28 protein-coding genes (1 of these 28 running past the window's edge) are annotated in these 47,247 nt (G+C 47.0%); 4 read left to right on the top strand and 24 right to left on the bottom strand.

Annotated elements, in window-relative coordinates; translation table 11 throughout:
• The 9 genes from BLQ82_RS10750 to BLQ82_RS10710 form a co-directional block, all read right to left on the bottom strand.
• Positions 1-6,545 (bottom strand): hybrid non-ribosomal peptide synthetase/type I polyketide synthase (locus BLQ82_RS10750; protein WP_143013399.1); only part of this gene is annotated, 6,545 nt, incomplete at its 3' end.
• Positions 6,542-7,708 carry an acyl-CoA dehydrogenase family protein gene (locus BLQ82_RS10745; RefSeq protein ID WP_062525475.1) on the bottom strand — a complete coding sequence of 389 codons (1,167 nt, stop codon included), beginning with the start codon at positions 7,706-7,708 and terminating at the stop codon, positions 6,542-6,544. The genes BLQ82_RS10750 and BLQ82_RS10745, both read right to left, overlap by 4 nt.
• A gap of 50 nt (positions 7,709-7,758) precedes the next feature.
• Positions 7,759-8,454, bottom strand: coding sequence for an SAM-dependent methyltransferase (locus tag BLQ82_RS10740; RefSeq protein ID WP_062525477.1), 696 nt, complete (start codon positions 8,452-8,454; stop codon positions 7,759-7,761).
• A gap of 9 nt (positions 8,455-8,463) precedes the next feature.
• Positions 8,464-8,715 carry an acyl carrier protein gene (locus tag BLQ82_RS10735; protein ID WP_062525479.1) on the bottom strand — a complete coding sequence of 84 codons (252 nt, stop codon included), beginning with the start codon at positions 8,713-8,715 and terminating at the stop codon, positions 8,464-8,466.
• Between the two features lie 39 nt (positions 8,716-8,754).
• Positions 8,755-9,783, bottom strand: coding sequence for an HAD-IIIC family phosphatase (locus BLQ82_RS10730; RefSeq protein WP_244280760.1), 1,029 nt, complete (start codon positions 9,781-9,783; stop codon positions 8,755-8,757).
• A gap of 43 nt (positions 9,784-9,826) precedes the next feature.
• Positions 9,827-10,708 carry a 3-hydroxyacyl-CoA dehydrogenase family protein gene (locus BLQ82_RS10725; protein WP_062525483.1) on the bottom strand — a complete coding sequence of 294 codons (882 nt, stop codon included), beginning with the start codon at positions 10,706-10,708 and terminating at the stop codon, positions 9,827-9,829.
• A 115-nt stretch (positions 10,709-10,823) separates the two neighbouring features.
• Positions 10,824-13,934, bottom strand: coding sequence for a cyclic peptide export ABC transporter (locus BLQ82_RS10720; RefSeq protein WP_062525486.1), 3,111 nt, complete (start codon positions 13,932-13,934; stop codon positions 10,824-10,826).
• 30 nt (positions 13,935-13,964) lie between these two features.
• Positions 13,965-18,455 carry an amino acid adenylation domain-containing protein gene (locus BLQ82_RS10715; RefSeq protein WP_244280755.1) on the bottom strand — a complete coding sequence of 1,497 codons (4,491 nt, stop codon included), beginning with the start codon at positions 18,453-18,455 and terminating at the stop codon, positions 13,965-13,967.
• 596 nt (positions 18,456-19,051) lie between these two features.
• The gene (locus BLQ82_RS10710) at positions 19,052-20,122 is read right to left on the bottom strand and encodes an SGNH/GDSL hydrolase family protein (protein ID WP_062525490.1); all 1,071 of its coding nucleotides are present in this window, start codon (positions 20,120-20,122) and stop codon (positions 19,052-19,054) included.
• A gap of 200 nt (positions 20,123-20,322) precedes the next feature.
• On the opposite strand from BLQ82_RS10710, the gene BLQ82_RS10705 reads away from it, so the two are divergent.
• On the top strand, positions 20,323-21,603 hold the full coding sequence (locus BLQ82_RS10705) for a glycoside hydrolase family 27 protein (protein WP_062525491.1): 1,281 nt from the start codon (positions 20,323-20,325) through the stop codon (positions 21,601-21,603).
• 90 nt (positions 21,604-21,693) lie between these two features.
• Here BLQ82_RS10705 and BLQ82_RS10700 read toward each other — a convergent pair whose 3' ends face one another.
• A complete protein-coding gene (locus tag BLQ82_RS10700) occupies positions 21,694-23,196 on the bottom strand; it encodes an alpha/beta hydrolase family protein (RefSeq protein WP_062525492.1) in 1,503 nt (500 codons plus the stop codon).
• Positions 23,197-23,589: 393 nt separating this feature from the next.
• A complete protein-coding gene (yidC, locus tag BLQ82_RS10695; RefSeq protein ID WP_062525628.1) occupies positions 23,590-24,432 on the bottom strand; it encodes a membrane protein insertase YidC in 843 nt (280 codons plus the stop codon).
• 548 nt (positions 24,433-24,980) lie between these two features.
• Between yidC and BLQ82_RS10690 the strand changes: the two genes are divergently transcribed.
• From BLQ82_RS10690 to BLQ82_RS10680, 3 genes are all read left to right on the top strand, one after another.
• On the top strand, positions 24,981-25,499 hold the full coding sequence (locus tag BLQ82_RS10690) for a DedA family protein (protein ID WP_062525493.1): 519 nt from the start codon (positions 24,981-24,983) through the stop codon (positions 25,497-25,499).
• A gap of 134 nt (positions 25,500-25,633) precedes the next feature.
• On the top strand, positions 25,634-26,314 hold the full coding sequence (locus tag BLQ82_RS10685) for a response regulator transcription factor (protein ID WP_062525494.1): 681 nt from the start codon (positions 25,634-25,636) through the stop codon (positions 26,312-26,314).
• Positions 26,307-27,404 carry a sensor histidine kinase gene (locus BLQ82_RS10680; RefSeq protein ID WP_062525495.1) on the top strand — a complete coding sequence of 366 codons (1,098 nt, stop codon included), beginning with the start codon at positions 26,307-26,309 and terminating at the stop codon, positions 27,402-27,404. The genes BLQ82_RS10685 and BLQ82_RS10680 overlap by 8 nt, the downstream gene beginning before the upstream one ends.
• A 42-nt stretch (positions 27,405-27,446) precedes the next feature.
• On the opposite strand, the gene BLQ82_RS10675 is transcribed toward BLQ82_RS10680, so the two are convergent.
• From BLQ82_RS10675 to BLQ82_RS10615, 13 genes are all read right to left on the bottom strand, one after another.
• Entirely contained in the window at positions 27,447-28,091 is a 645-nt protein-coding gene (locus BLQ82_RS10675) for a YczE/YyaS/YitT family protein (protein WP_062525496.1), read from the bottom strand.
• Positions 28,092-28,280: 189 nt separating this feature from the next.
• Positions 28,281-29,912, bottom strand: a complete 1,632-nt coding sequence (locus BLQ82_RS10670) for a glycoside hydrolase family 13 protein (RefSeq protein WP_062525498.1) — start codon at positions 29,910-29,912, stop codon at positions 28,281-28,283.
• A gap of 18 nt (positions 29,913-29,930) precedes the next feature.
• Entirely contained in the window at positions 29,931-31,649 is a 1,719-nt protein-coding gene (locus tag BLQ82_RS10665; RefSeq protein ID WP_062525500.1) for a glycoside hydrolase family 66 protein, read from the bottom strand.
• A gap of 86 nt (positions 31,650-31,735) precedes the next feature.
• Positions 31,736-33,310: an ABC transporter substrate-binding protein gene (locus BLQ82_RS10660; protein ID WP_062525501.1), complete on the bottom strand. Its 1,575-nt coding sequence runs from the start codon at positions 33,308-33,310 to the stop codon at positions 31,736-31,738.
• 82 nt (positions 33,311-33,392) lie between these two features.
• Positions 33,393-34,271 (bottom strand): carbohydrate ABC transporter permease, encoded by an 879-nt coding sequence (locus BLQ82_RS10655; protein WP_062525503.1) that lies wholly within the window; start codon positions 34,269-34,271, stop codon positions 33,393-33,395.
• Between the two features lie 12 nt (positions 34,272-34,283).
• Positions 34,284-35,246: an ABC transporter permease gene (locus tag BLQ82_RS10650; protein WP_082722754.1), complete on the bottom strand. Its 963-nt coding sequence runs from the start codon at positions 35,244-35,246 to the stop codon at positions 34,284-34,286.
• Positions 35,247-35,321: 75 nt separating this feature from the next.
• On the bottom strand, positions 35,322-36,947 hold the full coding sequence (locus BLQ82_RS10645) for a response regulator transcription factor (RefSeq protein ID WP_062525505.1): 1,626 nt from the start codon (positions 36,945-36,947) through the stop codon (positions 35,322-35,324).
• Positions 36,948-36,950: 3 nt separating this feature from the next.
• Positions 36,951-38,702, bottom strand: a complete 1,752-nt coding sequence (locus BLQ82_RS10640) for a sensor histidine kinase (protein WP_062525632.1) — start codon at positions 38,700-38,702, stop codon at positions 36,951-36,953.
• A 649-nt stretch (positions 38,703-39,351) separates the two neighbouring features.
• Entirely contained in the window at positions 39,352-39,963 is a 612-nt protein-coding gene (locus BLQ82_RS10635; RefSeq protein ID WP_025703017.1) for a hypothetical protein, read from the bottom strand.
• Positions 39,964-40,070: 107 nt separating this feature from the next.
• Positions 40,071-41,120: a hypothetical protein gene (locus BLQ82_RS10630; protein WP_062525507.1), complete on the bottom strand. Its 1,050-nt coding sequence runs from the start codon at positions 41,118-41,120 to the stop codon at positions 40,071-40,073.
• Between the two features lie 23 nt (positions 41,121-41,143).
• Positions 41,144-42,067 (bottom strand): hypothetical protein, encoded by a 924-nt coding sequence (locus BLQ82_RS10625; protein WP_062525509.1) that lies wholly within the window; start codon positions 42,065-42,067, stop codon positions 41,144-41,146.
• 253 nt (positions 42,068-42,320) lie between these two features.
• Positions 42,321-45,401: a family 43 glycosylhydrolase gene (locus BLQ82_RS10620; protein ID WP_082722755.1), complete on the bottom strand. Its 3,081-nt coding sequence runs from the start codon at positions 45,399-45,401 to the stop codon at positions 42,321-42,323.
• Positions 45,402-45,671: 270 nt separating this feature from the next.
• Positions 45,672-47,247, bottom strand: the 3' portion of a protein-coding gene (locus BLQ82_RS10615) for a glycoside hydrolase family 2 protein (RefSeq protein WP_143013398.1). 188 nt of this gene lie beyond the right edge of the window; the window shows 1,576 of its 1,764 coding nt (coding positions 189-1,764); its start codon lies off the right edge, out of view — the gene reads right to left on this strand; its stop codon occupies positions 45,672-45,674.

The following is a 47,247-nucleotide window of genomic DNA, read 5'->3' as shown; positions in this document are numbered from 1 at the left end:
ATCAGCGGAGCCTGCTCCAGCCGGAACGGCTGCACAAAGCCCTGCAGCGTCTCTTCTACTCCGGCCCCCGGCAAATCAGAGTATTCGATGGTCAATGCTGCGTCGGGGTCTACCTTTTGAACCAGCGCTTGTCCGATCAGTTCAAAGCTCGTCCGCAGCGCTTCATGCCGCCGGATCAGACCGTCGCACGCGGCTTGTACCCGCTCCCGGTCCAGCTTGCCGTGTAAGACAAATGCCCCCGGGATATTGTAGGCGGTGCTGTCCTCATCGAATTGCTGCAATGCATACAGCCTTTTCTGCTGAGAGGAAACCGGATAGCTCTCTGCTTCCGGGGCTTTCGGGATGGTGACGGCATGACCCGGTGCCTGTCTCTGGATCACTGGCAGCAGTTCCCTGACCGTCGGACTTTGGAACACCTCGTGCATGGTTAAATGAACGCGGAACGCGTCTGCAACCTTCGAGATAAATGAAATTACCTTCAGCGAGTCAAATCCCCGCTCGAACAGATCATCATCCTCGCCAATATTTGTGCCGCCGATGATGTCCGTTACAATCTGTACAAGAATAGCGGCTTCGCTGCTCATCGGCTTTGGCTCAGCTTGAACCGGACTTGCTTCGGATTCCGCTGGTACTTCCGGCAGGCTATAAGGGACCTGACCTGCTCCAGCCTCAATGGCCGGACTGCCCGTACCATAGCGGAAATCCCGAAGCCAATAGCGTTTTTTCTCAAACGGGTAGCCCGGCAGGGGCACTCTTCTTCGTTGTTCATTGCTGTAAAAGCGGCCCCAATCCACACTAACCCCGTTTACCCATAATTGGGCGACCGTCCTCAACAAATACTCGTCGTCCGCTGTTTTTTTACGTTCGACCCGTATGGTATCCAGCAGCTTCTGATTGCGGTCAGGCTGCATGAACCGCTGAACCAGCGTGCATAGATTCCGCCCTGGGCCGATCTCGACAAACAGGGTATTCTCTTGCGGCGCAAGCCTTTTGAAGCCTTCGGCAAAACGCACAGGCTCCCGCAAATGACGCACCCAATGCTCCGGGCTCGCCGCCTCCTGCGGAGTGATTACATCCCCGGTCAGACTGGATACAAAAGGAACATCCGGCGGATTAAAAGTCACCCTCTGAACGCATTCCCTGAATTCGCTGATCATCGAATCAAGCATTTTGGAATGACCCGCGTGAGAAATCTGCAATCTCATGCTGATCAATTTCTTGCTCTTGAGCAAGGCTTCAAAGGCGGCAATGCTGTCCTTGCTTCCAGAAACAATACAAGACTCGTCGTTAACAGCAGCAACCGACAGAGCGGGCGGCAGAATTTGCAGCAAATCCTTCTCCTGCAGCGGAACCGTGATCATGAGCCCTTCAGGCAGCTTCTCCATAAGGACTCCCCGGTGGTACGTCAGAAACAAGGCATCCCGCAATGAAAACACACCCGCCAGACACGCGGCGACATACTCTCCGATGCTGTACCCGATCATGCTCAGCGGCTCTACTTGCCAATTCATAAGCAGCCATGCCAGGGAGTATTCCAGAGCAAAATGAAGGGGCTGGGAGACGCTCTGTCTGTGAATCTGGCGCTCCGCGTGCTGCTCCCGGCCATCCGGATATAAAAAATCCTGATAGCGCAAACCCGAAATCTCCTGCAAAATCGTCAGGCATTCATTCAGCTTGTCCCGGAAAACCGGTTCATGACGATAGAGATCCAGAGCCATATTCACATATTCTGCACCTTGGCCCGAAAACATGAAGACAACGGATGGGGCCTGCTCCGGAACAACGGCCTCCCATCTTTTGGCTGTATCTTTAGCCGTGAGAATATCTATGGCTTCTTTGGCTTCCGTGCAGAGAAAAGCGGAACGGTGGGCAAAACTTTTCCGTCCCACCTTCAAGGTATAGGCAGCATCAGCCAAATGCACGCCGGGGCTGCGTCTGAACGACTCTCTTACTTTTCCCTTCAAATTGTTCAACGCAAGCTCCGTTTTTGCAGACAGGGTCATGATTTGATAACGTCTTTGGGCAGGATCCGAATCCACCTGCGGCGCTTCCTCCAGAATTACATGCGCATTGCTTCCCCCTTGCCCAAACGAGCTTACCCCCGCCCGCAGCGGATAATTGTCCTCATTCCGCAAATCAAGAAGCCGGGAATTCACATAAAAGGGGGAATCCTCCAACACGATATGTGCATTGATCTCATCACAGTGGAGTGAAGCAGGAATCATTCTTTTTTGCAGGGACATGGACGTTTTCATCAGCCCTGCGATTCCAGCGGCAGCTTCCAAATGCCCGATATTTGTTTTGACAGAGCCCAGCCCGCAATAATTTTTTTTAGTTGTGTTGAAGGCCCGTTTTAGCCCTTCGATTTCTACCGGATCACCCAGTACAGTTCCTGTCCCATGTGCCTCAATATAATGAATTTGCTCGGAGCCAATGCCGGAACGCTGGATGGCCTTTTGGATGACCGCTGCTTGTCCTTCAGCGCTTGGAGCGGAGTAACCCGCTTTACGGTTTCCATCATTATTTACGGCAGTGGATTTAATAATAGAATAAATGTGATCCCCGTCAGCAAGCGCATTCTTTAAGCGTTTCAGGACGACCAGTCCTACTCCGTTGCCGGTCACGGTGCCTGTTGCCTTTTTCTCAAAAGCTCTGCAATGCCCGTCCTTGGACAGGACCATTCCCTCCTGATGGATATAGCCCATTTCGTCAAGCAGCGTAACCGCAGCCCCTCCGGCAAGCGCAATGTCACAATCGCCAAAGAGCAAGTCCTTGTAAGCACGGTCGATCGCCACAAGCGAGGTGGAGCAGGCGGTTTGGACGGTAATCGCCGGTCCCCGCAGATTCATGCGATAGGCAATCAGCGTAGCGAACGAATTGCTGTTCATGTTATAGATTTGATATTGGTCAGAGGCATACAATGATGGGCTGAACTTCTCGGGTACCCAATAAATATTATAAGAAGATCCGATGTACAGTCCGATGGCACCGGGGTAGGACTCCGGTTCATATCCGGCATCCTCCAGCGCATGCCAGGCACACTCGTGGAGCAGGCGGATCTGCGGGTCCATCCACTTGGCTTCGGCAACGGTATACCCAAAGAAATCAGCATCAAAGCAATCGCTGTCATCGAGCTTTCCTTTTGCCCTTACATACTTGGGATTGTTCAAAAGCTCACTGTCCATCCCAAGGGCCTTCAATTCTTCATCGGTATAAAATTTGATCGCTTCTTTCCCGCTCACCAGGTTGCTCCAGAACTGTTCCTTGTCGGCAGCCCCCGGAAAACGGCCGGCCATCCCGATAATAGCCACATCCGTATCCTGGAAGTCTATGGTTGGAGGCTCGAAAGCTTTAGGTTCTTCAGGTTGCTGCCGGGCTTCGCCCGTTGTTTTTTTCATTGTTTCATTGCAGTAACTGACAAATTCATGGATCGTCGGATAGTCAAAAATAGTTTGGACCGGGATCTCCATGTTCAAGCGGGCCTTTAATTCATTACATAGATGAATGACCTTCACCGAGTCGCCGCCGATATCAAAAAAGCGGTTGAATATGCCCACTCTCTCCGTCTTCAGTACCTTTCTCCAAATCTCTGCAACCTCATTTTCCAGCTTGCTGCGCGGCTCTACCAGCTTTCCGGGCTGAACCATGCGGCCGGTTTTCATATGGGCAAGTGCCTTCCGGTCCACCTTTAGATTGCTTGTATAGGGAATCTCGTCGATTTCATACAAATAAGCCGGCACTGCATAATATGGGAGCTTGCTCTTGAGAAACGTTTGGAAATCCTCGCGGACAAATCCGCCGCCCGTCACCAGATACGCAGCCAGTGCTGCGTCGCCAGCCTCTTTCACTTCAATGACCACCACATCTTTTACAGCAGGATAGCTTTTTATTGTGCTTTCAATTCCAGCAATTTCGATGCGGTGTCCCCTGATTTTGACCTGACCGTCGTTTCTTCCTACGAACTGAAGTCTCCCATCCGGCAGCCAATACGCATAATCACCGGTACAATACAGCCTCTCCTCCGGATGATATGGATTATTAATAAACTTTTCGCTGGTTAACCCGGGCTGGTTAAGGTAGCCTTGTGCTACACCTTTCCCGGAGATGCATAGTTCCCCCGGATAACCCAAGGGCCGCAGATGTTTGTCTTTGGATAAAATATAGATTCCTGTATTGGCAATGGGTTTCCCGATAGACAGCGTATCCTCAAGCTCCTGTACGGTAGACCATACCGTCGTTTCCGTCGGTCCGTACACATTGTAGATCTGCTGCTCCGTGATCTTACGCAAGGATTGGTAGAGGTCTTCGGGAAACCCCTCTCCGCCGATGAGAATTTTTCCCGGCTGCTGAAGGCAACCGGCTAATGAAGACTCTACCAGCATTCTCATACGCGATGGCGTCGCTTGGAGAATATCGATGGACTCTTGTTCGATCAACCGCAATATGGCATCAGGGTCCTTCTGTACCCAATCGGCGGCGAGCACAAGGTTCATGCCCAAACAAAGCGGCAGCAAGGATTCAAGGACGAATATATCAAAGGAATAGGTCGTGAGCGCCAATACCTTGTCGTCAGGCCGGAATCCGATCCGCTTGTCCATGCCAAAGATAAAATTCACTACATTTCCATGGCTGACCATAACGCCCTTGGGCACTCCCGTCGATCCCGACGTATAGATCACATAAGCAAGATCCTCCGGGGTTGATGGATGTATACCGGCTTCATGAGGGAATCGGAGGATATCCTGTAAACCGTAATGTCCCTGCAGCACGTCTTGATCCATACATAAGAGCGTGTGGCGGACCGGCTGCTTCCCATTCATGCCCATTAAGACATCCGTGTACTTCTGGACGGTGATGATTACTTCAATCTTCCCGTCCTGTACCATGGCGGCAATACGTTCCTCCGGCAGGATCGGGTCAACCGGTACGTAAGCTCCTCCAGATTTTAGAATTCCAAGCATTGCGATCAGCAGCTCTGGCCGCCGATCCATGCAGATGCCAACCAGCTGGTTGGGTTTAATCCCTTTATCGATTAAAAAATTCGCCAGCTGATTAGCTTGTTCATTAAGCTGCCGGTAGGTGTAGGTCTGACCTGCATAATGAAGCCCGACCCGGTCAGGCTCCTTATCCGCCTGCTCTTCAAACAGCTGATGAATGGTTTTATCAGCCGGAACCACTGCTGCCGTATCTGTAAATTCTTGCAGCAGCTTCCTTTGTTCTTCCGGAAACAAAAAATCGGCAGAAGCAACCGGTGCTGCCGGATGTTGAACGAGAGAAGACAGGATCAACTGATAGCGGGATGCTGCCTCATGAATAAAGGCCTCGCTATACATGCGGCTGTTATAATCCGCAACGAATTCGATGGAATTCCATAAGGTAATAGAGATGGACAGAGGATAATTGGTTTCCTCTCTATATGAGAAGGAATCGATAAGCATATTCCGACTATTCAAGTTATTTTGCAAAGGGTAATTCTCGATCACCAGAATCGTATCGAATAATTCTTTTTCAAAAGGCATTCCGCTGTATCGTTTGATATCCCTGAGCGGTGTGGAGCCATACTGTTGTCTTGCATTCAAAGATGCAAATACTTTCTCCAGAAGGCCCTTGAAGGTTTCTTCCGGGTCAATCCTAAGCCTTAGCGGCAGCGTGTTAATAAACAAGCCGACCGTCTCTTCCCATCCGTGCAGCCCCTCTTCCCGGCCTGAGATGGTTGTGCCAAACACAATGTCCCTGCTGTCAGTATAAAAAGCCTGAAGGAGCGCCCAGGCTGCGTAAAGATAACAGCTTACGGAGTATTTGCCCTCCTGTTTTATCTCTTCATAGAGAAACAGGGGCAGCTCCATACGAAGCTGCTTGTTCCCCTCCGCCTGATTCCTGGATGGACTGGCCGGAAGAATATCCTGCAGCCACACGGGCTGGACATCCTGCAAGTATCCGGTCCAGAACTTTTCCTGTTCCGCCTTGTCCTTGTTTCGGGTCAGCCCGATAAATTCCTTATATCTCTTCTTGGGTGCGGCGGATGGCTGCTGCTGATTCAAGAAGAGCTGATAGGCTTCCATGAATTCATTCAGGATAATCCCCGTACTCCACCCGTCAAACAAAATATGATGATGGCTCAGGATCATTTGATAGTCGGCTTCAGCGAATGGGTACAGGCAGACGCGAAAAGCCCCCTCTGTTAAATCAAACGGGGTGTTCCTGTCATCATCCATAGCTTTCGCAATAAATGCACTGCGTTCATCGATGCGCTGAGACGAAGCATCGATGATCTGCAGAAATGGGGACCGCTCTTTGAGAATAATCTGCACGGGCTCTTTAACGCCTTCCCAGCGAAAAACCGCCCGGAGCATCTCGTTGCTGGAGACAACGTGCTGCCATGCCGCCTCAAAAGCGGAGAGATCAACCCGGGATGCAATGTGCAAACTCACCTGTTCGAAATAAAGGGTACTGCCGGGCTCTTTCAAATAATGAAAAAGCATCCCTTCCTGCATCGAACTAAGAGCGATGATATCACTTACTTGATTGGCATCCAGTTTCTTCATATTTCCTTGATCCTTTTTGGCTGATAATATTTATTCGCGCCATACAAGGCGATCATTTGCTGCTGAAGCTGTGAGGTTCCTTCAATAATTTCAAGGACTTTGGCCTCTCTGAACAGACGTTCCACCGGAAACCGGCTGCTGCATCCGTTGGCTCCGAGAACCTGAATCGCATCGGCGGCAGCCTTATTGGCAACGGTGGACGAGAAATATTTGGCTGCTGTCGTTTGGATGGCAGCGTCCGGGTGATTCTCGATTCTCATCCGTGCAGCCTCCTTGCACAACGAACGTGCGGCCATAATATTCGTGACAGTATCTCCGATAATGCCCTTGATGAGCTGATGGTGAAAGATTTTTTGCCCGGACTGGCTTCTTTTTCTGGCGTAAGTAACCATCACATCCAAGGCCTCCTGGGCCAAACCTACACCCATCCAGGCTACGTTGAAGCGCCCATAGTCCAAGGCAAAATTGGCGATTCCGGCAAAACCCATTCCTTCCTTGCCGACCATCATTTCCGGTCCCACCTCAACACCGGTAAGCTCGATGTCAGCAAGCTGTGAGGCCGCGCAGGACAGCAATCCCTTCATTTTGGAGATATTCACGCCTTCCAGCTTGCGGTCGACGAGAAAAGCACTGACGGCCTTGCTCGATTGCTCGGCGGCAATGACGATAAAAAAATCAGCGATTTCGCCGAAGGAAATCCATTTTTTCCGGCCAGTGATGCGGTAGTTGTCCCCGACTTTTACGTAAGCGCTCTCAACATCCTTCGCTCCGCTTCCCACGCCTGGCTCGGTCAACGCAAAAGCGCCAATCTTCTCCCCCCTGGCAATGGGCAGGACATACTTCTCTTGTTGGTAGTCTGTTCCCCAACGGATGAGCGTCTCGCCAACCAACCCCGTGCTTACCGTAAGCAGCATGGCTGTGGACAAAGCTCCTTTGCCGAACTCTTCCACCAGACTGCCGTATTCAAGCGGGTCCAGCCCCAGTCCCCCGAATTCCTCAGGGAAGCTTGCTGCCAGATAGCCTTTGCGCCCCATCTTCTGAATTAACTCCCGGGGGAGTGCCTGTTGTGTTTCAAAATCTGCCGCAAACGGCCGGATATCTTCATCGACAAACTGCTTCACTTCTTCCAGAATGCTTTGCGGGTTATTCTTTGTCATCGCCATTTTTCATTCATCCCATCATTAGAGTGTATGTTCTGAAAAAGACCCAACAGCTATCCCTTGCACAAAACCGCCAAAAAATCATAAACATAACCCTGGCTGACTTCAGCCCGGACCGGCTGCAGCCCGCTGGCCTGAATCTGTTCCAATGCAGTCTTCTTGGTTAACAACTCTCTATACCCCAGGTTGATTTCGGGATGAACCTCGTAATAGGCCCGTGTCAAAAAGCTGTCCATCGGCACGATCAAAATCATATGCCCGTCCGGGCGGCAATGCTCTTTGTGGATCGACAGAATCTTCTGCTTCTCTTTAAAATGTTCGATGAGTCCAAAGCTGCAAACCATGTCAAACGGTTCTGTCACCTTCAAGGCAAACAAGTCTTCCAACTGATACGTAATGCGGTCCCCGCTCTTGTCCTTTATCCGGTTATAGGCGTCAAATGAGGTCCGGCAATTATCCACCAAAGCTCCGCTTCCCCCGTACATGGTCAGTAAAAGACGGGTCAGAAACCCCGTACCCGCCCCCAGCTCCAGTACTCTTGGCTCCGGTTTTACCTGAACGCCCTTCAACAGCTTGCGCAATACGTCCCCCAAGACCAGTGCCAGCAAGTGAGCGTTCTCGCTCAGCAAACCCCTGACATTGTGAAAATATGACTCTACGTCCAACGTCGCAACTTCCCCGTTCTTCAGCTTCATGAAATACTCGTCCCAATTAAAAACGGCCCCGGTGTTTTTCGTCGTATAAATCATACCGTGCCCTTATTGATAGACCGTTTTCGAGCTGATAAAGTTTACGATGTTATCTATCGTATTGAAATTGTTGATATCCATTTCATCACTCTCAATGGTCGTATTGAATTCACTCTCAATATACGTTACCAATTTCATGGCAAACAATGAATTCACGAAGCCCAGCTCGAAAATATTGTCTTCGTTGCTGAATTCAACCTCATCATCAAACACTACCAGATTATCCTGAATAAAATTGCGGATTTGCTCGTGCATGCTCATTGTAAAAACTCCTTTAGTTTTATTTTTTCCCGGATAACCTTACTGGACAAGCAGCTCGATATACGGAGGAAATTTCTGAATCGTTGTTAAATCATTTTCCAGAATCACAAAGCCGTCCTCCGCTTTGGCTATCTCTTTGAAATTGGAGAACCTGTAGGAAACGTACATCATTTTATTGCGTTCCGTATTCTTAAAGTCAGCCAACAGCCGTTTATTAGCTTGTTTGGCTTGCTGCATGATATGGGTCAGCAGAACCGTGCCAACCCCGTGCGAAATCACCCGGCAGGACATAATCAGCAGCTTGATATGCCAATGGGTATCCGTCAGCTCAGCCAGGGCGATGCCAATTTTGCCGTAGGACCCGTATTTATCGGATAGCTCACAGACAAACAGCTTATGGGCGGATGATTCCCGAAAGTGATTCAGCTCGTCGTAGCTGTAGATCCGGCCCGTCGAATTCAACTGATTGGTGCGCACAGTTAATTCTTCCGCCCGTTTCAAATCCTCCTCCTCAGCCTCACTGATGATAAATTTCATGCCTAACGATTTTAGAAACTCCTCGCTGGTTCCCGAGAACGCTTCTTCTTCCTGTTTACGTTTCATATCCTCCAGATACATGAGCCTTCTTTTGACCGAATCCTCTGTAATAAAGGGGGGGATCAGTGAAGGATGGTCAAGCAGCTCCTGGTAGTGATCGGCATGAACGCAATTGATGGCTGCATGGACACTTTTCACCTCATCCAGCTCAAACGGCCGGTCATCGACAAACAACAGCGTATCCATCCCGATGTTTATTGACTGGCGGATAGCATCCAGCGACTTTGATTTTGGCTCCCAATGGATTTGGGGATACAGAAAATAGTGATCGATTCCAAACTCTTTCAGTTTGTTCATCGCATCGTCGAGATTGTTTTTGCTGGCAACGGACAGCAGAATCCCCCGGTGATCCAGCTCCTCCAGAATTTCCTTGATCTGCGGTTTTAACGTGACCTCATCCCCCTCGGACAGCACACCATCCCAAAGGGTATTGTCCAAATCCCATACGACGCATTTAATCCCGTTTTTAATCTCCATCCCTCAGGTTCCTTCACATTGGATTTTGTAAATCAGCTTACGCATGGCTATGGGCGAGAACAGAAGTGTAATCAAAAAATCCTTTGCCGCTCTTCTTCCCCAGCAATCCTGCGTCCACCATTTTGACCAGCAGCGGACACGGGCGGTATTTCGGATCGTTATAGCTCTCATACAAAACCAGGATGGAATTCAAAATCGTATCCAGCCCGATCAAATCAGCAGTAGCGAGCGGGCCCATTTTATGGCTGAAGCCTAAACGGAAAATTTTATCCACATCCTGTGGTGCAGCGACCCCGTCATGAACGGCCCAAATGCATTCGTTAATCATGGGCATCAGGACGCGGTTGGTCACAAACCCCGGCGAGTCGTTAACCAGAACAGGCTTCTTGCCAACCGCTTTCAAAAAGTCTTTGATCTTCCGGATCGTATCCTCCGATGTGTAGTAGCCTTTAATGATCTCCACCATCTGCTTGAGCGGAACCGGATTCATAAAATGCATGCCGATTGCGTTCTCCGGTCTGGGAAGTACCGCCCCCACCTTCGTAATGGAAATGCAGCTCGTGTTCACACCATAAATGGTATCTTCCTGACAATGCTCTTGGAGTTCAAGGTATACCTGTTGCTTCGCCTCCCAGTTTTCCGTGATATTTTCAATCACAAAGGGAACGGCATGGAAGCTTTGATATGTAGTGGTGAACATGATGTTAGAAAGCACTTGTTCAATTTCTTTTACTGGCAGCTCTTTTTTCATCAGCTTTACCAGCTTGAAATCTTCCCTGATCTTCGCCTTAGCCTTGTCCAGTGCTTCTTCATGGATATCTTTCAGGATGACCTGGTACCCCTGGCTTGCCAGATCCAAGGCCAAATCGGAACCCATTACCCCTGCACCGATGATCCCAATCGTTTCAAATGTATGCATATGCGACTGCCACCTTTTCATAATAGTAGAGAGCTAGTGTACATGACGGATGCGATCCGCCAAACTCCTTCTGCCTCCCTTCATTTGCGGATCATAGGACTCCCGGTATGACCTGTTACGCATGTTGTTCCTCCAGCTCACCCACGAGCAGCCCCACTTCCATTTTCAGCAATTGGTCAGCCATATGAAAATATCTATCGTCATGCGTAATCGCAATGATGCATTTCCCTTGCTGCTTCAGCTCCGGTATGAGTACATGATAGAAATAATCCCGGAATTCCGGGTCTTGATCAGCAGCCCATTCATCAAAAAGATAGATCGGACGATCCTCCAGGCAGCTGATCAGGAGCGCTAACCGCTTCCGCTGTCCGGTTGAGAGGTTTACGGTGCTAAAGGCCCCCTGCTGAATTTGGACCTTGTGATCAATATCCAGCTTCTGTAAGTACTCATGAATCTCCTGACTTTTGCCTTCGGTTTCCATTCCGTATAGCCTGTCAAACAGGTGGAAATCACTGAATATAGCGGAAAAGCTCTGGCTCAGTTCTTCCGGCGCTGCCTGCCGGCCATTCAATAGAATTTCTCCCTGATCGGGCTTATATAAGCCCGTTATTAATTTGCCCAGGGTTGACTTCCCGCTCCCGTTCCCGCCTGTAACAAAAGTAACCTGCCCGGAACGGACGCTCAGATTCAGCGGCCCTACTGCGAACTGTTCGCCTTCCTGGGATTGGTAATGGTAAGTAATATCCCTGGCCTCCAAATGGATGGGGGCATCTCCAGACCATTCATTAGTAGAAGGGTCTTCATGCCTTTCCTCAACCGTATCCAGCTGCTTGGACAGCTCATTTAACCTGTTCCAGCTGATCCGGACCCGGATGAAATTCGGAATGGCATCCAGTACGCCGTGGACCGGCCCTGTCATATACAGAAAGACAAAGATATAGGCTCTGAGCGAGCTGTTGGAAATGTCCTCAAAGAGCAGCGGAAAAACAAAGGCCACAACCCCGATTACAAAGGTAAACAGCAGCTCTCCCATCACAAATACATTGGCGAAGCTTAAGTCTCCCTGAATCCGTTTGATCCGGTAGGTATCACAGCTTTGCTTAAGCTCTTCCTGGAACTCCTCTTTTTTACCTTTATGAAGGCTAAGCTCCTTGAAGCCGCTGACCATGTGATTGATGAACTTGAAAAAAGTATTTTGAATATCCCTGGTCTCTCCCCAGACTTGATTGGCATGCCTTCCCGCCAAAAAATAAAGTCCGGCTGCGAGCAAAATCACCGCAACCGAGATCAGCAAGCCAAGCAGATTAATCGTGCCTAAATAGACGAAACAGCAAAGTAAAGTGATAAGGCTGGTCACGCCAAAAATGAGAATATTGGTAACACCGCTGATCGTTTCCGTATCATTGTTTAATACCGAATAGATCCGTTCTTTTTCGATGGTTTCGATATTTTGATACGAAGAACGCAGAATCTTGTCGATCAGATCCGTTCTTTTTTGAAAGACCATTTCATTGGTCAGGGTGATCAGCTTTATTCTAACCAGCCTTTGGCCAAAGACATAGACAGCGATACCCATTACAAAAAACGAGAACAAACCCATCTGAAAACGGTTGGTATGGTTCAGCGCTTCATTAATAATAAAGATGATAATTGCATTTCCGAAGCCGCTTATGGTGCTAAGCAAGATGATAGGAAACAATGTCCGGTCCCGCGCTTTAGGGAACAGTGATGTGGTGAAGTAGTAAAGGGAAAAGAAAACGACCCCGATTAATAAACCCGGGATCGCTATCATAAAGCTTGATGGGGCCCATACTTCAACAAGCTCCCATGAAAGCCCGCTAAATAAAACAACCGGAACCTCATAAAGGCAATAACTGACCAGCCCCAAAAATCCCAGCAACACGGCCAGCCCATAAATGTTTTTGGCGGTATTCCGGCGGAGCCTTCTTTCCTTTGTGATAATTTCTTTGATGGTTATGATGAAAAACCAGCCCGTTAACAGGATCAACGGGACCGCAATACAGAGAATGACAGTAGCGATTTTATCCACACTGCGGTATTGATCGGATACGTTCTCAGGCAGCTTTTGGTTGTGCAGAATTTCCATAATTCCCTGGCCCATCGCCTGGGTGTAGGACGAGTTGATGTTCGCCAATACGGCGACCCCGATCTTCTCCTCCGGGCGGAACACTACGGAAGAGGAATAATTCGGATTGCTGCCTCCATGGGAAAGCTCTCCGCTCCCTTTCTGATAGACAAACCAGCCTGCCGCGTAGGAAGAACCGTCAAGGCCGGGGAAGACGGACCGGTCCGGCTCATGGGAGCGGCCGATCACATCGGCATCCATCGCAGGTTCCGCCCGCTCGCCCATCTGGATTTTCAGCCACGCTGCCATATCGTTGCCATTCGAAATGACATAACCGGCAGGCGTATTTCCGCGATACACAGGCGCCTGGTATTCCCTCGCCTTTAAGAATCCGAGCTTATACCCTTTCGCCATTTCATGCTGCTCCGCTTCTGTACGGAAAAGGTAGGTATTTTTCAACCCCAGGGGGGTCAATACGTTATTCTTCAGGTAAGCCTCAAATGATTCTCCCGTTACTTTTTCGATCACAAGCCCCAGGATATCATAATTGATGGAAGCATACTGAAACCTTTCCCCAGGGTAAAAATCGAGCTTCTCCCCAACCACCGCCTTGACCGTACGCTCCAGCGCCTGTTCATCCCCGCCAACGGGAATATCGCTAATCGTATCAAATGGAAGGCCGCTGGTATGATGAAGCAGCTGTTCCAGGGTAATCTCAGCCGCACGGCTTTTACCAGAGCCGTTTTCTCCGGCATAGGCAACCTGAAACCAGGGAAGGTATTTCTGTACAGGATCTTTCAAATGAAGCAAGCCCTGTTGTTCCAGCGATAATACAGCCAATGCAGTAAAAGCCTTACTGGTCGAACCAAGCTCGAACAAGGTCTCCGGAGTCACAGGACGCTTAGCTGCCACATCGGAATCCCCAAAGCCTTTGCTGTAGACAGTTTGCCCGCCCTTAACAATAACAACGGCTGCACCCGGTATTTTGCCTTCCTGCATATTCTTTTTGATCCAGGCTTCAATGCTGGCAGTTTCCTCATTAGGCAAACTGTTTGGAGCAGCCGGTTCTGCCCATGCATGCAGTGGCAGTACCATGGTCAGCAGCAACAAGACGAGCCATCCCGCAATCCCTTTTTTCATCCCATAACCTCGCATCCTGAATTTTCACCATCAGCTGAACAGACTGTCGAGCTCCTCCTGGGAAATATCAACCGTATCAAAGTCGGAGGGCGTATATTCTTTTCTTTCAGTATTGCTGCAATGTTCAATCACCAGCTTCAAATTTCTGATCCAATGAAGTTGAAACCGTTCCATGGTCATGTCCAGGAATTTACTCCGGCTATACGTCAGACGCAGCTGTAAATGGCCATCGATTATAAAGCAGTTGATGTCCAGCAAACTTGTCAGATGGTTGTCCCCGCTTACATTGTGCTGAAATTGATCTCCCGAAAGTGTCAGATATCCTTCACCGTAATCCTGGATAAACTCCCCAAGATAATTAAAGCGGATGAATTTGCGCAGATGGTAATCTCCAATACGGCCAAGCTGGCGCAATAATCCAAATCCTATTCCGTTACCGGGCACTCTTCTTCGTTCCTCTTTAACCTGTTTAATCTGTCCGGGAAGGGATTCCCCGTTCAAGGTAATGCCGAATGGATACAAGCTTGTAAACCAACCTACCGTTCTTGTGACATCTACAAGTTCGTCGATATCCTCCCGTCCATGCCCTTCCATTTCAATGACCATATCTCTGCTGCCCGTCCATTCTTTGACTGTCACCAGTAAAGACGTTAGCAGCAAATCGAGTGGTTCTGTATTGTAGGGAATATTGGCTTCAGACAGAAGCGCCGTGGTCTCAGATTGCCCAAGATCGGATATTAATGTATGGCAGCTTGCGAGAGTATCCGCTCCCTGGTCATGGTCAGCCGAAAACGTAAAATGCTTCTGCAATATCGAATTCCAGTACTCTTCGTCCTTCATTCCCAGCGTCACCCGGCTGGCCTCCAGCGCCTTAGCCCATGTCTGATAGGAGCTTGTTTTCAAAGGAAGCGCTGTTTCTTGGCCGTGATGGATCTGCTGCAGCAAGGTATTCATATCTTCCAGGATAATTCTCCAGGATACACCGTCTACCACAAGATGATGGGCAATCAGCAGCATTTTCCGGACATAGCCGAGATCAAATACAGCCGCTCTCAATAAAAGGCCTTGCTGTAGATCGAAGCTTGCAGCCAGACTCTGGGCCGCTTCCCCCAGCTTAGTCTCTTGTTCGGGCAGGGATAAGTCTGAGAAATCATATTCTTCAATGAATAGGCGGGTAAGATAATGCTCCTGATTATAGAACAACTCGCCGCTGTCACGCTTGTAATTGATCCGCAGGGAATCATGATGCCGGATTAGTGCACTTAACGCTTTTTCCAGCGTATCCGGTCCTATCCCTTTCTTAATCACTGCCATCACACTTTGATGATAGTGATCGGCCTTGGCAAAATGCTGCGAAAAAAAATAGGACAGGATGGGTGTAAGAGGTATGCTGCCTTCAGCTGCTCCCTGCTCCATCCCCTCTGACCGCACCGCTTCAATGAATGTCGCCATCTCTTCGAGGACGGGAAATGACAGAATGTCCTTCACTTTAAGCTTGAAGCCTCTTTGACTCATTTTCGAAGCGACCTGAATGGCTTGGATGGAGTCACCGCCCAGATGATAAAAGTTGTGCTTCACCCCTGCACCGTCAACCCGCAAAACCTCCTTGACAACTTGAATGAGCTGCTCTTCATATTCATATCTCGGTTGGATACACGTTTTGTCTTCTCCTTCCGGAAGTGCGATTTTCTCCAATAAAGCTTTATCCACCTTACCGTTTACGGTTAAGGGAATTTCCTGCACTTCGATAAAATGTAACGGAATGAGGTAGTCAGGCAGCTGCTTCATCAGGTATTCTTTTAACTCATGGGCTGCAAGCTTACGTTTCGAAACGATATAGGCGCAAAGGTAAGCATGCTGCTGCTTATCTTGACGGTTCAGGACGACGGCCTCTGCTATCTCCGTGTGATGTAGCAGATGCTTCTCGATCTCCCCAAGCTCAACGCGATATCCCCTGATCTTGATTTGCGTATCAACCCTGCCAATATACTCCAGTGTCCCATCCCGCAGGAACCTCCCTTGATCCCCCGTCTTATACATCCTCTTTCCCGGAGCAAACGGGTTGTCTATAAATTTCTCCGCAGTCAGCTCAGGGTTGTTCAGGTATCCTCTTGCCACGCCGTCCCCGGCAATATAGATTTCACCTACGGCGTGAACAGGGACCGGGACCAGCGTTGTATCCAAAAGATAGATTTGCACATTATCGGCAGGCCTTCCAATGGGCACGGCTGCTCTCATGTCTGTATCCGGTGCATAAGAATGGATCATGCATCCGACCACTGTTTCGGTCGGCCCATATTCATTGAAGATCTCGATATTTCCTCCAAAACTGTCATAGACTTGTTGCGCAAGACTGACCTTCAGATTTTCTCCTCCAACGATAAAACGTTTGACGGAGGAATTCAGATTGTCCCGGTCCAGTAACAAGGATAGATGGGAAGGCGTAAGCTTCACGATGGTGGCCTGATTCTCCTTCAGAATCCGGAACAGAACATATTCGTCTTCATCGTCGCGGTACACAAGGACGGCTCCACCGCTGATTAATGGCGTAAAGAGGGAAGTGACCGTCAGATCGAACGCAAGTGAGGAATAGAGCGGAAATACTTCCTCCGTCTGCTTCACATAGACCTTCTTCGCCCAGCAAATATAATTCACTAATCCCCGGTGCTCAATCATGGTGCCTTTGGGTTTCCCTGTGGAGCCGGAGGTGTAGATCACGTAGACCAAATCATCCGGTTTGCTCACCGGCTTCACATTGGAGGTCCCGTATGCATCGTAATTAATCCCTTCCATATCGATGATCACACCGTCAAAACTACATTCATCCGAGAGAGAGAGATTAGTGAGCAGGAATTCCGCGCTGCTGTCTTGCAGGATATAACCCAGCCGCTCAGCCGGATTACCGGGGTCGATGGGCAGGAAGGCTCCGCCTGCCTTGCCGATACCAAGGACGCCTATTACCGTTTCCAGCGAGTGTGCGGTCAACAAACCGACAATGGTTTCTCTGCCGACACCCTTTTCGGTAAGAAATCCTGCAAGCTGGTTGGCCTTCTCATTAAGCTGTTTGTAAGTCAGGTGCTCATTCTTGTAGGTAACAGCGATTGCATCCGGTGTCTTTTCCGCCTGTTCTTCAAACAGCTGGCAGATGGTTTTGTCATGCGGGTAAGCGGCTTGGGTCGCATTATAAGTATGCACCCGTTCTGTCCACTCTTCCTTCGACAGGATGCTGATTTGTCTGATCTGCGCTTCCGGGTCAGACACCATTGTCGTGATTAACCTCGTGAGATGGCCGTACATATCATCAATTTGTTCATCTGTGAAGTCGTTTTGCTTATAGTCAAAGCTTGCGGTAATGCTTCCGGAGCCCGTCCATTCTTTAAGCATAAGCTGCATGGAATACATCTGCTGCCCGCTGTAGAACTCGTCACTTTCAACAGGGTATCCGTTGATTTCTGTACCCAGCTTGGTATTGTAGTAATTGACACAGACATTAAATAATTGATCCACGCCTTTTTTCTTAAGCTCAAGCGCTTGTACTAACCGGTCATAAGGATATCTTTGATGAAAATAGCAGGCCCTTAACTCGCTGTTGATCCGGGTCATCGTGTCCAGTACCGAACTGGAGCCGTCAATCACATAGCGGAACGGCATTGTACTGGTATACATCCCAAAGGTGCTTTTTTGCTTCGGGCCAGACCGGTTCAATACTGGTGTGCCGACGACCAAATCGTCTTGCCCCGTAACCTTGTGGGTATACAGCAAATACGCAGTAACAAAGAAGGTATTCAAGGAACAGTTATGCGCTGCGGCAAAACTCCTGATCCGGGCAGAGAGTTCTGGACTCCATTCATACGTTTTTCTGCTTCCGGCTAATCTGTCCGAGCTGGCATTCAAAAAAGAATCCGGGAGTGCCCGATATTTCCCGGTCCAAAATGTCTGGTTTTTGTAAAACCGCTCTGAAGCAAGATAAGTTTGCTCCTCGTCCCTGTACTCCAGATAAGAGGGTCCAGGCTGAACCTGCACGCTTTCTCCCCGCAAAAGCCGGGTATATATTCCGCTTATTTGATCGGTCATGATATTCATCGACCAGCCATCTGCCACGATATGATGGAACTTGGCCAAATAGCCATTGTCGTGATCAGCGACTCTAAACATGGCAAAATAAAAAAGCCGTTCGTTTTCGAGGACGAATGGCTTTTGCGCTATGGATTCCACCCAGTCCGCAAGCTCCCGTTCCGGTTCGCTGCATGTGGAGAAATCTATGAAATCTAATGGGAAATCATTATTATGATTATCGATGTATTGCCTTGGCTCCCCGTTCTGGGCAGCTATTCTCAGCCTTAATGCCTCATGACTTCGGATGAATAGCCCAATGGCCTTTTCCAGTAGCGAAAACTGAACAGGCCCCTTGATTCTGATGGTTCCCCCAATGTTATGCAGCGGGGTTTGCGGGTAAATCTGTTCGATGGACCATATTCTTTGTTGTGGATGAGTTAAAGGATAGAAGATTCTTGGTTTCATATGCAATAATTCCTCCATAACCGCTCAAGTCCTTATGATTCCATTATATTAGATTGAACTTGTGATTTTTCTATTTCGGGATTGGTTGTGACTCCAGAGAATGTTTGGACTTCCGGCCGCTGTTGTCTGCAGATTTCTTGATTTATACCGCTGTTCGCGGTGGAAATCCGCAGACAAAGGCGGACGCATTCGCTCCTCCAGTTCCAAACTTCTCTTCCGCCACTTTTCCCTGATTTTATAATTTCAAGTTCAATCTATATACCCGGTTTCTATCGAGTACTTGTTAAACATCCATTAAACATAACAAAAAAAATGGCAAGGCTTCGCCATTTCGTGTAACTTGTGAAGTATACACTACCTGGTCTTTGCCGCCATTATGTCCCCCTCATTTCTCTAAAGTGCCTAAGCTTCAATAGATTCATTCGGGTTGCTGTGATGTTGCCGTCTAATTTAACGTGATATCCCAGTTATCAGATAACCATTTCCAGTCAGTCCGAAGATAAATCTTACAGAATCGTTAGTGTTTAGTTTTTTAAGGTTATTTTATTCTAAAGAAGAGTCGATTTCAAGCTTTTCCCATTTTTTATTCACTTGAGTCACCACTTCATAAGCTCTTTAATATGGGACGTCAGTTGTTTGGCCGCTTTGCTGTGTGTGGCCCGGGACGGGTGGAAGTCGGCTGCGTAGCCGTCTGCTTCCAGCTGCACATCAAACTTCATAGCGGTAATCTTGCTGTCGCCTGTCTCCCGGATAAATTGCTTCACTGCTTGTTCGACATATGGATACAGCCTGTCCCCCATAATACCCAGCGTACACAGAATTGGAGCATGGGAGTTATTTCGTCTGACCATTTTGAGAAATTCAACATATTCTTCAGCGTATTCCGTCTGCTTGGCGGTATCCTCTTTCGTGTAGGAATCATCGTTCGTTCCGAGGTTAATAACAATGAGTTCGGGCACAAACTTCCGGAAATCCCAGCGCACATCTTGGGGCAGCAAGCGATTGTCAAACTTCCCCTCAGACTTGCCCACTTTTTCATAGTAATCCGGGAGAAGATGTGTGGTGAGCTTGTGGCCATTTTCCGTATAGCCTGTAATAATGCCGTATCCGCTGTACGAAACCATGCTGTAGTCAGCCTCAAGCTGCTCTGCAGTTAGGTAAGCATAGGTTTTCGTAACATCTTCTGTAGCTGTGGAAAAAGAATGCAGTTCATGCTCATCGTCGACCCCATAGCCGCAAGTAATGGAATCGCCGATGAATTCAATAGTATGTATTTTATCCGGAGTTGGCTTAATTCCATCAGCGGCGTGGACGGCAATGTCCTGAATCCCTACCGTTGACATCGCTGCCTCGGAGAGTTTTATGAGCCTTACCGTGACGTTCTGCGCAGTACCGCTTTCAAATACAGTGTACGATTGGAGCGGCTGATCCACCTGATCGTCAATAACTCTTTTGCCGTTTACACTGATGCCGATTCTGGCCAGATTATTGCCGGTTGTTGCAATTGCATCGCCCTTGATTGTGATCTCCGCTTTCGTGCCGTAGAATGAAAATTCTATACCGCCGCCTGAGAGAGCCAGCCACAGCACATCGTTGTAATAGTGGGTCCGGCCAAGGATTTTCACATGTTTATTCGTCGCTTTAAACGTTTGAGTTCTGGGAGACATAATAACCTTCCTTCTTATATAGATTGTATATTAGTAACAGTAACAAAGGTATATTCTGTTTTCAATAAGCTGCTGTAAGATCAATGCTGAAACCGCAATATAGTGCTATTAGACCCGCAAGATTACTATAGATATCGCTAATCTCCTTTATTATGATGGAATTAACAAGAGCAATAATACATCAGTAAAGGAGCTTTATAATGACTCATAAGCTTGCAGCACCAACACCTCCGCTTGGCTGGAACAGCTGGGACTGCTACGGCGCGGCCGTAACAGAAGAGGAAATCCGCGGCAATGCGGAATATATGGCAGAGCATCTCAAAGATTTCGGCTGGAGCTACATTACCGTCGATATTCAATGGTACGAGCCCCATGCAAATTCCTCTCAATACCGGCCGTTTGTTCCGCTCGTAATGGACGAATATTCCCGGCTGATGCCTGCCGCGAACCGCTTCCCTTCCGCAGCAGGCGGCCGAGGCTTCAAGCCGTTAGCCGACTACGTTCACAGTCTTGGACTGCATTTCGGCATTCATATTATGCGCGGCATTCCGCGGCAGGCTGTCCATGCCGCTGCGCCTATTCTGGGCACAACGGCAACCGCACGCGATATTGCACATACGAACTCCATCTGTCCGTGGAATACAGATATGTACGGAGTGGACGCCTCCAAAGAAGGGGCACAAGCGTACTATGATTCTCTCTTTGAACTCTACGCACAGTGGGGGGTCGACCTAGTGAAGGTCGATGACATCGCGGCTTCCAGGCTGTACGACACCCATCAGCCGGAGATCGCCCTGATCTCCAAAGCCATCGAACGCTGCGGCCGGCCTATGGTGCTGAGTCTTTCCCCCGGTCCCGCTCCGGTTGAATATGCGGAGTTCTTCACCGGACATGCCAACATGTGGCGGGTCACGGACGACTTCTGGGACCAGTGGCCGCTGCTGCTGGATATGTTCGGCCGCTGCCGGAAGTGGCAGGGCGTACCCCAGGCCGGCTCCTGGCCGGACTGCGATATGCTGCCGCTCGGCCACATCGGCATCCGCTCTGTGGATGGCGGGGGAGCGGACCGCTGGACCCGGTTCACGCGTGACGAGCAGCTGACGATGATGTCGCTCTGGAGCATCTTCCGCTCGCCGCTGATCATCGGGGGCGAGCTGCGGGACAACGACGACTGGACGCTGTCGCTGCTTACCAACCGCGAGGTTCTGCGCATGCACCGCGAAAGCCGCGGAGCCAAGGAGGCGCTCTGCACAGATGAGCTTATCGTCTGGACTGCCGAACACACCGATGGCACCCGTTATGCTGCCCTATTCAACGTTGGCGGACACCCGCTAGAGCTGGACCTGGCCCTTGACGAGATTGGCCTGAGCGGTACAGCCGCCGGCACCGAGCTGTGGAGCGGAACGCCGGCCGAGCTTAACGCAGGCTCGCTGCAGACAACTATCCCGCCACATGGCGTTCGCCTCTATAGCTTCTTATAAAGGAAAGCCGGTTATCCAGATTCGTCTGGATAACCGGCTTTTAAAATTGCCCGCATTTTCATTATCTTAATCGGTAGCCTGTTCCGTAATTTATAATGGCGGGTTTACGAACCTCACCTCCGGAAAGCGGCTATCCGGTCCTTTCATTAAGACTCCGCCTTGATTTTTCAGATACATATCGAAGAAATCCAGCATATAGGCATTGATAACGGAGTTCGCTCTCTCGGGCGCAATCTTTCCTGTAATGCCCAGCATTTTGAAAATCGGAGAAATAAACTGTACGTCGGTAAAATTCAAATGCTCCGTATTTTCGATATAGAGGACTTGTCCCCCTTCGTTGACCGTTTCGCGCATCCGTTCAAGCTCCAGCTTTTTATCTTCCGTTACTTGATCCTCCCACTCTCTTGTTGAGCCCATACGCTTAAGCTCTGCATCCGTGTAAACCCGGTTATCCATCACCATTTTTAACTTTTCGAAATAGCTTTCTGAGTTGATGAACAAAAACGGCTTTCGCAGCCCTTCTCTGTCACGCAGCCGGTAAAGCCCTCCATCAAGGTCTATTCCAACCGTGATTCGCGGGTCGTAAGAAGCGTCATAGGCCGTCGCCCCACCGATGGAATGACCGAACACCCCGACATGACGGAGATCCATCCTCCCTTTTAGATGACTTGGAATCTGCCCCGATTGGATGAGTTCGAATTGGTCCAGTACAAACGTCACATCGCCGGTTAAAACTTTTCCCAACTTGTCGCGAATTTCTCTTCCTGTCTGGTAATCTTGGTCGGGCGAGAATAAGTCGTTGGTTGTGCTGGTCGTGATCCGCCCGTCCGGAAACTCGGTTGCAGCTGTATTGTAGGTGTGGTCAATCACTGCCACGATATATCCGTGACTCGCGAGATGTTCGGCTTGCGACGTGTGGAGGAACCTGGAAGAGCCGTTGCCGGGATTCGCAAGGACCAGCGGGTATGAATTCTGTGCCGAAGAGATTTCGGCCCCCGAATAAGCATGACTGGATACGTACTTCAGGTGTTGAAAAATAAACCCGGGAAGGCCATAGTCCGCAGCCATATAACGTAAGATCCGGGTATCGGGAATCAAGGGGGCGTACTTGCCGGTGCCAGCTTGAGCCGGATACCATACCTGAACCATCAATTCTCTCTTACCCTCTTTGGCTTCGTCGTAAATCTCTTCCCTACTGGTATCCACGAAATGAAACGTTTGCGTTCCTACCTTAAATTGGCCTGTCGGCTCAGGCAGTTTAAATACAGGAAAAGCATACAAGAGACCCGCTGTTACGACCAGCATTACCGCTATAGCGGTATAAGCTGAACCCAACATGAATCGTGGGATTTTTTGGGGGCCAGTTTTTTTAAAATAGCTATACACTGAAATGGCTAAAAAAATGACCGTTATGCAATATGGGAAAAATAGCTGAACTCTGTATCCTTCCACTATCCAATGAATGACCAGTAAAAGTGTGGCGATCCCGCCTGCAACGAATACTGGAATTCTGCGCCGTCCTTTTTTTAAGAGGACTGTTAATGCAAACAAGCCGATGTTTGACAAAAAAAGCAACAGTTCAAACAGCCTCATCTCGATTCTCCTTTTAAAAAATTTCTATTTTTATTTGTTCCAATCTTATCCTGCCAGGCTGGCCTAAACTATCGATTTGCCTTACATCTACCTTACAGTTTTATATTTAGCTCTTGCGGTATTGGAAGACTCGTAAAACGGTTTCTTTTCAGCTTGAAAGAGTGCCGCTTAACACAGTAAGTTCTAATCGCTCTTCGGCGAAGGATCTTCAGATAAATTACTTAAAATCATGATAAAACCTCCTACTAAAGCAATTAATTCTAGTTTGCTTCAAATAGGAGGTTTTTGACTATTGATTCAACTAGCGTTTCCCATTAGCTGAACGTTATTTATGATACGGTTCCCCGCGCTCAGATGCCTTGTATTTAGTATTGTTTTATGACTGGTTCAATATTATAAATCTTCTACACCAGTAGGTAGGTTTTTAATCGCTGCATTTGGCTTCGTGTACATTTTATTGAGTATGAACGTTTGCACGATAATGAATATACCGCCAACCGCCCAATACAATGGTAACGCAGCGGGCATCCCAATGGAAAATACACCCATCATGATCGGTGACAACAATCCGATGAAAGCCATTTGGTTATTTTGATTTTGCTGAACCTGCGCTGAAACGGATTGAGACACGCGGAACTGAACGTAATACACCGCAGCGGCAATAAGCGGCAAAATCAAATCTGTTTTCCCCAAGCTAAACCACAGAAAATCGTGAGCTGCAATCTCTGGGGTACGACGAATCGCGTAGTAAAATGCGAGGGTGATCGGCCATTGGAGAAGCATCGGTAAACACCCCATGTTTAAGGGATTAAATTGATGCTTCTGGTAGAGCTGCATCATCTCGGCTTGCTGTTGTTTTTTTGCATCCCTACTAACGTCATTCTTATACTTCTCCTTAAGTGCATTTAACTCCGGCTGGAGGACGGCCATCTTGTCTTTCATGTCCATTTGTTTCTTGGTTTGATTCATCATGAGCGGCATGATGGCAAGTCTGATGATGAAAGTCATCAGCACAATCGATAATCCGTAGTTTCCGTGAAATGCATTCGCGAAGAATTTGATCAAGATCGAAAATGGATAAATAAAAAAGTGATTAAATATCCCTGATGAATCGGCATTAATCGAGTTTGATTGGGATACTGTCGAACACCCGCTGAGCACTATGAACGGAATAACTCCAATCAACATGACGAGAATGGGCTTGGCCCATTTTTGGAGCAACAAAATCTTTTTCATCGTTGTCCTCCCTAATTGAAAGTATGGAATATCAATGTGGGGAAGGACCATTGTTTTCATCATCAGGTGCTTCTCTTCGTCTGGCGATACGTACTATCCACCGCTGAATGCTGCTCTGTTGCGACAGTCTGACAGCCACAAACCAAGTTGAACCGGCTGCAGCAATTTCATGACCCCTGTGTATCTTTTGTAAAGAAAAATAGGTGAATGGAAGTACCACTAAGGAAGAGATGAGAGCGATCGAGAATGCCAATTGAACCAAGTCATAAAAATGCTCCAGTCAAGTTCACCTCCGCATAAGCTATTTGGGAGAAATTTGAATAATGATTATACGTTAGAAGAACTGTGTGGTTTCACTAACCTGCCCGTTTAATCCCCTCGACAGTCTTATAACATCTGCAAATGGACTATTGATCTCCCCGGCCTTCCCCTCCGTTAACATACTCCGTCGTCTAACCTCATCTTCAGAATTCCTTTAGAAATACCCTCACTGGTTCCTCAGGAGTTTTGGTTATGATTTCTGTATTACGAACGAAGGAGGTGTCACAGTGGCTAGCGACACGATCTTAGAGCTGATCAGCCAGTATGGATATCTGATTTTTTATTTTGCCTTTACGCTAGGGCCTTTTGGAATTCCAATTCCGAATGAAATTACAATCCTTACCGGAGCAGCTCTGAGCCAGATGGGCGTTATCAATCCGTGGATAACCTACTTCTGCACTTTGTCAGGGCTATTAACGGCCTTTACGGTATCTTATTTTGCAGGGAAATACTTCGGGCAAAAGCTGAAGAACAGATTCCGGCAGAATAGACATTTTCAAAAAGCAGAGCTGATCTTGAACAAACGGGGAAATAGGGCTATGTACATTGGCATGTTTATCCCGGTTGTACGTTATATCATCCCTCTATTAATCGGACTGAGCGGTACAAATTATAGACGTTTTGCCCTTATTTCATATTCCAGCGCGATAGGATGGACCCTTATGTTTTTTTCTGCAGGAACGTACTTCGGAGATCACATCCTGCCTGAGTTATTCAATATCCAAATCGAATCAGTACTAAGGTAAATAAAACAACGCCGCATTATTCACTTTACATGAAGCGGCAATTATCCGAATATTTTAGTATTGAAAAAATAGATTTTACGTCTATCGTAAAAGGGGAACTATTATAAATAAATAAGGAAGAGGAGCTGTGGTGAATGATTACAATCCTTGTTGCGGATGATGATTCTGAAATTCGGGATGTTATTCATGTCTATTTGCGGAATGAAGGTTACCAGGTGCTTGAAGCAGCAGATGGTCAGGAAGCGCTGAATGCCATACAAACAGCATCCATTCAACTGATTATTCTGGATGTCATGATGCCCCGGATGGATGGAATCATAGCCTGTCTCAAAATAAGGGAAATATCCGATACTCCAATTATTATGCTGTCAGCCAAGCAGGAAGATATTGATAAAATTACGGGTCTAACTACCGGGGCAGATGACTACATGATCAAACCGTTTAATCCGCTGGAACTGCTGGCCCGTGTAAAAGCCCAGTTACGGCGTCAATCCTTAATGGGGAAGGAAGAATATAATTCTCTTCTTATTATAAAGAACCTGATTATAGATAAAACTAAGCATTCCGTGAAGCTGGACGGAACCGATATTTCATTAACTCCACTGGAGTTTGCAATTTTAACACTGCTGGCGAGCCGGCCGGGCCAAGTTTTTAGTTCAGAGAAAATTTATGAGAGTGTATGGAAAGAGCCTTACGGCTATTCCGACAATACTGTAATGGTCCATATCCGTAATTTAAGAGAGAAATTAGAAAAAAATCCTCGGGAGCCTCAGTATATAAAAACAGTATGGGGAGTTGGATATAAAATTGACTAAACCTGTGCCACAGCTAAATCGAAAAAAAAAGATACAGTTCAACATTTTAATCAGAATGATGTTAAGTTTAATTATTGCTTATGCTGTTAATAACACGATCATTTTCCTTGTAATGAGGGCTGGGAATAAGATGGCATTGAACTGGTTATTGAATATATTCCCTTATTTTATCACTCCTTTTTTTATGGTTGTCTTTATCATTACCTTTTTAGCTCTGACACGACGAATCGTTAAAGACTTAATCACTTTGGAGCGCGGGCTTGAAATAATCACTGAGGGGGATTTGAACTATCGGGTATCTGTTCACCGGCAAGATGAGCTCGGGCGGGTTGCATTTAACATCAATCGAATGACTGAGCGTTTGCAACAGCAGATTGTAAAAGAACGTGAAACCGAAAAATCCAAAATGGAGATGATCACGGGGATTTCACATGACCTGCGTACACCTCTTACAAGCATTATCGGATACATTGAGCTTTTAAGAACGGAATCGTTTCAAGATAAAGAAGAATACTCGCGATTTGTGCAAAACACCTATAATAAAGCGATTCATCTAAAAAAGTTGCTGGATGACTTGTTTGAACATACCCAGCTCTCCACTGTTGACTCCCGGTTAAATATAAGAAACATCGATTTATTCCAACTTTTAGATCAATTGCTGTTTGAATTCGAACCTATTGCTCAAGAGAGCGGCATAACTATCGTAAAAGATCTTGGTAACGCTCCAGTTGTGATCCCGATTGACAGTGATAAAATAGCCAGAGCTATCGATAATCTTCTGATGAATGCCTTAAAGTATTCTCTGAAGCCGGGAATGATCGGCATACGGATGAGAACGGATGGTGATCAGCTAACTATCGAGATCGAAAATAAAGGGATTCCGCTAACACCGGATCAAGAAAAAAGACTATTTGACCGCTTTTATAAGGTTGACCATTCAAGAAGCAGTGAAGGCATTCAGGCAGGAACAGGTCTGGGACTTTCCATTGCAAGGAATATTGCGGAGCTGCACCGGGGAACCCTGACGCTTAATCATGCTCAAGATGTCTTCATATTTCGACTGAATTTGCCTTTTGGAGATGGTTGCTAAAATCCCGTATATCAAGGGTATAAAATTGGAATCATTAAATCGTTATTCGCCTTTAGACCCTTTTTTTGCCAGAAGCTTCCTCGTAAAATTCACGTCAAAAAAATGAATGATGGGTCCCAGACCGAATACGGACACCAGTGTACCCAAACCTATAATGCCTCCTGCCAGGAAGCAAATCAAAGCACAAAGAGCATCCGTAAACATCCGGTGCCAAAAATAAGAGATTTTCGGAAAGTTATCCCTCATAATCAGGGACAGGCTGTCATAGGGGGCTATTCCCACATCCGAGGTCTGATACATGGATACCCCAAAACTGCATACCACCACGCCAATCGCCACAATGACCACCCGCTGCCAAAACAGCTGAGGTTCGCCCCACAAATTTAGCCAGGTACTATGAAAGAAAGTAGCTATGTAGCCCAGCAAAATTGCATTTACAAAAGTTCCGGCTCCGATATACTTTCGTCCTGTGATAAATTCTATTCCAAACAAGACAAGGTTCAGTAAGATTAGAAAATTTGCATATGCGATACCGCTGGAATCTGCAAGTGCCATCACCATCCCGCTAAAGGGATCATTCCCCATGCCGGACAGCTTAAAAATACTGATTCCCATGCCTAAGAATACATTGCCGAAAACCATAATGATCAATCGTTTGGTATCTGCTTTATGAATATACCCCTTCATATGGTCCATCCTATTATCATAGTAGTAGTTCTGCTGTTCACAAACAACGACGTCATTATATCACAATTTCATTGGCTGGACGGTGCCTTGTTAGAATGAAGCACAAAAAACTAACGTCCGGAATTCCGGACGTCAGCCTATACGTTGGAGTCATACCTTCCAATATTACAAAGAGGTGCAAAGGTTAGCCTACGCGAGTTTGACGGCAAACGCTTCGTAAGGCTGTAATTGTAATTGCTTAAAGTCCACGTCATCTCTGGTATAGTTGCCAATGATGAATTCCCCGGCCTGACCCGTTTCCGGTAATTCAAGTGTGGTGGCTTCCCTGCTAAAATTGGCCGTTACCAGCCAGGTCTCCCCTTCATACCGGCGGAAATACATGAACACTTGATCCGGTACGCGGGTCACCAGTTCAAAATCGCCCCATACAACGATTGGGTTGTTCTTCCGCAGCTCAATCAGCTTACGGTAGCAGTGAAAAACCGAATCTGGATCTTTCAGATTTGCTTCCATATTTATTTCCTTATAATTTGGATTTACATGCAGCCATGGCTCTCCGGTTGTAAATCCTCCGTTAGGGGAATGATCCCATTGTACCGGGGTTCGGGCATTATCTCTTCCCTTTACATTAATGGAATGAATAATATCTTCCTTGGCATACCCCTCTGCAATCCGTTCCTGATACATATTGATGGTCTCAATATCCTGCGCTTCGCTGATCTCTTGAATCGGATAATTGGTCATTCCGATTTCTTCGCCTTGATAGATGTAAGGCGTGCCCTTCATCAAATGCAGAAGAATGGCGAACATTTTGGCGCTTTGTACACGGTATTGCTTGTCATCGCCCCAACGGGATACGATTCTCGGCAAATCATGATTGTTCCAGAACAGACTGTTCCAGCCCGCGTTCCCCAGTTCGGTTTGCCATTTTGCCAATACCTGCTTTAATTCACTTACGTCCAGGGGCTTCAAATCCCACTTTTCTCCCCCGCCCTGTTGGTCCAGACCAATATGTTCAAACTGGAATACCATCGAAAGCTCGTTCCGGTCCGGATCGGAATAGAGCTTGGCCACTTCCGGAGTCGCGCCCCATGTCTCTCCCACTGTTAGAACATCATGCTTTCCGAACGTCTCACGGTTCATATCCTGCAGATATTCATGAAGCTTCGGACCATTTCCTGTAATCTCCTTATCCGGTATTTTGCCGACCAGATCAATCACATCCATGCGGAATCCGCCGACGCCTTTGTCCAGCCAGAAATTCATCATGTCCCATACCTCTTGCCGGACTTTACTGTTCTCCCAGTTCAGGTCCGGCTGTCTGCGGCTGAACAAGTGCAGATAATACTGGCCGCTTGCTTCGTCGAACTCCCAAGCCGACCCGCTGAATGTTGAACGCAAGGAATTGGGAACTCCGCCGTTTACCGGATCGCGCCAGATATAATAGTTCCGATACGGATTGTCTTTTCCCTTGCGGGCTTGAATGAACCATGGATGCTCATCCGAGGTGTGATTGACGACCAGATCCATAATAATCCGAATGTTGCGAAGCTTGGCTCTTTCAATTAATTCATCCATGTCCTCCATCGTGCCGAATTCGCTCATAATCTCCTGGTAATCGCTGATATCATATCCGTTATCGTCATTGGGAGACTTGTATACAGGACTAAGCCATATTGCGGTGATGCCCAGCTGCTCGAGATAGTCTAGTCTGTTGATAATCCCCCGGAGATCGCCGATCCCATCCCCGTCGCTGTCTTGAAAACTCCTGGGATAAATCTGGTAAATAACAGCTGTCTGCCACCATTTTGTATTGTTCATATCATTCACTCCTATAGGCTATACTTCACTACATTTCACTACAACCATGGTCCACACTCTCAGAGACGGCAAAGTAAATCTGGCTGCCAGTCCTTGTCCGTGAGGAACAACCTCGTAATCCAAGAAACATACTTCCTGGTTACAATCATCCGGGCTGGCTGTGTAGATGCACTCAATCGGCTGTTCAATCAGCAAAGTGCACACCACTCCAGTTTGAGGTTCAGGCCGCTGTTTCTTGCCGTGCTCCCAATAATCATCCTCAAGTCCGACTAGGTTAATGAGCTGCAATATCTGGTAACCTGGCATCCGCTTGATGATGGTCCACACGGAATCAATATCTCCATTCGGCGCAAAAGGCACACTGCCTTCGAAGGTGATTTCGGTATTAACCCCTGCTGTATAGGTATAAGACACATCTTCCAACTGTGCATTGTGTATCAGCGTACCAAACCGTACTATGAAATCATAGTAACGTCTGACCTCAACGGCAAATTCTGTCCGCATCACTGCATAATCGGGGTAGTAGGGCATGGTCAGCAGCCCATTGTTCTCACCTAATAAGAGGTGATATCCACCGCTTACAAATATAGATGCTATGGTTAACAGCGCACCATTCTCGGCCCATTCCTTGTCATGGCCGGCCTTCGGGTAGAAGGAGGGCAGATAGGCGGAAAGGATAATCGGCTTGTCCGGGTCCAATGATCTTGCATTATCGATCAGTCCTTTAAGCTCACGCAACCGGACTACAGGCGGCCACACTTCAATATAAAGCGCCTCCTGATCCGACGAGGCAGTCTTGCTTATAGGGTAATTGCCTACATTATTGAATATGACCCCGGCCCCGGCTTTAATTTCCTTCACTGCTGAACTGGCTCGGTCAATGAGCGCCGGGTAGCATTCCGCCAGATCCAACATTTCTTCTCTTCCTTCAACCCGACGTATTGCTTTCTTGGGAAAACCGTATTGATCCATATGAATCCCGTCGAATCCGGCCATTACTGCCTGACGGAACTGTTCAATAATATGATCGGTCCAAGGCGAATCCGGTGTAATGTCCATAATATAGAATAAGTCTATTAGTTGAAACGGCTCTCCCCGGCGGTTATAAAGTCCCCATTCCGGCCGTGTCTGCACAAAGTCTTTTAGACTCGCGTATACAGCCCCATAGGCCATGGCTGCCATCCCTTTATCGTGCACGGCTGACACTTTTTCACGCACAACTTTATAGGACATCGTCCGGCCCATGGGATCGATAAATTCGTCCTGTTTCGGAACAAGATCATCATGGCGATACATCCAATCGTAGAACTGTATAACATTCAAGTGGAATTTGTTCATACTTTCGACGTCACGGAAATCTCCGGATTCTTCTGTCCGAAAATCGCTTAAAAAGCCATACCGTGGCGCCCGACTCCAGTGATCGGCAATATCATACGAAGTATAGGCTGTGGACACTGCAATTTTCTCGCAAAACATTGTAGCCTTGACCCCATAACCGGCCCACTTTGTATCTTCAGCAAACAGGGGAATGTGCACAATTTGTCTCAATCCTTTTTCCGTGCTGATTCTTAATGTTTCTTCGGCAACTTGCTGTTCTAACTTGTAAAACCCGACAACCAGGTCCAGAATCTTATCCTCTCGGGTCTCCAGTTCGATTACAATGTTGCCTGATTGGCCGGATGTGTACTGGGCTTGATCGGGATACATGTCTATATAGGTCAGCATTGAATTTTCCATGTGAATACTCCACTCCACTTCGATGTATGATCCTTTACAATTAAACGAGATTAGCTTAACAAATGAAATTAGTGAGGGAGCTCCGCCTATTTCTTGCTGTTTTCTTTAAGCCAAGCATCTAGTTGTTTTTGCGCTTCAGCGATTACTTTGTCAGCTCCTGCTGTTTTTTGTTTCTCCAACATCTTAGGAACAACCTCTTCCGGGTCCAATTGACCGGACTTTAGTCCGTCCACAAATGTTTTGTTGGCATTGTCGATCGAGATCAGCTCATTCTTTACAGGCTCCGGATCAAAGACAAATCCAAAAATACGGGAACGATTCGAAGAAATTTTCTCGTTGAATTTCTCGTAGTTCTTGTATTTATTCGGATCTTCCCCTACACGGGTGTAGTTAAGCATTTGATTGCCCAATTGCCACATAATATCATGATAATAGCCGACGCTATCCGTAGTTTGACCTTCCGGCAGTGCAATTTGGCCATCCTTAAGCACATAATGTTTCCCTTCGATTCCGAAATTAAAGAGGGTCAGCAATTCCTTGTCTTTATAGAAGAGGTTAAGCAGCTTCATGGCACGTTCAGGATCTTCAGAGCTTTTCGAAATCGCATACATAGTAGCTGTCATCTTTCCGGTTTGCAAACGGTCAATATTTAGAGGAATCTGCAGCATCTCACGGCCCGCTTTAATTGATCCATTCGGCGAGATGTCAGCTTTTCCGATCTCCATATCAGCCAGAATATCCATATCGCTGACAAATGCAAATCCTTTGCCGGCCTGCATTTTTTTCCAGGCATCTAAACCAGGTGTCAGTGCATCCTTGTTTATATATCCTGCCTTGTACCACTTGTTAGTCAACTTGGCAAGCTCCATATACCGGGGAGTAGTGAAGGAATTGATTACAGTATAATCATCTGGAGCCGTTCCTACAGTGTTAATAGCAGCAATGCTTGTAATGGAGTCCAGATTTGTGGATGAATAGTAAGCTTCAAGTGGAAAACTAGGTGCCACTAAAGGCGTAATACCCGGTTCGTTTTCCTTGACTGTTTTCAGCATGGGCTCCAGATCCTCGACCTTTCCAGACTTCAGTGCAGTCAGGTCAAAGTTATATTTGTCCACTAGCTCCTTATTCAAATAAACCCCTTGTGCACCGCCCAGCTCTTGATGGGTATGGATACCGTAAAGCTTGCCGCCGCGTTTAGCCGGTTCGTGGTAATCCTTTTCCACTGCTTCGATATCGGGCCCGTATTTGGCGAGCAAATCATCAAGCGGCAGCAGCCCCCCTTTTGTAACCTGTTGCTGGAATCCGAGCCAATCCGCCGTGAACAGCAAATCCATTTTGTCCCCGGACGCCATCATTAGGTTCGTTTTATCGCTCCAGGCGCCCCAGTCAATGGGATTCAGCTTGACAGTCATGTTTAATTCCGGATATGTCTTCTTCAGATAATCATTCATCGCATCCTGAACCAGTTGATTGTCTTTTTGAGGCGCATCGGGGAAGACCATCATGACTTCGTATGGCTTCAACTCCGAACTGGCCGCTCCATCTGGCTGAGCTGAACCCGCCGGCGTATCCGATGCGTTATTTCCGCCGCAACCGGCCGCTACGGCTGAAGTCAACATCAACGATGCCAGCACAGCGGAACTCTTTTTTAACCACTTCATAAATAATAGCCCTCCCTGGAATCCTTCTATTTTTGCCTTTTGAACATTTGCTTGCGTATACTAATCCGGCATTATGCCGGGATCAGCCTTTCACAGCGCCTACGGTAAGACCCCTTACAAAATACTTCTGCAGGAAAGGGAACACCAGCACCAGCGGACCGATTGCAATCATTGCCATCGCCATTCGGATAGATTCCAGCGGCGTCGTGACCTGTGCGGTCGAACTATAGGCCTTATTGGCTATCGTCTGCAGGAACGAAGCGTTCATCAAGGTTTTGGTCAACAAATACTGCAGAGAGAATAGCTTCTCATTCTGGATGAAGACCAGGCTTGTAAACCAGTCATTCCAGTAAGATACGGTGGTGAAGAGCCCAATCGTGGCCATGACAGGAAGGGACAGCGGCAAAATAATGCTGAAGTATGTCCGGAATTCTCCTGCACCATCGATCTGAGAAGAATCAATCAGGGAAGGCGGGATGCTGTTCGTAAAGAAAGTCCGCATGATAATGACATTGAAGCCGCCGATCAGACCCGGAATGATTAACGCCATCAAAGTATCCTGAACATGTAAAAAGCGGGTGTATACAAGATACCAGGGCAGCAAACCTCCCGAAAACAGCATGGTGATCAAGATGTAGAAGCTAAGAGCCCCTCTGAGCGGAAACTCTTTCCGTGACAAGGCGTAGGCCATTGCGGAAGTCACGAACAAACTGACGACCACACCAATCACTGTAACCAAAGCAGATACGCTGTAAGCCCGCAATATTTTCTCGGCATCTTCAATTAAATACTGGTAAGCGACAAGGCTGAATTTGCCGGGCCAAAAGCTGTATCCGTGAGCGGTTACCCAATTTTCATCGGCCACCGATATCATGAACACGAGCCAGAACGGGATCAGGCACGCCAAGCTGAACAAGGTCAAAACAATGACGATAATGGGGTTGGTTCTCTTTGGGTTCATATTGATCTCCTTTTAAAATAGAGCATTTTCTCTGCTGAATTTACGAACAATCAGGTTGACAGTCACGACAAGTGTAAAGCCAACAACGGATTGCAGCAGCCCTGCCGAGGAGGCGAGTCCCGTATCGCCGGTGACCATTAATGCGCTGTATACATAGGTATCAATAACTTCTGTTGTCTCTTTGATCATACCGGATGCCATTGTCGCCTGATAAAACAGACCAAAATCGGCGTTGAAAATCCGGCCAATCGCCAGCAATGTCATGATAATAATGATCGGGGCAATCAGAGGAACCGTAATTTTCGTCATTTGCTTCCAGCGGCTGGCTCCATCAATGACAGCGGCTTCATAATATTCAGAGTCTATCCCAACAATGGCTGCCAGATAGACGACGGCCGCGTAACCGACATTCTTCCATGTGTTAACAATGGTCAAAATATATGGCCAATGCTGCGCTTCCGCATACCAATTCTTAGGGTCAATACCGAAGGGCTCCAAAATAAATTTATTGACGAACCCCAGCTCCGGATTCAAAAATCCATAGACGATGTAGCCGACAATGACCATGGAAATAAAATTGGGCAAGATCACAGTGCTCTGAAAGAATTTGGAGGCAAATTTATTTTTAACCTCGTTAAGGAGAAGAGCCAGCATTACAGCCAATATCGTATTGATCAGCAAAAAGCTAATGTTGTACAGCAATGTGTTCTTAATGATCAGCCAAGCGTCGTTCGAAGCAAACAAAAACTTAAAGTTGTCCAGTCCGATCCATTTGCTTTTCCATATTCCCTCTGTATAATTCAGGTCCTTGAAGGCCAAAAAAATACCAAACATCGGCAGATAGTTGTTGATTAACATCAGCAGTATTCCCGGCATCGCCAGAATAATTAATGCCCTGTACTTCCATAAGTGCCTCCATTTTGCATTGGGCCGTGAGATGCCGGGTTGGGTTATGAATGCTTTTTCCGAAGCCATAGTTCCACACCTTCTTATTGGGTTATGGCTTAATTATAAGGAGCTGTCTGCAACTGCTCTGCCGTTTTTATAACCTCAGTCTAATCGTTTTGTGACCTTGCGATATTCCTGAGGATTAACGTCGAACTGCTTGCGGAACATTTTAGTGAAATGCGAAAAATTACTGTACCCTACCTGTTGCGCTATCGAACTGACTGACATATCCGTTGTGTCCAAGAGTTCGCGGGTACGGTTCATCTTCACCGAAATCAGGAAATCAATAAGGTTTTGGCCTGTCTCTTTTTTAAACAGCCTGGAAAGATAGGTTGGGTTCAATCCCACATAATCAGCGACACTTGCTCTTGAGATCTCTTCCTCTACATTTTGCTGGATGTATCGAATGGATCGTTCAATCACGCCACCCTTTTCCTGCCGCTCGAATTCCGTTTCCATGACGGCTGAGACGATCCCCTCTGCCCAATGCCTGTACTGAAGCAGTCCCCGAATATGGGCGGTTGTCCAGTCTGAAAACAGGACAATACTTCCTGCATTGATTCCTCTTACCTGCAGGAAGTGGTATATAATCTGCAATGTATCCTGATGCAATGCATCCAGATTTCTTCCCTGAAAGCATGGATTAGCTTCCAATTTCTCTGTCAGGTTATGAATAAAGCGGACAGCAGACTCACGCTTTCCGCTTAGCATATAAGAGATCAGGTCATCGAGCCGGATGTCATCCAAATTAGGTGACAGTAATATCTGGTCTTGCGGCAAGTATAAGAGCACCGATTGTGTCCTTGAGATATTGTCACGCTCCATAATCTTTAAGCTTTCGCACATTCCCGGCAGCTCTTGAAGGGGTTTGAACGAGCCGACATAGCAGGTTACTATACTATAGAACAACTCCTGGCATGCCTTGATAAAACGTTTTCCCATGGCAGTGAGCTTCTGAATTTTAAGCTTCTCAGCCGCCCGTCCTTCCTCTTCCTCCCCTTTGGCGTACAGCAGAATGAACAAAACCCCGCTTTTGTCTGTGACTGCCTCGCCTTGCTGCTCTTCTGTAAAAAATTCCTCCGCAGCTTTCTTCACAGCATATTCCATGATTTCCTGATCACGCGGATTTAAGGGTTTGCTCCACTCCTCAATGCTGATTAGAATGGGAAGCACCAAATCTCCAGTGGTTAACCCTACGCCGGCACCTGCCAGCTCCCGTTCAAAAAAATCCCCGAAGGACAGGATGCTCCGTGACAACAGGTCCTGCCAGAAACGCTCCACACGCTTCGGCTTTTCTTTTTGCCACAGATTTAGATACTTATGGTACATTTTATTGTAAGACTCATACTCTTCCTTCTCGCGGATGGCTGCAATCATACCCGATACGGCAGACAACAGTTCAGCTGAGTCAACAGGCTTCAGCAGGTAATCAAAACTTCCGAGGTTAACTGCTTTTTTCGCGTAGGAAAATTCGGAATGACAGGTCAAAAATATCGATTCCGTCCAGGGAGAGTGCTCCCTCACCCAGCCAACCAGCGAAAGCCCATCTTCATCGGGCATCTCAATATCGCAAATCAGCAAATCTATTTTTTTATCCTTTACAATATCCCTGGCCCGGTCTGCTCTATTGGCCGTCAATACCTCTTCTACCCCAAACTCCTTCCAGTCGCAGCAATAGAGAATCCCCTCTACAGCGAACTGTTCATCATCTACAATTAATAATCGCATGGCTTATCGTTCTCCTTCTGCATATTCAACGGGCAAGATCAGACGTACACGGAATCCGGTCGGCTCATTTTCGCTGAAGTAAATGTCAGCTTTCTCCTGATAACGCATGGCCAACCTTTTTTTCACATTCCAGATGCCAATATGCCCGTCCTCCGTTCCGGGTGTGTAATCCGGTGAATTTAACTCCTGTAGTTTCCGGGCACTGCTGCCTTTTCCGTTATCCGAGATTTCAATGACCATAATATCGGCCTCTTCTTCTGATTGGACTGCTGATATCCGGAGAATGAATGTCTCTGTTTTCAAACTTATACCGTGAAGCATGGCATTTTCTACAAAGGGCTGAATAATCAAGGAAGGTATGGAGGCGCCGCTAATCTCTTCATCCACGGCAATCTGAAAATCAAACGATTGCTGGTAACGCATTTTTTGAATTTCGAGATAATTGCGGAGATGTTCCAGTTCTTGTCCCAAAGTAATGCTGTTATCCTTGACCTGAAGCATAAAACGGAAATACTGCACCAGATGGCGTACTGTCTTTTTTACCAGTTCATAACGTTTCAGGTCGGCAAGCTGAAAAATAATATTGAGCGTGTTCAGAAAAAAATGCGGATTGATTTGCATTTGCAAATGCTTCAATTCTGCTTTTTGTGCGTTTAACCGTTCCTCGTATACATCAATTTTCAAATCTTGAATTTCCACAACCATGCTATTGAACGCTTGATTCAGTGCTTGAAACTCCAACAGGTTAGAAGAAGGAAGCTGGGTTTCCATAGACCCTTTTCGGATGCGGTGGATGCCTCCCAGCAAATCCAGAATCGGACGGATGACCATACGGCGAAAATAATATAAGTAAACCAGCAAAATGATCAAAACAAAAAAGGGAAGAACATTAATAATCATCTGGAAGATATTCAATCCCTGAAGCAGCTCTGAATCGGGAATGACCACTGAAAGATTGATTCCCAGGGCGGCTGACTGGCTGGACACAACGAATAGTTTCACGCCATCATGCGAAAAAGAAAACGAAGAATTCCGGTTCAGCTTCTCACGCGGCAGCTTGAAGCCGTAGCCCATTGTTTCCGAAGGACTGGTTAAGATATTCCCTTCATTATCCACGATAAGAACATCGCCGCCGGATTGCAGGTTTAGATTGCCCAGCGGTGAGCGCATGGAGTCGATTCGGATAAGCGCACCAATATAGGAGGGATTGCCCAGATTATTGCCGACTGTCCGGTTTAAATAGTAATCCCCGGCAATCTTAACGATTGTCCATTTGTACTGGAGTGGTTCTAATTGATCTTCATTGTGAACCCTGTTCGTGATCCAGGCACGTACCTTATCCATATAATCCTCTGTCGTTCCTAGTACATTGGATAGTGTCAACGTATCATTGACGCTGGAGTATAGATAAAACATGTCCACACTATGATAATATGCCTGATAGGCTTGATTTCTTTGCATAATCCCCATACGGGCAAAATAATACTCGGAATCCGTCAGCCCTGGACGATTGAATTGAAGAAAATTCACGTCGTGATCGACAATATCCACCAGATTAATCGTAATGTCCTCAAGACTGCTCTCCATCATTTTCAGATTGGAGTTCACTAAATTCTGATAGGATCTGGATACCTGAGCCAATACATTTTCCTTGGCATAGTACCCTCCTGCAAACAGCACGGAGAGAAGCGGAACAGTTATAGCGGCAAACAGTTGAATAAGCCTTACACCCAGTGAGTTTTTCCTGTTTTTCATAATGCATCCTTTCTGTGGCATTACATAAGAAAGGGCCACCTCAGTGACCCTTAAGCTGCAATGAGATGAATTTTGTATTCGCCAGGATCATCTTTTCTTACCTATAGGGATGGTGCAAGCATAACGTAAACGTTTACTCTAATGAGTAAAACTATTTCTTTATTAAGAACTTTCTCTCCCGTCCGAAAAAATTTAATGCCCATGTATACGTTTTACTTAAATCTAAGTTAGGCATTTAATATTCATAATCTTAAATCAGCTTTACGTAAACGCTTACCTTAAAATTATCCTGTTTATTTTTTCTTGTCAATGCTTACTTTCCCAATATACCTTTATGTGATCGTCTGGATTGAAAAACTACCGAAACGCACAAGTTGCTTAGTATAAAAAACAAAAAGCAACTCATCTGCAGACGAGTCGCTTTCTAAGCGTATTGTTAATAAGATACCGAACTCTATTCTTGAAACATAGCTCATCTTCGTGCCCTTGTTCAGACGGTGGCTCTCGATGGCTTTGATGAGGCCGATGGAGATCAGATCCTCCGAGTTATACTAACGGCAAATTGCAAGGTCCATTCCCGAGCTCCATCTCTGATCCAAACCCCTTAAGAGGTAATCCGGTCGGTATTTACACGTTCCGGGAACTTAGATTAATTAGCAACTTGCCGAGAGACTTTGAACGAGCACATTCCCTCTTCCGACATATGCAGACTGTAGGTAATATTCCCGATTTTAGCAGTCCTCCAGCTAGCCTGTTTAGGATCTAATCTTGGGGTGTGGTCAAACAAAGCGGTCACTTCTTGGTGTTCCTTTATTGTGGCATCAGGTGAAAATATCGATAATAGCGTTTCTATGGTCAATGCTATTTCTACTCCCCCATCACCCTCAATGCCATTTTTCTTCATATCATCTAATGTTTCTTGCGGATAGTACATATATTTTTGCTGATATACGATGTTTCTCAAGCTTTTATCCACATTCATTACAGCGGTCATCGAACCATATCCTCCAAGACTGGCCTGTAACTTAATTACTCCAGACTTCTTTAGGATTGTATAGGATTCAATCGGTCCAAGCTTGGAATTCTTATTGTATTGATTGATAAAAGCGTTCGCACTGCTGTATATGTGTGATTCCGTCTGGATCACCTTTGGGGATGCTTTTGCCGTAGCGATTGCCAAGGGATGAGGATGCTTAAGTGTAGCTGCAACAATAGTAGTGCCGATTATAATTGTTATCACCTTCAACCATTTGTTCTTCATGCTTAACTTCTCCTTTGTGGTCTATAATAAATGAATTTTAATAGGAAAATAATGTAAAAAATCATCTTCGCTCTTCCTATTATAAAGAAACTTTGGACTTCTTTCAATTACGAAAATGTTGAAGTGTTTTGCTTGGAAGAAGGGGTGAAGGCACTAATATTTTCAATTAAAGAGTGCATCATCGCTAATTCGATGTTTTTTAATTTCATTATATTTTCAATTATAGCTTCGTATTTTTTATAAATTCCTTTCTCAGCGATACAATGGTTACAGTAAAGAACTAAGTTTCTAAGCTTAAAGGCTTCATTGATTAACAGGTCTGATTCCTTTTTTACGGTGGGACTGTTTGTAAAGGCAGCAGCTAATGATAACAGCTTTTTATGTTCATACAGCAAATGGAACGGATGAATGGCAAAGGGTTGCCCAACCATATTATTTTTCTGTTTTTCCAGCATTTCTGTCATAATATCATATATTTCTAAGCCAAGATATCTGTTATCTTTTCTTAGGATAGTTCGAACATTGTTACTCATCCCAATATATTCTTTTAGAATATCCAATAAATCCTCTGGGGAAAAGTTTAGTACTGTTTCATAGTAGAATTCATTTGGTTCTTTATATTGGTTTGTTTTTTCAATTGCCCATACGCCATTTAAATAATCTGTGGACCACTCATTTTGAAAAGCTGAATCTCTTTTGAGTGTTATTTCACTAAAGGGAATCCATTTTTCCCCATATACCCCATTCCAAAAATCATGACATAGGAATTCTTTCCTGGACAAGTCAAAACCCGAGATAAACACCTCATGTGATCCTCCATCAGCAAGCTCTCTAATAAAGTATATATAGTTTTCGTTATTAATTAATTCCACTAAAAAATCATGAAAACTCCATTTCCCAAGAATCATTTCTTTTTGATAGACTCTGGTAATTAACATAGGACACGTTGCTAATTTGAATTTATGCCAAGGATAATATTGGGAACAAAAATCTAATCCATACCCTCCTTTTTCATCATGATGAAGAATTACCAATAAATAGTTATGAAAAATCCAGCTAAGCGACCGCTGATCCAAATCTAGTATTGAAAACAAATTTGCATGATGTGGGTAGGTCGTAATTAAAGGCTTATTTAAATTTAATATCTTTTTATTCATAACGGATGCTCCTCGTATCATTGTCATTTGAAAAGTCTTTCTAGAATCGCTAACTCTTTTGAGCGGATTTGGTTATTGCCGCAGATGATCCGATCAACGATTTTATGGTCTTTAGTGACTAAGTATTTTAATGCGAAGTTTAATTGAATAAGGCTTTGATTAACGATTTCAATGTAGTCATCGTACTTTCTCTCTTTATCAAGATGACCATTTTCCCTCATATAATCCAACCGGTCCAGCATGCACTTTTTATGACTCCACAACAAATGGAAGTCCCGTATATCCAACGTATTACGCTCGCTATATCTAATAATTTTATTATTCCAAAAAGAGTAGACATCAGAGGCGTCATGGATGCAATTCAAACGGTAATTCATGTAGCTGCTCATGGACTTCATTACAAACTCCAGGTCAAAATTGTAATCAATCTCAGTTACGCTTATTTTGTTAATTCCAAGATAAGAATCAGGCTTAAAATGGGCATAGGCCCTTGAGATTTCCAGAAAAGTACACTCTGTTGTCTGGTAGGCTCCCCGTCTGAAATTATCGGCAATATAGATGAGCTCTTGAGAACGATTATAGCCAAAGATCAGTGTTTCATGAAAAAAAGGGCTCTTTGTCCTTTTAGCGTTCGGTATTTGCGATTGATCCAGTGTAAGATCCAAATAGCAGCCAGCATCAATACAATCGATTACGAAATGAACAAAGCTGTCCCACTCCAGTTGAATTTGCTCTCTTGTTAATTTCTCAATGCTGAGCCACGGACATGAACCAAACAATGTTGGATGTTCGGCAAAAAAAATGGTGTCATCCTCAATTTTCAAATCAACAAAGTTGTTATAAAACCAGTTCATCGAGTCCTTGCAGCTCCCAATCATTGAAAAAATATTAGCGTAGGGCGGATAAGTCGTAATATAAGGTGTCGATATAGACAATTTTTTGCTCATATCCCACTCTCCCTTACAGTAATCACATATTTTTTTCAAAATAAAAAGCAATCTCCCGGAATATTACATTATCTCTCCTATTAAAAATATAGTATACAAGGTTTCACTTGGAAGCATTTTTTATCACTCGCTATGGTCACTAATCCCTGATTGAAGCTCAGCCCATTTTGAATCATCAATGATTTCACCTAATAAAAGAGAAAAAAGGCAACTTATCCGCAGACAAGTCGCCTTCTGATCACCTTAGCTCACCTCATTTCAAGATAACCATAGCTTTGAAATCATCAAAGTCGATGGAAGCATTGGCGTAGCCGTCGACGCCAAACAGCTGTCCGGTGAGCTTATCGCCGCCTGTGTGGCGGAATTTGTAATCAATAGCCACTGGAACATCGTCTATGTAGACGGTGTACGTCTTGGCATCCCAGTTGGCCACGATTTTAACTTTGTACCATATATTGTTTGCGACGTTTAGAACTGCCTTCTTGGTACCGCCATCCTGCACGATTATTTTTCCCGTATCAAAAGCCGTCACCATCGAATAATTGCCCGTACCGCTGTCATTTCGAATCATGGCACCATTGGCGTACTGGAAGCTGCTGTTTAATCTGGCGCGATATTCGATGACGATACGCTGATCCGCCTCAGCCTTTACCTCGCCCGTATAGGGTAAGAACAGGTTTGCTTTGCCCGAAGCAGCAGTTGTGGTCAGCCGCAGGAATTTATTCCCGTCCTCTTCTTGTACGGTGGCGGAAGCGCCATTGGTCAGACCTTCGGTGATAATGCCGTAAGGATATTTGCCCGCCGTATCGCCGGAGAAATCCCGGTAAGCGTTATAGAGCACGCCATCCTGTATGTTGTTAAGCGAACCTAACAGGGCTGCTTCCGCCCCAGCAAGTTTATCCAGCTCCCTGTCAAACTGTTCTTTACTCAGTTCTGCATTTCCGGCCATCTTCTCCGCTTTATCCACCTCGGCTACGAAGGCATCATACTTGGATTGATTATAGTTGCCTAGTTCATCGCCCAAAGGATATGAGAAATTGGCCAGCTGGTTGCGGAGCTGATTCACAATGTCGTCAAGACCCCAGCCCGGAATCACTTCTACGGTAATAGTGGAAGGAATATTACGGCCACCCAGTTTCAGGGTGACAGGTACCTGAACCGTGCCAAGAGAGCTGAAGTCAAGTCCCGCCAGCTCCCAGCTGACGATTTTTGCCTTCTTCGACTTACTATTGTAGACAACATCAACAACGCTGGGCAGCTTAGGGGTGACTCCAGAAGGAGTCTTCACCGTTGAAACAACCTTAACCGCATCCGAAGCAGCAATTACCGTCAAGTGGAATGCCGCTTTCTTGCCGCTATATTCGGCTGTAATCAGCGTTGTGCCTGGTTTGACCGCATATACCGATCGGGTGACCGAATCAGAATCAATCCGGGCCACCCCGGGATTGCTGCTGGTATACTGAGCAGCAGCTGTCACATTCTGCACTTTATAGTTGTTATAGCGTGCTGTCACCTGCAGGGGTCGGCTAGTCTGCCCGCTGGTCAGGATGCCGGCCAATCCGCTCATGACAACAGACTGCACAGATTCAGGCTCAGCAATAACGGTAACGTTGGCCGAGGTCATTTTACCGTTATAGGTTGCGGTGATTGTGGTACTGCCCGCCCCGACAGCCTTAACCTGAGTCCCTCCGTCAATAACGGCAACCTTCGGGTTGGAAGAACTGAAGAATGCTCCTGTGTCAACAGCGGTATAAGTAGTGCCTGTTACCGTATACAGGGGCAAATTGCGGGTTTCACCCAACCCCAGCGTGTATCCCGGTAATTCGAATAAAATTTCCGATGTATCCAGCTTGAATATATCCATGCTGTCGATCTCGGCAAAGTTGTTCCCCTTCCAGAAGCGGAGGATATTGTCGCCTTCCTTCAGATAGACTTTCGCCGTGGAGGCCCCCCAACGATTCAGACCGGAATAGACGATGTTCAAGTTTGCGCCGGAGCTTCCGTTGACCGACAGGATATGGGAGGCTTCCGCCGCATTGGGTGAGCCGTTGGCATTGCGCACGGACATCATATAGAATCCCGCCTCTGGCACGTTTACTGTAAACTGGGCATAATCATTGGCATTATTGATGTTGGCGATCTTCATCCCGCCTGAAGCGCTGCTTTCCCGCCGGACAGCCGGAGAAGTTTCACCGTTCGGATCTTTCACCAGCAGCGCTTCTTCCGCTTCATAACGTTGTCGCACCGGCTCGCCGGATGGCTTGGCAACCGGTTTGTTCGGATCGGCGGGCTCTCCCAGGTTCGGCGTATTGTCTTCGTTCCAGGTGAATTTCTGCGCGTGGACTTTGCGGGTCCAGCCTGATCCCGGCCAGCGGGCAGCGTGGTAGATGATCCAGTCTTCCGCGCCGTCAGGAGACGCAACAATGCTGTGGTGACCCGGCCCGTAAACGCCATTAGCACTGGAGAAGATCGGCCGGTCCTGTTTTACCCAGGAGGCGGGATTCATCAAATCATCGCCAATCTGGGCTGTAATCAGCCCGAGGCAGTAACTGTCTGTCCAGCTTCCGTTAGCGGAATAGACCAGATTGATGGTATCGCCCTTTATAGTGACTTGGGGGCCTTCATTGATCCTGCCCGGAGATGTTTCCCAATCATGGTCAGGCGTCGAGATCAATACCCGTTCCGAGCTGATAGTCCGTGGATCACTCATCTTTGCAATATATAGATTCTGGAAGCTTCCGTCCGTTTCTTCCCAGCCGGACCATATGAAATAATGCTGCCCGTTTACAGTCAGCACAGTACCATCGATCGCCCAACGGTCGGTGGAATCGGTAATCTTCCCTTTAAATGCCCAGGTTCCTGTCATCGGATTTTCATTGGCGTTCTCCAGCACGTACATACGGTGGTTGGCGTTGGCTCCGTTATCAGCCGCGAAGTAAATATACCATTTGAATTTGCCATCGGTATCCTGGACATAGTGCATTTCAGGCGCCCAGACATTGGAGCTGTACATCGTACCGTTAACCGGTGTCCAGGCTAGGCTTCTCTCGCCCGCATCAATGCCGGAGATGGTCTTCGCTCTGCGGATCATGATGCCGCTGGCATTGACAAAGACGTTGTAGTAATAGCCGTCTGTGTGCTTGTAAACCCAAGGATCGGCTCCTACCTGCATGATCACATTGTAGAAATCCGCCACATTCTTTCCCTCCCATAGTAGCGACGAATCGGGCGTATCCGGCATCGGCTCTGCCGCTACAGCCGGTCCGCTCCATTGCGGCAGCATCAGCAGCACCGCGAGACAAATCAGCAGATACCTGAATCTTTTCTTGACCATTTTCAGTCCTCCCTGGAATCATGTCATTATGTTTTCCTGCGACGCCTATGGCCTCTCTTAGATGACGTCTACGGGTCGCATAAAACCGCTTTCATTTTTTTCATCTCCCTGTTCTATTGATTTTTCCAGCCGTTGTCCTCATTCTACCTCCGGAAGAAAATTCAAAAAATGTACTATCTTAAATTGTTTTTGTAACCGTTTTAGAAAAAAAGGACACAATCCCCAATGAAAGGATGTGTCCTGAACTTTCCGGCAGTGCCATCTATTCCCCTATCTCGACTGCCCGGCAACAATTTGTTTAATATGTTCTAACGGAACCTTGGGGGCCCGGTCATAGGTCAGCAGGCCGTTGATCTCCTGTTCCACATCGGTCAGCTGAGTATAACAGATACCTTGGACATGAGGCGATTGCAGCAGCGGTTCGATCACGTCGGCCAGCTTAGCCAGGAAATCCTCATCGTTGTCTGCACCGGAATAGCCCCAACCCTCCCAATCGCTTTTTTTATAGGCTATACCCCCGAACTCCGTCACCAGAACCGGCTGGCCCGCATATGCGGTTCCCCCAACAAACAGCTCCCTGCGGTGCGGCTTTCCAACTAGCGTCCGCTCCAAGGTGCTGTAGCGCTCCGTTAAGTCCTCCCGCCTCCACTCATAGTCATGGATGGTAACCAGATCCGTGGTCATCTGCTCCCAACCGTCATTGGAGATAACCAGCCTGCTGTCATCGAGGGATTTGGTCAGAAAATACATCGCCATGGCGTGCCGCTGCTGCCGCTTATCGATTAAGATGTTCGGCACCCCCCAGCTTTCGTTAAGGGGAACCCACACCACCAGAGACGGATGGTTGTAATCCCGCTCCACGGCCTCCTGCCATTCCGCCGTTACCCTCCGCACATATTCCTCCGAATACGCATAAGCATTAGCCATCTCGCCCCATACCAGATAACCCAGCCGGTCCGCCCAGTAAAGGTAACGCGGATCCTCTATCTTCTGGTGCTTGCGCGCGCCGTTGAAGCCCATTTGTTTGGCCAGCTCAATGTCCCGTTTCAAATCCTCGTCGCTGGGCGCCGTCAGAATCCCCTCCGGAAAATATCCCTGATCCAGCACCAGCCGCATAAAATAAATCCGGTTGTTCAGCATCAGCTTGCCGGCTTCCACCGCGATTTTGCGCATGCCGAAGTAGCTTTCTGCCTTATCCACTTGGGTACCGTCCACGAAGAGTGTAACGGTGACTTCATACAGATTGGGATGCTCCGGAGACCACCAGCGGCCCAGGCCATGATCATTAAAATCATGGAGACCGATGGTACGGGTTTCCTCCGCATGGTCAATAGACAAGGTTGTAACCGCCCGGTATTCATCCTTGAAGCGGATTTCGATGCGGGCTTCCGCCTTGCAGCCTGCAGGAGCCCGATTCAAAAACGTGCGGATCTGGATTTCATTGCGGTCAATATCCGGCTTGAATTTCAGCTTCCTGATATAGTACTCCGACACTGGCTCCAGCCAGACTGTCTGCCAGATTCCGGTTGTCCTGGTGTAGAAGATGGAAGCCGAGTCCTCCTTCCAATACTGCTTCCCCCGTGGCAGGGTTACATCTCGGCTGAAGTCTTCCGCGCGCACTACCAAAAAATTCTCTCCGGCTTGCAGAGCCGGCGTAATATCCGTCTGAAACGGCGTATGGCCGCCTTCGTGATAGGCCACCTGCCTGTTGTTAACCCAGACCGTAGCCTGGTAATCTACTGCGCCGAAGTGCAGGATGACCCGCTGGCCTGCCCATTCCGCCGGAACCGTAAAGCTGCGCTTGTACCACACCAGATCGTGGAAGCCTGTATCTCCGATACCGCTC

The organism is Paenibacillus jilunlii (genome assembly GCF_900102965.1).
GTDB classification, from domain to species: domain Bacteria; phylum Bacillota; class Bacilli; order Paenibacillales; family Paenibacillaceae; genus Paenibacillus_AQ; species Paenibacillus_AQ jilunlii.
The sequence above is the reverse complement of the archived record's forward strand: the minus strand, read 5'-3'. Positions and strand labels throughout refer to the sequence as shown.

Excerpts from the sequence above, each read along its gene's own strand:
- BLQ82_RS10745 (WP_062525475.1), bottom strand. The coding sequence starts at position 7,708 with ATGGCGATGACAAAGAATAACCCGCAAAGCATTCTGGAAGAAGTGAAG.
- BLQ82_RS10740 (WP_062525477.1), bottom strand. The coding sequence starts at position 8,454 with ATGATTTATACGACGAAAAACACCGGGGCCGTTTTTAATTGGGACGAG.
- BLQ82_RS10735 (WP_062525479.1), bottom strand. The coding sequence starts at position 8,715 with ATGAGCATGCACGAGCAAATCCGCAATTTTATTCAGGATAATCTGGTA.
- BLQ82_RS10725 (WP_062525483.1), bottom strand. The coding sequence starts at position 10,708 with ATGCATACATTTGAAACGATTGGGATCATCGGTGCAGGGGTAATGGGT.
- BLQ82_RS10720 (WP_062525486.1), bottom strand. The coding sequence starts at position 13,934 with ATGAAAAAAGGGATTGCGGGATGGCTCGTCTTGTTGCTGCTGACCATG.
- BLQ82_RS10715 (WP_244280755.1), bottom strand. The coding sequence starts at position 18,455 with ATGAAACCAAGAATCTTCTATCCTTTAACTCATCCACAACAAAGAATA.
- BLQ82_RS10710 (WP_062525490.1), bottom strand. The coding sequence starts at position 20,122 with ATGTCTCCCAGAACTCAAACGTTTAAAGCGACGAATAAACATGTGAAA.
- BLQ82_RS10705 (WP_062525491.1), top strand. The coding sequence starts at position 20,323 with ATGACTCATAAGCTTGCAGCACCAACACCTCCGCTTGGCTGGAACAGC.
- BLQ82_RS10700 (WP_062525492.1), bottom strand. The coding sequence starts at position 23,196 with ATGAGGCTGTTTGAACTGTTGCTTTTTTTGTCAAACATCGGCTTGTTT.
- yidC (WP_062525628.1), bottom strand. The coding sequence starts at position 24,432 with ATGAAAAAGATTTTGTTGCTCCAAAAATGGGCCAAGCCCATTCTCGTC.
- BLQ82_RS10685 (WP_062525494.1), top strand. The coding sequence starts at position 25,634 with ATGATTACAATCCTTGTTGCGGATGATGATTCTGAAATTCGGGATGTT.
- BLQ82_RS10675 (WP_062525496.1), bottom strand. The coding sequence starts at position 28,091 with ATGAAGGGGTATATTCATAAAGCAGATACCAAACGATTGATCATTATG.
- BLQ82_RS10670 (WP_062525498.1), bottom strand. The coding sequence starts at position 29,912 with ATGAACAATACAAAATGGTGGCAGACAGCTGTTATTTACCAGATTTAT.
- BLQ82_RS10665 (WP_062525500.1), bottom strand. The coding sequence starts at position 31,649 with ATGGAAAATTCAATGCTGACCTATATAGACATGTATCCCGATCAAGCC.
- BLQ82_RS10660 (WP_062525501.1), bottom strand. The coding sequence starts at position 33,310 with ATGAAGTGGTTAAAAAAGAGTTCCGCTGTGCTGGCATCGTTGATGTTG.
- BLQ82_RS10655 (WP_062525503.1), bottom strand. The coding sequence starts at position 34,271 with ATGAACCCAAAGAGAACCAACCCCATTATCGTCATTGTTTTGACCTTG.
- BLQ82_RS10650 (WP_082722754.1), bottom strand. The coding sequence starts at position 35,246 with ATGGCTTCGGAAAAAGCATTCATAACCCAACCCGGCATCTCACGGCCC.
- BLQ82_RS10645 (WP_062525505.1), bottom strand. The coding sequence starts at position 36,947 with ATGCGATTATTAATTGTAGATGATGAACAGTTCGCTGTAGAGGGGATT.
- BLQ82_RS10640 (WP_062525632.1), bottom strand. The coding sequence starts at position 38,702 with ATGAAAAACAGGAAAAACTCACTGGGTGTAAGGCTTATTCAACTGTTT.
- BLQ82_RS10635 (WP_025703017.1), bottom strand. The coding sequence starts at position 39,963 with ATGAAGAACAAATGGTTGAAGGTGATAACAATTATAATCGGCACTACT.
- BLQ82_RS10630 (WP_062525507.1), bottom strand. The coding sequence starts at position 41,120 with ATGAATAAAAAGATATTAAATTTAAATAAGCCTTTAATTACGACCTAC.
- BLQ82_RS10625 (WP_062525509.1), bottom strand. The coding sequence starts at position 42,067 with ATGAGCAAAAAATTGTCTATATCGACACCTTATATTACGACTTATCCG.
- BLQ82_RS10620 (WP_082722755.1), bottom strand. The coding sequence starts at position 45,401 with ATGGTCAAGAAAAGATTCAGGTATCTGCTGATTTGTCTCGCGGTGCTG.